This window comes from Campylobacter sp. DY7 (assembly GCF_057802535.1).
In genome coordinates, this window is sequence record NZ_JBYJAU010000007.1 from 55984 (window position 1) to 107759 (window position 51776).

Annotated in this window: 55 protein-coding genes, 5 tRNA genes and 1 pseudogene (1 of these 61 running past the window's edge); 41 read left to right on the forward strand and 20 right to left on the reverse strand. The window is 29.8% G+C overall.

Translation table 11 applies throughout. The annotated features are described in order from the left end of the window. The 3 genes from AC1B00_RS05990 to AC1B00_RS06000 form a co-directional block, all read right to left on the reverse strand. On the reverse strand, nucleotides 1-332 hold the beginning of the coding sequence (locus AC1B00_RS05990) for a hypothetical protein (protein WP_488848769.1). It extends 421 nt beyond the left edge of the window; the window shows 332 of its 753 coding nt (coding positions 1-332); it begins with the start codon at nucleotides 330-332; its stop codon lies off the left edge, out of view. 50 nt (nucleotides 333-382) lie between these two features. Continuing rightward, a complete protein-coding gene (locus AC1B00_RS05995) occupies nucleotides 383-583 on the reverse strand; it encodes a hypothetical protein (RefSeq protein WP_488848771.1) in 201 nt (66 codons plus the stop codon). A 227-nt stretch (nucleotides 584-810) separates the two neighbouring features. Continuing rightward, on the reverse strand, nucleotides 811-1614 hold the full coding sequence (locus AC1B00_RS06000) for a hypothetical protein (protein ID WP_488848773.1): 804 nt from the start codon (nucleotides 1612-1614) through the stop codon (nucleotides 811-813). A gap of 105 nt (nucleotides 1615-1719) precedes the next feature. Here AC1B00_RS06000 and AC1B00_RS06005 point away from each other — a divergent pair, with 105 nt between their 5' ends. The 12 genes from AC1B00_RS06005 (at nucleotide 1720) to AC1B00_RS06060 (ending at nucleotide 12343) form a co-directional block, all read left to right on the forward strand. Further along, a complete protein-coding gene (locus tag AC1B00_RS06005; RefSeq protein WP_488848775.1) occupies nucleotides 1720-3240 on the forward strand; it encodes a YifB family Mg chelatase-like AAA ATPase in 1521 nt (506 codons plus the stop codon). 102 nt (nucleotides 3241-3342) lie between these two features. After that, on the forward strand, nucleotides 3343-3822 hold the full coding sequence (locus AC1B00_RS06010) for a phosphatidylglycerophosphatase A family protein (RefSeq protein ID WP_239817723.1): 480 nt from the start codon (nucleotides 3343-3345) through the stop codon (nucleotides 3820-3822). Then, entirely contained in the window at nucleotides 3819-4901 is a 1083-nt protein-coding gene (locus AC1B00_RS06015) for an ABC transporter substrate-binding protein (protein ID WP_239817724.1), read from the forward strand. Before AC1B00_RS06010 ends, AC1B00_RS06015 begins: the two co-directional genes overlap by 4 nt. Before the next feature lie 9 nt (nucleotides 4902-4910). Beyond that, nucleotides 4911-5627, forward strand: a complete 717-nt coding sequence (locus tag AC1B00_RS06020) for a substrate-binding periplasmic protein (RefSeq protein ID WP_488848777.1) — start codon at nucleotides 4911-4913, stop codon at nucleotides 5625-5627. Next, complete coding sequence (locus AC1B00_RS06025; RefSeq protein ID WP_239817726.1) at nucleotides 5627-6688, forward strand: epoxyqueuosine reductase QueH; 1062 nt, start codon at nucleotides 5627-5629, stop codon at nucleotides 6686-6688. The genes AC1B00_RS06020 and AC1B00_RS06025 overlap by 1 nt, the downstream gene beginning before the upstream one ends. Beyond that, a complete protein-coding gene (locus AC1B00_RS06030) occupies nucleotides 6688-7857 on the forward strand; it encodes a cation:proton antiporter (protein ID WP_336611666.1) in 1170 nt (389 codons plus the stop codon). Before AC1B00_RS06025 ends, AC1B00_RS06030 begins: the two co-directional genes overlap by 1 nt. 58 nt (nucleotides 7858-7915) lie before the next feature. Next, nucleotides 7916-9160: a citrate synthase gene (locus tag AC1B00_RS06035; protein ID WP_336611665.1), complete on the forward strand. Its 1245-nt coding sequence runs from the start codon at nucleotides 7916-7918 to the stop codon at nucleotides 9158-9160. 171 nt (nucleotides 9161-9331) lie between these two features. Then, nucleotides 9332-9883, forward strand: a complete 552-nt coding sequence (locus tag AC1B00_RS06040; protein WP_488848781.1) for a DUF507 family protein — start codon at nucleotides 9332-9334, stop codon at nucleotides 9881-9883. Further along, on the forward strand, nucleotides 9880-10506 hold the full coding sequence (locus AC1B00_RS06045; RefSeq protein WP_488848840.1) for a sulfite exporter TauE/SafE family protein: 627 nt from the start codon (nucleotides 9880-9882) through the stop codon (nucleotides 10504-10506). Before AC1B00_RS06040 ends, AC1B00_RS06045 begins: the two co-directional genes overlap by 4 nt. 1 nt (nucleotide 10507) lies before the next feature. Continuing rightward, nucleotides 10508-10807: a PAS domain S-box protein gene (locus AC1B00_RS06050; protein WP_488848783.1), complete on the forward strand. Its 300-nt coding sequence runs from the start codon at nucleotides 10508-10510 to the stop codon at nucleotides 10805-10807. 97 nt (nucleotides 10808-10904) lie between these two features. After that, a complete protein-coding gene (locus AC1B00_RS06055; protein ID WP_488848785.1) occupies nucleotides 10905-11699 on the forward strand; it encodes a sensor histidine kinase in 795 nt (264 codons plus the stop codon). Further along, entirely contained in the window at nucleotides 11699-12343 is a 645-nt protein-coding gene (locus AC1B00_RS06060; RefSeq protein WP_239817732.1) for a response regulator transcription factor, read from the forward strand. The genes AC1B00_RS06055 and AC1B00_RS06060 overlap by 1 nt, the downstream gene beginning before the upstream one ends. Here AC1B00_RS06060 and AC1B00_RS06065 read toward each other — a convergent pair. The 4 genes from AC1B00_RS06065 to AC1B00_RS06080 are packed head-to-tail and all read right to left on the reverse strand — an operon-like array spanning nucleotide 12338 to nucleotide 15837. After that, nucleotides 12338-12802: a type II secretion system protein gene (locus AC1B00_RS06065; protein ID WP_488848787.1), complete on the reverse strand. Its 465-nt coding sequence runs from the start codon at nucleotides 12800-12802 to the stop codon at nucleotides 12338-12340. The genes AC1B00_RS06060 and AC1B00_RS06065 overlap by 6 nt on opposite strands. After that, entirely contained in the window at nucleotides 12799-13263 is a 465-nt protein-coding gene (locus AC1B00_RS06070) for a molybdopterin synthase catalytic subunit (RefSeq protein ID WP_488848789.1), read from the reverse strand. Before AC1B00_RS06070 ends, AC1B00_RS06065 begins: the two co-directional genes overlap by 4 nt. Nucleotides 13264-13265: 2 nt before the next feature. Beyond that, nucleotides 13266-13487, reverse strand: a complete 222-nt coding sequence (locus AC1B00_RS06075; RefSeq protein WP_488848790.1) for a MoaD/ThiS family protein — start codon at nucleotides 13485-13487, stop codon at nucleotides 13266-13268. Further along, a complete protein-coding gene (locus tag AC1B00_RS06080; RefSeq protein ID WP_488848792.1) occupies nucleotides 13474-15837 on the reverse strand; it encodes a putative bifunctional diguanylate cyclase/phosphodiesterase in 2364 nt (787 codons plus the stop codon). The genes AC1B00_RS06075 and AC1B00_RS06080 overlap by 14 nt, the downstream gene beginning before the upstream one ends. Nucleotides 15838-15911: 74 nt before the next feature. Here AC1B00_RS06080 and nspC point away from each other — a divergent pair, with 74 nt between their 5' ends. The 7 genes and pseudogenes from nspC to AC1B00_RS06115 all read left to right on the forward strand — a co-directional run bounded on the left by nspC (nucleotide 15912) and on the right by AC1B00_RS06115 (nucleotide 21460). Beyond that, nucleotides 15912-17075 carry a carboxynorspermidine decarboxylase gene (nspC, locus tag AC1B00_RS06085; RefSeq protein WP_488848841.1) on the forward strand — a complete coding sequence of 388 codons (1164 nt, stop codon included), beginning with the start codon at nucleotides 15912-15914 and terminating at the stop codon, nucleotides 17073-17075. 48 nt (nucleotides 17076-17123) lie between these two features. Then, nucleotides 17124-18011, forward strand: a complete 888-nt coding sequence (locus AC1B00_RS06090; protein ID WP_336611659.1) for a formate dehydrogenase subunit gamma — start codon at nucleotides 17124-17126, stop codon at nucleotides 18009-18011. Further along, a complete protein-coding gene (locus AC1B00_RS06095) occupies nucleotides 18001-18342 on the forward strand; it encodes a winged helix-turn-helix domain-containing protein (protein ID WP_239817739.1) in 342 nt (113 codons plus the stop codon). Before AC1B00_RS06090 ends, AC1B00_RS06095 begins: the two co-directional genes overlap by 11 nt. A 1-nt stretch (nucleotide 18343) precedes the next feature. Continuing rightward, on the forward strand, nucleotides 18344-18889 hold the full coding sequence (gene yedF / locus AC1B00_RS06100) for a sulfurtransferase-like selenium metabolism protein YedF (RefSeq protein WP_488848794.1): 546 nt from the start codon (nucleotides 18344-18346) through the stop codon (nucleotides 18887-18889). Nucleotides 18890-18933: 44 nt separating this feature from the next. After that, nucleotides 18934-19902, forward strand: a pseudogene (gene selD, locus AC1B00_RS06105) (selenide, water dikinase SelD); the annotation flags it as partial. Nucleotides 19903-20195: 293 nt separating this feature from the next. Beyond that, nucleotides 20196-20600 carry a restriction endonuclease gene (locus tag AC1B00_RS06110; protein ID WP_488848796.1) on the forward strand — a complete coding sequence of 135 codons (405 nt, stop codon included), beginning with the start codon at nucleotides 20196-20198 and terminating at the stop codon, nucleotides 20598-20600. A gap of 206 nt (nucleotides 20601-20806) precedes the next feature. Beyond that, complete coding sequence (locus AC1B00_RS06115) at nucleotides 20807-21460, forward strand: hypothetical protein (RefSeq protein WP_488848797.1); 654 nt, start codon at nucleotides 20807-20809, stop codon at nucleotides 21458-21460. Between the two features lie 38 nt (nucleotides 21461-21498). Here the strand turns inward: AC1B00_RS06115 and AC1B00_RS06120 are convergent, their stop codons facing one another. From AC1B00_RS06120 to yaaA, 7 genes are all read right to left on the reverse strand, one after another. Further along, on the reverse strand, nucleotides 21499-22065 hold the full coding sequence (locus AC1B00_RS06120; protein WP_488848799.1) for a hypothetical protein: 567 nt from the start codon (nucleotides 22063-22065) through the stop codon (nucleotides 21499-21501). Continuing rightward, complete coding sequence (locus AC1B00_RS06125) at nucleotides 22046-22372, reverse strand: hypothetical protein (protein ID WP_488848801.1); 327 nt, start codon at nucleotides 22370-22372, stop codon at nucleotides 22046-22048. The genes AC1B00_RS06120 and AC1B00_RS06125 overlap by 20 nt, the downstream gene beginning before the upstream one ends. Nucleotides 22373-22382: 10 nt before the next feature. Beyond that, nucleotides 22383-23369, reverse strand: a complete 987-nt coding sequence (locus AC1B00_RS06130; protein ID WP_488848803.1) for a hypothetical protein — start codon at nucleotides 23367-23369, stop codon at nucleotides 22383-22385. 64 nt (nucleotides 23370-23433) lie between these two features. Then, nucleotides 23434-23931 carry a hypothetical protein gene (locus tag AC1B00_RS06135; protein WP_488848805.1) on the reverse strand — a complete coding sequence of 166 codons (498 nt, stop codon included), beginning with the start codon at nucleotides 23929-23931 and terminating at the stop codon, nucleotides 23434-23436. Nucleotides 23932-24067: 136 nt separating this feature from the next. Continuing rightward, the gene (locus AC1B00_RS06140; RefSeq protein ID WP_488848807.1) at nucleotides 24068-24664 is read right to left on the reverse strand and encodes a nitroreductase family protein; all 597 of its coding nucleotides are present in this window, start codon (nucleotides 24662-24664) and stop codon (nucleotides 24068-24070) included. Next, entirely contained in the window at nucleotides 24664-24885 is a 222-nt protein-coding gene (locus AC1B00_RS06145) for a hypothetical protein (protein ID WP_239817747.1), read from the reverse strand. Before AC1B00_RS06145 ends, AC1B00_RS06140 begins: the two co-directional genes overlap by 1 nt. A 1-nt stretch (nucleotide 24886) precedes the next feature. Further along, the gene (gene yaaA / locus AC1B00_RS06150; protein WP_488848810.1) at nucleotides 24887-25621 is read right to left on the reverse strand and encodes a peroxide stress protein YaaA; all 735 of its coding nucleotides are present in this window, start codon (nucleotides 25619-25621) and stop codon (nucleotides 24887-24889) included. Nucleotides 25622-25710: 89 nt separating this feature from the next. Here yaaA and AC1B00_RS06155 point away from each other — a divergent pair. The 15 genes from AC1B00_RS06155 to rpoC all read left to right on the forward strand — a co-directional run bounded on the left by AC1B00_RS06155 (nucleotide 25711) and on the right by rpoC (nucleotide 39480). Next, nucleotides 25711-25786 (forward strand) — tRNA-Thr (locus AC1B00_RS06155). 47 nt (nucleotides 25787-25833) lie between these two features. Beyond that, nucleotides 25834-25918 (forward strand) — tRNA-Tyr (locus AC1B00_RS06160). A gap of 7 nt (nucleotides 25919-25925) precedes the next feature. Then, nucleotides 25926-26002, forward strand: a tRNA-Gly gene (locus AC1B00_RS06165). 111 nt (nucleotides 26003-26113) lie between these two features. Continuing rightward, nucleotides 26114-26188: transfer RNA gene (locus AC1B00_RS06170), tRNA-Thr, on the forward strand. Between the two features lie 62 nt (nucleotides 26189-26250). Then, nucleotides 26251-27450 (forward strand): elongation factor Tu, encoded by a 1200-nt coding sequence (gene tuf, locus AC1B00_RS06175; RefSeq protein WP_488848812.1) that lies wholly within the window; start codon nucleotides 26251-26253, stop codon nucleotides 27448-27450. 49 nt (nucleotides 27451-27499) lie between these two features. Continuing rightward, nucleotides 27500-27658: a 50S ribosomal protein L33 gene (gene rpmG / locus AC1B00_RS06180; protein ID WP_214118203.1), complete on the forward strand. Its 159-nt coding sequence runs from the start codon at nucleotides 27500-27502 to the stop codon at nucleotides 27656-27658. A gap of 4 nt (nucleotides 27659-27662) precedes the next feature. Continuing rightward, nucleotides 27663-27738: transfer RNA gene (locus tag AC1B00_RS06185), tRNA-Trp, on the forward strand. 15 nt (nucleotides 27739-27753) lie between these two features. Next, nucleotides 27754-27933: a preprotein translocase subunit SecE gene (secE, locus tag AC1B00_RS06190; RefSeq protein ID WP_239817750.1), complete on the forward strand. Its 180-nt coding sequence runs from the start codon at nucleotides 27754-27756 to the stop codon at nucleotides 27931-27933. Nucleotides 27934-27942: 9 nt separating this feature from the next. After that, nucleotides 27943-28476 (forward strand): transcription termination/antitermination protein NusG, encoded by a 534-nt coding sequence (gene nusG, locus AC1B00_RS06195; RefSeq protein ID WP_239817751.1) that lies wholly within the window; start codon nucleotides 27943-27945, stop codon nucleotides 28474-28476. A 13-nt stretch (nucleotides 28477-28489) separates the two neighbouring features. Next, nucleotides 28490-28915: a 50S ribosomal protein L11 gene (rplK, locus tag AC1B00_RS06200; protein WP_214118198.1), complete on the forward strand. Its 426-nt coding sequence runs from the start codon at nucleotides 28490-28492 to the stop codon at nucleotides 28913-28915. A 58-nt stretch (nucleotides 28916-28973) separates the two neighbouring features. Then, nucleotides 28974-29675: a 50S ribosomal protein L1 gene (rplA, locus tag AC1B00_RS06205; protein ID WP_239817752.1), complete on the forward strand. Its 702-nt coding sequence runs from the start codon at nucleotides 28974-28976 to the stop codon at nucleotides 29673-29675. Nucleotides 29676-29859: 184 nt separating this feature from the next. Next, nucleotides 29860-30339 carry a 50S ribosomal protein L10 gene (rplJ, locus tag AC1B00_RS06210; RefSeq protein ID WP_239817753.1) on the forward strand — a complete coding sequence of 160 codons (480 nt, stop codon included), beginning with the start codon at nucleotides 29860-29862 and terminating at the stop codon, nucleotides 30337-30339. Between the two features lie 18 nt (nucleotides 30340-30357). Beyond that, on the forward strand, nucleotides 30358-30732 hold the full coding sequence (gene rplL, locus AC1B00_RS06215; RefSeq protein WP_214118192.1) for a 50S ribosomal protein L7/L12: 375 nt from the start codon (nucleotides 30358-30360) through the stop codon (nucleotides 30730-30732). A gap of 89 nt (nucleotides 30733-30821) precedes the next feature. Further along, nucleotides 30822-34952, forward strand: coding sequence for a DNA-directed RNA polymerase subunit beta (rpoB, locus tag AC1B00_RS06220; protein WP_239817754.1), 4131 nt, complete (start codon nucleotides 30822-30824; stop codon nucleotides 34950-34952). Further along, nucleotides 34945-39480, forward strand: a complete 4536-nt coding sequence (gene rpoC / locus AC1B00_RS06225; RefSeq protein WP_442862401.1) for a DNA-directed RNA polymerase subunit beta' — start codon at nucleotides 34945-34947, stop codon at nucleotides 39478-39480. The genes rpoB and rpoC overlap by 8 nt, the downstream gene beginning before the upstream one ends. 77 nt (nucleotides 39481-39557) lie before the next feature. On the opposite strand, the gene AC1B00_RS06230 is transcribed toward rpoC, so the two are convergent. Then, on the reverse strand, nucleotides 39558-40322 hold the full coding sequence (locus tag AC1B00_RS06230; RefSeq protein ID WP_488848818.1) for a hypothetical protein: 765 nt from the start codon (nucleotides 40320-40322) through the stop codon (nucleotides 39558-39560). A 129-nt stretch (nucleotides 40323-40451) separates the two neighbouring features. On the opposite strand from AC1B00_RS06230, the gene AC1B00_RS06235 reads away from it, so the two are divergent. Continuing rightward, nucleotides 40452-41339, forward strand: a complete 888-nt coding sequence (locus AC1B00_RS06235; protein WP_488848820.1) for a YeeE/YedE family protein — start codon at nucleotides 40452-40454, stop codon at nucleotides 41337-41339. Beyond that, nucleotides 41336-42682, forward strand: a complete 1347-nt coding sequence (locus AC1B00_RS06240; RefSeq protein ID WP_488848822.1) for a sulfurtransferase — start codon at nucleotides 41336-41338, stop codon at nucleotides 42680-42682. Before AC1B00_RS06235 ends, AC1B00_RS06240 begins: the two co-directional genes overlap by 4 nt. A 70-nt stretch (nucleotides 42683-42752) precedes the next feature. Here the strand turns inward: AC1B00_RS06240 and AC1B00_RS06245 are convergent, their stop codons facing one another. The 4 genes from AC1B00_RS06245 to AC1B00_RS06260 form a co-directional block, all read right to left on the reverse strand. Beyond that, nucleotides 42753-43226 (reverse strand): pyridoxamine 5'-phosphate oxidase family protein, encoded by a 474-nt coding sequence (locus AC1B00_RS06245; protein WP_336611642.1) that lies wholly within the window; start codon nucleotides 43224-43226, stop codon nucleotides 42753-42755. 65 nt (nucleotides 43227-43291) lie between these two features. After that, complete coding sequence (gene fdh3B, locus AC1B00_RS06250) at nucleotides 43292-43867, reverse strand: formate dehydrogenase FDH3 subunit beta (RefSeq protein WP_336611641.1); 576 nt, start codon at nucleotides 43865-43867, stop codon at nucleotides 43292-43294. Nucleotides 43868-43870: 3 nt separating this feature from the next. Further along, nucleotides 43871-46726, reverse strand: a complete 2856-nt coding sequence (locus tag AC1B00_RS06255) for a molybdopterin-dependent oxidoreductase (RefSeq protein WP_488848825.1) — start codon at nucleotides 46724-46726, stop codon at nucleotides 43871-43873. 18 nt (nucleotides 46727-46744) lie between these two features. Then, nucleotides 46745-46942, reverse strand: a complete 198-nt coding sequence (locus AC1B00_RS06260) for a Tat pathway signal protein (protein WP_488848827.1) — start codon at nucleotides 46940-46942, stop codon at nucleotides 46745-46747. 125 nt (nucleotides 46943-47067) lie between these two features. Between AC1B00_RS06260 and coaE the strand changes: the two genes are divergently transcribed. The 5 genes from coaE to infC are packed head-to-tail and all read left to right on the forward strand — an operon-like array spanning nucleotide 47068 to nucleotide 51469. Continuing rightward, nucleotides 47068-47706 (forward strand): dephospho-CoA kinase, encoded by a 639-nt coding sequence (coaE, locus tag AC1B00_RS06265; RefSeq protein WP_488848829.1) that lies wholly within the window; start codon nucleotides 47068-47070, stop codon nucleotides 47704-47706. After that, nucleotides 47693-48445 carry a diaminopimelate epimerase gene (gene dapF, locus AC1B00_RS06270; protein ID WP_488848831.1) on the forward strand — a complete coding sequence of 251 codons (753 nt, stop codon included), beginning with the start codon at nucleotides 47693-47695 and terminating at the stop codon, nucleotides 48443-48445. Before coaE ends, dapF begins: the two co-directional genes overlap by 14 nt. Nucleotides 48446-48489: 44 nt before the next feature. After that, nucleotides 48490-49143, forward strand: a complete 654-nt coding sequence (locus AC1B00_RS06275; protein ID WP_488848833.1) for a dUTP diphosphatase — start codon at nucleotides 48490-48492, stop codon at nucleotides 49141-49143. Continuing rightward, the gene (gene thrS, locus AC1B00_RS06280; protein WP_488848835.1) at nucleotides 49140-50948 is read left to right on the forward strand and encodes a threonine--tRNA ligase; all 1809 of its coding nucleotides are present in this window, start codon (nucleotides 49140-49142) and stop codon (nucleotides 50946-50948) included. The genes AC1B00_RS06275 and thrS overlap by 4 nt, the downstream gene beginning before the upstream one ends. Continuing rightward, entirely contained in the window at nucleotides 50945-51469 is a 525-nt protein-coding gene (infC, locus tag AC1B00_RS06285; RefSeq protein WP_239817759.1) for a translation initiation factor IF-3, read from the forward strand. Before thrS ends, infC begins: the two co-directional genes overlap by 4 nt. Before the next feature lie 31 nt (nucleotides 51470-51500). Here the strand turns inward: infC and AC1B00_RS06290 are convergent. Beyond that, a partial coding sequence (locus AC1B00_RS06290; protein WP_488848837.1) for a hypothetical protein occupies nucleotides 51501-51776 on the reverse strand: 276 nt, incomplete at its 5' end.

The window sequence follows — 51776 nt, forward strand, 5'->3', positions numbered from 1 at the left end:
ATCGTTTGAAAATATTCATAGAGCTTTACTTCTTCAGGCGTAGTCGTATCACTCAATGCTTTAGAAATGATATATAAAGCTTCTTTAGAACTAATCGCAATAATCCCAATTAGTGAGACACTGCCACTTGAATCATATTCGCCTATTTTCTTCTTAATCTTATCTAACGCAAACTCTGAAACCATATCCCACCTTTTAAAAATTAGTTTTTCAAGTGTTAAAAAGTGTTCCATAGCTTTTAATACCGCAGGGGTTTTACATTTATTATTTTCTAATATTTCTTTAAACTCTTTTTCTTTAGTTAATTTAAATCCTAATACACATTTATCCATTTATTTCTCCATTTTACAATTACAGCAAGTTTCTAGCCCTTGCCAAGCACCTAAAAAATAAATACTCCAAATATAAAGCAAACTATTGCTACAAAGAATATAGCCATTGCTTCTTTTAAATCTTTTCTATCTTTATTAATTCTTATTTCATTACCACTAGCTAAAGCTTCTTTATAGTCTTTGTAAGTTAAAACAACAGCACAAAAACACATTAAAACCATAGTGGCATACAAACAAACATCAATATTCATTATTTGCCTTTTTTTTAAATTTAAAATACAAGGCAAGTTTTCACTTGCCAACTAATAAAACAAGATAAGCATTTTTGAAAGTTTTTAAAGCGTTTATTTTTTTAATGTGAGCGATTTTTGTGTTTTAGCTTAAAAGCACCTATTTACCGATATTTCCACCCCTTTTTCCCAATTCCGAATTTCTATTTCAAATTCCACGATTTTTTCAAAGAATTTGAAATAGGAATTTAAACTCTTCTATCATAAATGTTTTCTTCGTTTTTATATGCTAAAAATATAGCTAATAAATCTCTATCATTTTTGATTTTATTTATATCAATTTTATTCAAGCTTTCTTTTATATTTTCGCTCTTGCTTTCTATGGGTTTAAAATCATCATCTTTATCTTTTGAAGTTTTCATTACTTCTTCATCAAAATGGTTTTGCATTTCGTTTGCTAGTTTTATAAATTCATTTTTAAAATCATCAAGGCTTAAATCTTCTCTTGCTAACAAATCAGCTAGTTTATCACAATAAGCGTCTTTACCGCAAGCAAGTCCAACGAAATCTAATTCATTACCAACTTTTAAATAAATGAATTCATTTTCTTTTAAAAGCTGTTTTAAATCTGTATTGTTTTGTCTAAAAATTTGATTATAAATATTATTGCTTGTAGTATCATTTTGCAAGGCTTTTAGCTTTTTAAAAGCAATGAAATCATCATCTTTTAAGCCATATAAAACTTGCGAATTCATCAATTCTTTTTGCAAACTAGCATATAAAAAACCTTCTTGCTTTAGACCTTGCATAGCTTTTTGCAAGGCATTTGGTTCATATACATTGAAATTTTCATCTTTAGGAATATCTTTTAGAATATTGTTTAACTTTTCTTCTTCGGTATCATTTATTAATACATTGTGTTTTTCTGCTATTTGGCTAACTTCTAAGCCTTTATCTAAGTCTTCTTTTAATTCTTTTTTATCAAGCGTATCAAATACTTGTATTTGTTTTATTAATGTTTTTACATTTTGATTAATTGAACTAATTTGCATTTAAACCCCTTGTTTTTATATCGGCAAGTTTTTAATAAATTTAATATTTCTTTTAAATATTTACTTTATTTTTTTAAATTGTTTGAAATTATTTAAGGTTTTAAAATGAAAAATATAAAATCAGCAATTTATTCAAACGAACTTTGCGAAATAAATATAGAAATAATGATTCAAAAAGGCTTACCAGCTTTTAATATAGTAGGCTTACCGAGTGCAAGTATTAAAGAAAGCGTTGATAGGATAAAATCAGCCTTTGCAAATCTTGATGATTTTTCTTTACCTTGTAAAAAAATAGTAATAAACCTAAGCCCATCAGATATTCCAAAACAAGGAAGCCATTTTGATTTAGCAATCGCTTTGCTTGTTTATTTTTACGAAAAAGACTTAGATAATGATTATTATGTATTTGGAGAGCTTGGGCTTGATGGCAAATTAAAAAGCACTTCAAATTTATTTTCTATATTATTATTTTTAGCAAGTGTTAAACCAAATGCTAAGGTATTAATTCCAAAAGATTTAGCAAATGAAGCAAGTCTTATTTATAATCTAAATTGTTACGCAGTTGATAATTTAAACGAAGCATTTAGCTTTTTTCTAAGTGAGAATAAAGATGAGTTTAAAATAAATTATAATGAAAATATTTTTAAATCCTTAATCAAAATAAATAATAAAACTTATATAAAAAATACAGAATTTCCACTAGATTTTATAGACATAAGAGGGCAAAATCAAGCAAAATTAGCTTGTAAAATCGCAGCACTTGGAATGCATAATATAATGCTAGAAGGCTCTCCTGGAAGTGGTAAGAGTATGTGTGCTAAAAGACTTGTTTATATAATGCCTCCGCTTAGCATTGATGAAATCTTAGAAAGTAATGCGTATAAGAGTTTAAATAATGAAAAGCTTGATTTTTCATCAATTAGAAGCTTTAGAAGTCCGCATAGAAGTTCAACCATTAGCTCAATTTTAGGCGGTGGGACAAAGAATGCAAGAATTGGCGAAATCGCACTTGCTAATAATGGAGTTTTGTTTTTTGATGAGTTTAGTTATTTTAATAAGCAAATTATAGAAAGCCTAAGAGAGCCTTTAGAAGATAATATAATCAATATTTCTAGGGTTAATTCAAAAGTATCTTATAAGACTAAGTTTTTATTTATTTCAGCGCTAAATCCATGTCCGTGTGGCAAATTATTTAAAAAAGAGCAAACTTGCAAATGCCTTGAGCGTGATATTGTTAAATACAAAAGCAAAATCTCAGAGCCTATTTATGATAGGATTGATTTATATGTTGCAGTTGATGAGGTTTCTTATGATGCAAGTTCAAATGTAAGCAGTAAGGAATTAGCAGATGAGATTTTAAAGGCTTTTATATTTCAAAAAGAAGTAAGAAAACAAGATGAATTTAATGGGAAATTAAGCGATTTAGAGATTAAAAAATATTGCGTATTAGACGATAGTGCAAAAGTAATTTTTGAAAAAGCTGTGAAAAATTATAATCTTAGTGCAAGAGCATCTAATAAGGTTTTAAAGGTTGCTAGGTCTTTAGCTGATTTTGAAGAGAGATTATTAATAAATGAAAAAGATATAAAAATTGCTTTATCTTTTAGATACAAAACAATGAAATAAAATCAAGGAATTTGAATTAGGAAATAAAATCAAATTCCTATTTCAAATTCTTTTTAATTTGTTACTATTTTTAGCTATTTTTTACGACTTAAAAGGATTATGATGAAAGATAAATTAGCCAAATTATATTTAACATTTTTTTATTCAGGTCTTAGCCCTGTTGCAAGTGGCACAATGGGAACAATTGCTGCACTACCTTTTGCTTATTTGTTACTAATTTACACAGCAAAAAGCACTTTAATACTTTTAAGTATTGCAATTTTTATAGCAAGTATTACAATCATTGACGATTACGAAAAAACTCACGAACACGATGCTAAAGAAATAGTAATTGATGAAGTTTGTGGGGTTTTCTTGGCTATTGGTATGAGTTTTAATGGCTCTTGGTGGCATTTTGCTTTAGCTTTTGTTTTGTTTAGGATTTTTGATATTACTAAGCCTAGTGTTATAGGCAGGGTTGATAAAAGAATAAAAGGCGGGCTAGGTGTTATGCTTGATGATTTGCTTGCAGGATTTTTTGCAGGTCTTTTATGCCTTATTATTCAAGGTATTTATTTAAATTATTTAAAGGATTTATTATGAAAAAAAGTTTAATTTTGTTAGCTTCAAGTGCGGCTTTTGCTTTAGATATTGGTGTGGTTTTACCACTTAGTGGAAGCGTAGCAGCTTATGGAAACGCAGCACTTAGTGGAATTAAAGTAGCAAATGCAATGCAACCAACTTTAAAAAATGGTGAAAAGATTAATTTAAATATTGTGGATACTAAAGGCGATAAAATAGAATCAATCACAGCAACTGAGAGAATTTTGCCTAAAGTAAATGCAATAATAGGCGAGATGATTACAGCTAATACAATAGTAGTTATGAATACAGCAGAAGCTAAAAAAGTTCCTGTAATTGCACCAGCTGCAACAAATGATAAATTATTAAAAGGTAAAAATTACGCAGCTAGAGTTTGCTTTAATGATAGTTTTCAAGGTGAAGCTATGGCTAAATATTTATTAGCACAAGGCAAAAAAACTACAATAATAGTAAAAGATCAAGCTACTGATTATTCACTAGGTTTATCAAAAGCTTATAAAAAAGAATTCACAAAAGGTGGTGGAGAAATAATAAAAGAATTAATCATCACAAGTGGGGATAAAGATTTTAATGCAATAGTTGCACAAATTGCTAGCTTAAATCCTGATGTAGTGTATTTACCACTTTATTATCAAGAAGCAGCACTTTTTGTAAGACAAGCAAAAATTGCAGGAGTAAAAAGTATAATAGCAAGTGCTGATGGCGTTGCTGATGAGCAATTTGTTAAACTTGCAAGAGAATATACAAACAATCACTTATATACAGATAGTTTTGATGCAAATGTTCCACCAACAGAACTTAGTAAAAAATACTTAGAAGAATATTCAAAAGCTTATAATGGTGCAGTTGTTTCAAACTTTGCTGCTATGGGAGCTGATGCTTATTTTGTATTAGTAGAAGCTGCTAATCGTTGCCAAGAAGTTACAAGTGAATGTATAAATCAAGAAATCAAAAAGACAAAAGATTATGAAGGTGTAAGCGGAGTAATTAGTATAGATAATACTGGCGAGACTAAAAGATCTTTAATTATTAAAGAAGTAGTAAATGAACAAGCTGTTTATAAAGACACTATTAAGTAAGGGATTTTGATGAAAAAATTATTATTTTCTTTAGCACTACTTAGCTCTTTAAATGCGGAGGTGCTAAGAGTTGCAACAGCACCAAATTATCCTCCTTATGAATATTTGGAAGATAATGAGTTAAAAGGTTTTGATGTTGATATTGTAAAAGAGATTGCAAAAAGAAATAATTTAGAATTAGAGTTTAAATATATGGATTTTGATGGGCTTATCCCATCACTTAAAAGCAACAAAGCTGATTTAATAGGTGCTTTAATGAAAAAAACACCTTTAAGAGAAAAAGCAGTTGATTTTACGATTAATTTTAAAGATAGTTCAAATTATTTTTTACAAAGACTAGAATTAGGTAAAACTCAAAATCTTGAAAATTGCGAAAATATAGATTTTTCAAATACTATTTTTGGTGCAGAGCTTGGCTCTATTCAATACGATATTGCAAAAAAGCTTAGCAAACAAGTAATGGGCTATAACAATTCAAGCATTAGCATACTAGCTTTAAGAAATAAAAAGGTTGATGTTATTGTGCTTGATAAGGTTGCTGCTCTTAACTTTTTAGAAAAAAATGAAGATTTAGATATTTTTTGCGATTATAAAGACAGCGATTCTCAAGGATTTGCGATAAATAAAGGAAATACTAAATTACTTGAAATGATAAATAAAACCTTACAAGAAATGCTTGATGATGGCACAATAAATGAAATTAGCAAAAAGTATAAAATAAATTAATGCTAGTTCATATTTGTTGTAGCGTTGATTCGCACTTTTTTTTACAAGAATTAAGAAAATTAATGCCTGATGAAGAACTCATCGGGTATTTTTATGATCCAAATATTCATCCTTTAAGCGAATATGAATTAAGATATTTTGATGTAGCAAGGTCTTGCAAGAAATTAAATATAAAGCTTATTAAGGGTGAATATAATTTCGCTGAATGGTTTAATTTCGTAAAAGGCTATGAAAACGAGCCTGAGCGTGGAAAGAGATGTTCTAAATGTTTTGATTTTAGAATGCAAAGCTCGGTTGAAATGGCTTTAAAATTAGGACAAAAATCATTTACAACCACGCTTTTATGCTCTCCTAAAAAAGATTTAGAACAATTAAAAGTATCAATGCAAGAAGCTTTAAAAGGGACTAATTTAGAGTTTTTTTGTGTAGATTTTAGAAAAAATGGCGGAACACAAAGGCAGTTAAAATTAGCAAAAGATGATTTATTGTATCATCAAAATTATTGTGGTTGTATTTATGGGCTAGTTCAGCAAAAAAGCGAAGAGCATTTAATCAAAGAACTAAGCTCAAGCATATACAAAAACCTTATTTTACCTGCTTCAATAGAAGAGAAATTGCAACTTTTTAAAAAGATTGAAAAAGATGAAAAGAGTAATAAAAACATAAGCATTATTAGGGAAAAATTCTTAAATTATCGTTTGCTTTATGCAAGAATTAGCGATAATGAAAAATACTTAAGAGCTTTTGTATTGTTTTATTCTCATTTTAAATCAAGGAAAATTAATCTAAATCTTGATAATTCAAAAGATTTTATAATTTGCAATAAAGATGAATTATGTTTAATTAGTTTTAAAAAGGCTAATGAGTTTTTTAAATACAAAGATTTTAATGAGTTTTTGAAAAATCCACCAAGTATTAAAAAACAGATAAGTTTTAGAGCAAAACTATTTAACCACTATAACCTAAGTCCTATTATAATTTTAGATGAAATACCAAAAAAAATTGAAATCATCGCAAAAAGTATAATCTTTGAAGATGTTAGATTGATACAAGGAAAATAATGCAATTAAGCTCAAGTGATTTAAATATTTTATTATTTATTTCTTTTGTTGTGTTTTCATCTCCTTATATAGCAAAAATTACAAGTTTGCCTATATTAGCAGTAGAAATTATTTTAGGAAGTATTGCGGGTGCTTTAGGAATAATTACTAAAACTCCTGCTTTTAGCTTAGCATCTAGCATAGGATTTTGTTATTTAATGTTTATTGCTGGGCTTGAGGTTAGTCTTAAAGAATTTATAAAATTAAAAGCAGATGAGCTAAAGAAAATATTTTTATTTTACTTTATTTTATACTCCTTAGCTATTAGTGTTGCCTTAGTTTTAAAACTTAGTTTGGTGGTTGCTATAATAATTCCTGTAATGAGTATTGGTCTTATTAGTATTTTATATAAAGATTATGAAGTTACTCCAAAATGGCTTAGTTTTGCTATGGTTTTAGCAGCACTTGGAGAAGTTATAAGCATTATTTTAATAACACTTTTAAATAGCTTTTCGCATTCTAGTGATTTAATTAGCGTTATTACTTCTGTATTATCAATCGTGTTCTTTTTAGGAATATTTGTTGTAATTTATTATATTTTTAATGCGATTTTTTGGTGGTTGCCTTGGCTTAAAGAGATTTTAATGCCTGATTACGATAAAGCAGAAAGAAATGTAAGACTTAGCCTTGCTTTATGGATGTTAGCAGTTGCTTTAATGCTTTATTTTGATTTTGAAATAGCTTTAGGAGCGTTCTTAGCTGGTATGTTTATATCAAGCTTTTTTGGTCACAAAAAGGATTTAGAACATAAATTAAGCTCTTTAGGACATCCTTTTTTAATACCTATATTTTTCGTTTATGTTGGGCTTAGTCTTGATTTTAGCCTTGTAAATTATGAGCTTATTTTTATGGCATTTGCGATTTGCTTTACAATGCTTGTTTGTAGGCTTATTAGTTCTTTTGTATTTTATAAAGATTTTAAAATATCTTGTATTTTAGTAGCATTTACAACTTGTATGCCACTTACATTGCTTATTGCTATTGCTACTTTAGGTAAGAAATTAAACTTAATTGATGATTCTTTTTATTTAGCTTTAGTTTTATCTTCACTTATTGAAGCAGTTTTATTTATGTGGGTTATTCCTAAGATTTCGTTACTTATTGAAACAAGAAAACAAAAATCAAGATAGCTTTTTACTAAATTTCACAAATTCTTTTTAAAATAGTAAAAATTAAAAAGGAGACAAAATGGAAAAAGCAAAATTAATTTATGATGGTAAGGAATTTGAATTTGATGTTCTTAGCGGAACTAGGGGTGCAAAATCTATTGATTTTTCATCTTTATATTCAAAAACAGGGGCATTTTCTTACGATGAAGGGCTAACAAGCACAGCAACTTGTAAATCAAGCATTACTTACATTGATGGAGAAGCAGGGGAATTAAGACATCGTGGTTATTCTATTGAATGGCTTGCAGAAAATAAAACATTTTTAGATGTAGTGCATTTGTTATTACACAAAGAATTACCAAGCCCTGAGAGATTAGAAGCGTTTAGATATGAGCTAAAAAAAAGAAGTTTTATTCACGAAGGTATGCATAAATTATTTGATGCTTTCCCTGATAACGCCCATCCAATGGCAGTTATGCAAGCAGCAGTTGCAGCACTTTCAACCTTTTATCCTGATCATTTAAATATGGATAAGCACGAAGATTTTATGGAAATGGCAGCTAGAATTGTGGCAAAAATACCAACAATAGCAGCAAGTGCGTATCGTTATAAAAACGGCTTTCCTATGGCATATCCAAATCTTGATCGTGGATTTACAGAAAACTTTTTATATATGTTAAGAACTTATCCATACGAGCATGTAAATCTAAGACCTATTGAAGTTAAGGCTTTAGATACCGTTTTAATGCTTCATGCTGATCACGAGCAAAATGCAAGTACAAGTGTGGTTCGCTCAGTTGGTAGCACTCACGCACATCCATACAGCTGTATAAGTTCAGCTATCGGTGCATTATGGGGGCATGCGCATGGGGGTGCTAATGAAGGCGTTATTAGAATGCTTGAGACTATCGGCACACCTGATAGGGTTGATGAGTTTATTAAAAGAGCAAAAGATAAGAATGATCCATTTAGATTAATGGGCTTTGGTCATAGAGTTTATAAGAATTTTGACCCAAGAGCAAAAGTTCTTAAAAAGCTAAGAGATCAATTAATTAGCGAGATAGGAATTGATGCAAACTTTGTAAAAGTTGCAACAAGAATTGAAGAAATAGCTTTAAATGATGAGTATTTTGTAAGCCGTGGATTATATCCAAATGTGGATTTTCATAGCGGCTTAATATTAAAAGCTTTAGGAATTCCTAATGAAATGTTTGCTGTTATGTTTGTGGTTGGTAGAATTCCTGGTTGGATTTCGCAATTAGTTGAGCAAAAAGAAAGTCCTTTAAAAATAGTTCGCCCAAGACAAATCTATATCGGAGATTAAAAGAATTTGAATTCGGAAATTCCGAATTCAAATTCCATTTACAAATCAAGCTTTAAAAGCTTTATTTTGCAAGGTTTTTATAAAAACAAAAAACATAAAATTAAATTATTATTGTTAGATTCATTTTTACTTAAATTATTTATAATCAAGAAAAATAAAAAAGGATAAAAAATGCGTATTAGACAACCACATATTCCTTATGTTTCAAATAAAATTTCACTAGATTTATTAAATTCAAATTTCATAAAATTAGTAAATGGACTTGAACCTGCTAAAGAAGTTATCGCTAAAATAATCACTGCTTTGGTATTAAAAGAAAAATCTTTAGATGAAAAAGTGAATGAAATTTTAGCAGAGCAAGAAAATCAAATGGATTTAATGCAAGTTGATAGAAAAAATATGTTTTGGCTACTTAAGAAAAAATTAGCAGATGAGTATAAAATCCAAATGAATTATGAAGATAGATACAATGCTTTATCTCACGCTATTTTAGATGCTTTAGTGGATGAAGATTTAATTAATTTCAATGTATCAGAAAATAGAGTAAAAAATGTAATTTATTCAAGTATGATTGAGTATTTAAAAACTTATGAAGATATTGAAGATTTAGTTTATGATAAGATTAGTAACTACAAAAGAAAGATTATTCCTGGTAGTGAAGAATATGATTTAATTTACGAAAAGCTTTATGAAGAAGAGCTTAAGAAAAGGAAAATGCTATAAATAATCTCCTTAGCACCTTTGCACTAGGTCTAGGTCTTAGTCTTACCCACTGCTTTTTTATGTGCGGTGGGATTTTGATATTATTTAACCACAATAAAAGCACTTATTTTGATATATTTACCTATCATTTTTTTAGAATAATTGCCTATGTTTTAATAGGAATTATTGCTTATTTTTTAGGATATTTTATAAACTCACTTAATTTACAGATATTTTTATATTTCTTTTTGGGTGCGTTTTGCGTGTTTTTGGGTTTTGCTTTGATAGTTAAAGGCAATTTATTAGCCTTAATAGAAAATCAATTTATTTATAAAAAAATAATTCTTTTATTATCAAATAAAAAAACTTCTAAATATAAAGGTTTTATATTTGGCTTTTTAAATGGGCTTTTTCCTTGCGGTTTGGTTTATTTTTTTGTAGCAAAATCAATGATAGCAAAAAGCTTTAATGAAGCTTGGCTTAATATGTTTGTTTTTGGGCTTAGCACTTTACCTGCTATGCTTTTAGGCGGAGTATTTGTAAAAGAGATTAGAAAAATTAAAAATATTCAATATTTTTTATTTACTTTAATTATAGTTTATGGATTTTATTTATGCTATTTAGCACTTAAATTAAGTAGGTAATATGTATAGATTAAATGAGTATAAAAACGCCATAGAAAATACAAATATAGTTTCAAAGACAGATATAAATGGCATTATTACTTTTGTAAATGAAGAATTTTGCAATCTATGCGGCTTTAGCAAAGAAGAATTAATAGGGCAAAATCACAATATAATCCGTCATCCAGATACGCCAAAAAGTGCTTTTGAGAAATTATGGAATACTATTTTGCAAGGCAAGGTTCATAAAGGCATTGTAAAAAATAAGAAAAAAAAACGGAGAAGCATTTTACGCTCAAACTACTATTATTCCGATTTTTGATGAAGATGGAAGTATTTTTGAATTTATCGCAATTAGAAGCGATGTAACAAAGCTTTTTACATTAAACGAAGAGCTTACAAAGACTAAGCAAGAGCTTATGAGATTAAATGAGAATTTAGAGCAAGTTGTAGCCCAAAAGACTAATTCGCTAAGGATTTTAAATGAAAATTTAGAGAAAAAAATAGAAGATGCTATAAGTCAAAATAACGCTCAGCAAAAAATTATTTTTCAACAAAATCGCCAAGTAATTTTGGGTCAAATGCTAGAAAATATAGCTCATCAATGGAGACAGCCTTTAAATGAATTATCTTTAGCGATTTATTTATTACATAATGAGAAAAAAGATAAACATTATAAATTGTGTCAAAAATTAATTCAAAATATGAGCCAAACCATTAATGATTTTAGAAATTTTATCAACCCAAATACACCATTACAAAGCTGTAATCTTCCTAAAATTATTAAGCAAAGTTTATATATAAGCAATCAAGCGCTTAAAAAAGCTAATATAAAATTATTTTTTAATATTGATAAAAATGCTTATAAAACTCCTATTCAATGCAATTTTAATGAATTAGTGCAGGTCTTAGTAAATATTATTAATAATGCAAAAGATGCCTTGCTTGAAACTAATATTAATAAAGAACTTAGATTTGAAGTGCTTGTAAAAGATAAGGAACAAATTTTAAGGATAATTGATAACGCAGGTGGAATAAAAAGTAATATAATTGAGCATATATTTGACCCATATTTTACAACAAAGCATAAAAAACAAGGAGTTGGCTTGGGTCTATATATTTGTAAGCAAATTTTAAATAAAATTAACGCTGAAATTTTTTGCTCTAGTGAAAATGGGCGAACTTGTTTTGAGATAATTTTTAAAGGAGATTAATGCTAAGTGTTTTAATAGTTGAAGATGAAAAGAATATAGCACTTTTAATGAAAGATATACTTTCTTCTATATTTTCAGAGATTTATTATGCAAATGATGGTGTAAGTGGTTTAAATAAATTTAAAAAATTAAGACCTGATATGGTAATTTGCGATGTTTTAATGCCTTTAAAAGATGGACTTAGTCTTGCAAAAAGCATTAAGGATTTAAGTCCGAATACTCCTATAATCATAATATCAGCACATAGTGATAAAGAAAAATTACTTAAAGCAATTGATATTAATGTTAATAAATATTTGATTAAACCAATTATTCCTGAAGAATTAATCGCAAGCGTAAAAAGCCTAATAAAAAATCTAAACAAAACAGCTAGTTTAGGCGAATACACAATAGATTATGTAAAATCTAGCTTTAAAACAAAAGATTACGAAGTAGAGCTTACAAGAAAAGAATTAGCTTTATTAAAAGCACTTAGTGAGCCTATCGGCAAGGTTGTTAGTCTTGAAGAGATTAAAGAAATTTGCTGGGGTAAAAGCGATGTAAAAGATGGTTCGGTAAGAACTTTCATAAAGCGTTTTAGAGATAAATTAGGGGTAAATATAATAAAAAATATAACTTCAACAGGATATAAAATAGTTCTATAAAATAGAACTATTATATTTGTTTCCTGCTTTTATATAAATAATATTTGAATTATGAATGTTTGTATTTAAAGCTTCTTCATTAGGCGTTGCTTTTCCTATTAGTAATGATTTTACCGAATCATAATTTAATAAAGTTTTGCAAAGCTCACCAGGATTATCTGTCTTCTTAATCACAATGTAATCTTTAAAAGTGCTAAATTGCAAACATTGTTCTGATTTTATAAAAAACCATTTGTTTTTATCAAGTCCAACTTTAGTCATTAGAGCAATATCAATAAATTCATTGTTTGTAGAATAGTAAGCATCTATATCGTTGATTAAGGTTGCTAGATTTCTTATAGATTTTGACATTTCTGCTTCACTTTTTGAGCTATTTACTTTTAAAAATATTAATACTAATAAAGCTATAAATACTATACAAACTACTATTATTTCTATTGCTAAAGCTTTCTTATTCACTTGTAATTCCTATTTGAAATTCCTAAGATTCCAGCGTTTGGTAGTTTAAAGCTTCTATCTTTAGCATAAATTCTTTCATTATTAATTAAATCGTATTTCCAAATAGGCGCATTTTGTTTAAAGTCTTCAACAAATTCAGCAAAAATACTTAAGCCATTTTTTCTATGAGAGCTTGCAATTCCTGCAAAATAAGAGCATTCACCTACTAAAACATCACCTTTAGTGTGAGCAAAAAATAATTTTACATTTAAGTCTTTTGTCTTTTCGCACCAAGAATCAAACCATTTTTTAAGTAATGGTTCATATATATCAAAACTAAGACCACTAATATCACCTTCAGCTCTAATTATCCCACTAAAGCTTAAGAAAGCTCCGTAATTTAATTCTTTACATATCCCACAAAATTCATTATATAAAGCTCTTTCATCAAGTGCTTTTGTATGTATTTGAAAATTATTCATATTTAACCCCCGCATACAGGTGGTAGTATGCTTATGATATCTCCATTTTTTAACTCATATTCTAAATTATCAATGAAACCATCATTAACAGCTATTGCGCTAATTTCTAACCATTCTTTTAAATCTTCGTGTTTTAATAATTCTTCTTTTAGTTCGTAAATATTCTTTACATCTAATTCCAAACTATCTTTATTGATAGGTCCTAAAAAATTAATTTTTACCATTTTCATACACCTTTTCTAATAAAATATTTTCAGGAACAGGTCTGCTAAAATAATAACCTTGATATTCATCGCAACCTAAATGCTTTAAGAAATTTAATATTTCAATATTTTCAACGCCTTCAGCAACTGAACGCTTATTTAAGTATTTGATGATATTTACAATAAATTCAACTAATTTTCTATTTCTTTCGTTTGTGTCAATGTTTTGTATAAAACACTTATCAATTTTTACAACATCAAAATCCAAATCTTGATCGTTTAAGTAAGATAAAGAGCTATATCCTTTACCAAAATCATCCATAGATAAGCCTACATTAAGCTTTTTAATTTTATCTATGATAGCTTTACTTGTTGCATTTTCTATTGAAAAGCTTTCTGTGATTTCAAACTCAATTAATCTAGGCGGTATTCCTTGAATGTTTTTTTCAATTGTATGAACTATACCTTCGCTTAATAGTTGTTTTGTGCTTAAGTTTATACTTAATTTTAATTCAAGTCCTTTTGCTAGCCATCTTCTTTGAGCATCACAAGCCATTTTTATAATTTCATTACCTAATGTTATGATTAGATTGCTTTTTTCACAAATATTAATAAATTGATCCGGATATATTAAAGTATCGCCTTTTTGCCATCTAACAAGAGCTTCAGCTCCTATTATTTTGCCAGTTTTACAATCAACTTTTGGTTGATAATGTAATAAAAATTCTTTATTAATTATGCCGTTTCTTATATCTCTTTGAAGAGTTAGATTTTCTTCGTTTTGCTCTCCTATTTCTTTAGTATATACGAAAACACAAGTATCACCACTAGCTTTATCATTTTCTATTGCTAAATCTGCATTTCCTATACATTCATGCAAGTCTTCGCTATCTTTTGGATATAAACTACAACCTATTCTTGCGTTTATTTTAAATGGTTCATATTCTATCAAATCATCATTTGACATGATTTTAATACTTCTTGCAGTTAGTTTTTGATGATAATTTTTAGCTATTGCATAATAATCTTCATTTTTATTAACTTCTACTATTAATAAAAATTCATCAGCCGAAATTCTTGCTAAGCATTCAAATTTATTTTTATTTTGAGTGAATTTGTATTTATCATATTTTATATAATCTAAACTTTCTAAATGTTCATTATCTCCTATTGCTAAGCCTTTTAAATTAGCATAAAGTCTGTAAGCAACTATTTTAAGTATTTCATCTCCAAAATGTCTTCCATACATAGAGTTATAAACTCTAAATTTATCAATATTAAAGAATAAAAATAATAGTAATTTATCATCTTTTTTAGCGTATTGTTTAAGGCTTTCATTAACGCTTATCATATTCATAAGCCCTGTTACACCATCTACATAAGCTTGTTTTTTGATATTTGTATCTTTTGTTTGAATTTGTCTAATAAATCTAAGTAATGCGTAGCTTAAAGTTCTAAATTCTTTGAATGCAAAATCATTATTAAGTTTTTTATCTTTATTAAAGTTAGAAATTTGTTTATTTAACGCAACATCAAAATGCTTAGCTGCTAGCTCTATTTGTGATTTTACTTCTCTTTTTTTTCTAACTAGAAAAATCCATAAGGCAATAAAACCTATGCAAATAGAAAAGCATAAAAACATTCCTTGCATCAAGAACGATTTAAATCTTTTATTTTTAGCTTCTTCTAAATTAGCTTTTAATACATCTTCTTTGATTGTAAATTCTAAAGCTAGCCACCAGTTTTTATCATAACAAGTAAAAGCTTTGCTTTCATATACGCAATACCACTTTTCATTACCTAAGAAATTAAAGCTATCATCTAATTTTCTTACTTTAAAGTTTGAAATTTGAGCATTATGAAGATTTTTTATATTATTTAAGGCAACTATTGTTTGGCTTTCACTATATTTTTTATCATCTATACTTATTTTTAATATTTGGTTATTATCTAATTCCATATATCTTGCATAATAAATATAATTTGGATCAATTCCATTTGAGATTTCAATTTTTATAGGATATGAAGTATTAGCGTGTAAAAATTTTAAAGCTTCTTGTTTGTTTTCGCTTGAATTTATATAAGTAACAACAAAATTATATGCACTATCAATAATCTCTTTTGTGCTATCAAAAATATAGTTATATTCAGCATCTAAATATTTTTTAATATTTTTTATTTCTTCTTTTATGTATTTATTAGATGATAGATTGATTTGTTCGCTATAATCTTTTTCTAAATTGCTGATTTCTTCGTTATAATTCGCTTTAATTACGAAGATTCCTATTATAAAAATAAGTATAAAAAATACTATGGAATAAAGAGTTAAGCTCTTAATTGATTCTTCTAAAATTGACTTTCTTTCTTTCATAAAATACCTGATATATTGTAAAATTAAATATGATATTATAGCAAAATTATTAATATTAAAAGGATTTTTTGATGATTTATAATGAAAATACAATAAACACTCCAGCCTATGTTTGCTATGAAAATAAGCTTAAAAATAACCTTGAGATTTTTAAAAGAATTCAAGAAGAAACTGGTGTAAAAGTATTATTAGCTTTAAAAGGCTTTGCATTTAGTGCTGCTATGCCTTTAGTTAAAGAATACTTGCAAGGTTGCACTTGCAGTGGATTGTGGGAGAGTTTGTTTGCTAAAGAATATGTTGGCAAAGAAGTGCATACTTATGCTCCTGCATTTAATGAAGAAGATTTAAAAGAAATTATAAAAATAAGCAATCATCTAGTGGTTAATTCACTAAATGAATACAAAAAGGTTAAAAAATTGCAAAATGAAATTCCTGTTTCAAATTCTTTAGGAATTCGTTGTAATTTAGAGTTTTCTCTAGCTCCAAGAGAGATTTATAATCCTTGCGGAAAATATTCAAGATTAGGAATTAAAGCAAAAGATTTATTAGAAAGTGATATTGTGGTTGATGGCTTACATTTTCACGCACTTTGTGAAGAAAGTTTTGAGAGTTTAGAAAGTGTTTTCGCAGTTTTTGAAGAAAAATTCTTAAAGCCATATCTAGTAAAACACCCTTTAAAATGGATTAATTTTGGAGGCGGTCATCATATTACTAAAGAAGGCTATAAGATTGATGAATTAATTAAGTTTTTAAAAGAAATTAAATCTAAATATAAGCTTGAAATATATCTTGAGCCAGGCGAAGCTGTTGGCTGGCAAACGGGTGAATTAGTAGCTAGTGTTTTAGATATTATTGAAAATGAGAAAAAAATTGCTATTTTAGATATTTGTGCAGAAGCTCATATGCCAGATACTATCATTATGCCTTATACAAGTGAAGTAAAGAATGCAAAAATCTTAGCAAGTCGTGATGAACTAGCAGATGTTAAAAGCACTAAAACTAGCTATGTTCTAACTGGAAATTCTTGTCTTGCAGGCGATATTATGGGAGAATATGAGTTTAATCAAGAATTAAAAATAGGAGATAGGGTAGTATTTTGCGATCAAATCCATTACACGATAGTAAAAAATACGACTTTTAATGGGGTAAAACTACCTAGTTTAATCTATGTTGATGAAAAAGGTAACATTAAAAATCAAAAAGATTTTAATTTTAATGATTATTCAAGGAGAAATTAAAATTATTTTGATATAAATTAAAAAAATATTTTATTTTAGGAAGATATTATGAGAAAGTTTTTTTTACCAGCATTTTTATTTGCCTGTCTTAGTGCTAGTGATTTAACAACAACAGGAAGGGTTGAAAATATCACTAGCTACAAATTAGGGCATTTATGGACGCTTTTAGCTTCAACTTATATTGCACCTTTAGCACTTATTGTATTAATTGCGGTTTTAAGTGCTTTTGCTCTTCATTATATGGTAATAGGACCAAAGACATTTAGTCATGAAGGCAAGAAAATTTATGCCTTTTCATTGTTTGAGCGCGGTTTTCACTTTATTGCTGCACTTGCTTGGATAATTCTAATTCCAACGGGTTTAATTATAATGAATGGTCATTTTTTTGGTGGTGGTGTGTTTGTTAGGCTTTGCAAAAATCTTCATGGAATTGCTACGATTTTATTTTTTATTTCAATTATTCCTATGTTTTTTTGCTGGATAAAAAGAATGCTACCTGCAAGCTATGATATAAGATGGCTTATGATAGTTGGTGGATATTTAAGCAAGGTTAAAAGACCTGTTCCAGCGGGTAAATTTAACTTCGGTCAAAAAATGTGGTATTACATTGCAGTATTTGGCGGTGCTATTATGATAATCACTGGTGCTTTTATGTTCTTTTTGGATTTTCAAAGCGAATTTTTACAAAGCACATTTGGCTTAAGTCATATTAATATTTTAAGACTTAGTGCGATAGTTCATAATATTTTAGGAATTGTTTGTGCTGCTATGTTTTTTGTTCATTTATACATGGCTGTTTTTGCTATCAAAGGCTCAATTCATGCAATGATTACAGGCTATAAGGAAGAAGAAGAAGTTTATATCCTACACTCATATTGGTATAAAGAGCTTACTAAAAAAGGCGAAATAAGCCCAAGTTATAGCTATGAAAAATAAAACACCTAAAATTAAATTTTGGCTTGAAGATAACGGCGAAATTTTTGGAAAAGGAAATTATGAAATATTAAAAGCCATAGAAAAATATGGCTCAATAAACGAAAGCTCTAAGCAACTTCACATGAGTTATAAAAAAGCTTGGAGCAAGAAAAATAGCACAGAAAAATTCTTAGAAGGCGATATATTTATTAGCAAAAAAGGTGCTAGTAAAGATAGCGGAACAATTCTTAGTGCTAAAGCAAAAGAATTTATGCAAAAATATGAACTTTTAGAAAAAGAGTTAGAAGAATTTGTAGAAAAAAGATTTGATGAATTATTTAGAAAGGAATAAAATGAAATTAGATTTTAGCGGCAAGGCTTGTCCGATACCTGTAATTGAAACAAAAAAAGCTTTATTAAACTTAGATTTAAATGAAACATTAGAAATAATCGTAGATAACGAAGCAGCGAAAGAAAATATCACAAGATTGTTAAAGAATTTGAATCAGGAATTTGAAAATGACGGCTTTACTTTTAAACTTCAAAAAAGCAAGATAAATGAAACAAAAAGCGAAAGCAAAAAGCAAGAAGGAATATTCTTAAAATCTCAAAAAGTAGGCGATGGAGAATTAGGTGCAATGCTATTAGTTGGTTTTTTAACCGCTGTTAAAGAAAGAAATATTCAAAAAGTAGTACTCATAAACGATGCGATTTTTATAGCTTGTGATGAAAACCATCCTGCTTTTAATGCTTTAAAAACTTTAGCAGATGATGGAGTAGAAATTTTATGCTGTGCGAATTGCTTGAATTATTTCTCACAAAGTCCAAAAATCGGCAGAAGTTCAAACGCAGTTGAGATAATTGATACATTATTTGATACAAATATGGTAACTCTATGAAACTAACAAGCCTTAGTATGCACGCAGGTTGAGGGGCTAAACTAAGTCAGGCTGACTTACACAATGCTTTAGGCTCAATTAAACCTAGCGAGTTTGTTTTAAGCTCAACTACTAGCAATGAAGATGCTTGTGTTATTGATTATCCTAAGATTATTAAGCAAGAAAGCGATTTTGCCTTAGTTCAAACGCTTGATTTTATTGCACCTATCGTAGATAACGCTTATGATTATGCTGTAATTGCTGCAGCGAATTCGCTAAGCGATGTTTTTGCAATGGGAGCAAAGCTTATGAGCGCTTTAAATATTGTAGCTTTTAGTGATTGCTTGCCTAAGGCTATGCTAAGCGAAATGATAGCAGGGCTTAACGATACTATAAATAAGGCTGGTGGATTTTGTGCTGGTGGGCATACGATTAGCTCAAAGGAAGTTTTTTTAGGTCTTAGTGCAACTGGCTATGTAAAAAAAGATGAGTTTTTAAGCAATAATACTGCTAAAATAAACGATGTTTTAATTGCTACAAAACCACTTGGAACAAGCCTTAATGCAATGGCTATTAAGGCTAGTCTTGCTAATGATTTTAGCGAATGTATAAATGGTATGAAGAGTTTAAATAATAAAGCTTTAGAAGTTTTAAAAGATATTAAAATCAATGCTTGCACTGATATTACAGGCTTTGGTTTATTAGGACATTTGAGCGAAATGCTAAACGATGCAATTAGCATTGAAGTTGAAAGCTCGGCGATAAGGTATTATAAAAATACTTTAGAATTCGCTGCTTTAGGATTGTTTGGGGCTGCTAGTTATTCAAATAAATCTAGTTTAAAAGGTATTGTAAAATCATTTTTAGAAGATGATTTGTTGTTATATTCGCCTGAGACAAGTGGTGGGCTAATTTTCAGCATTAGCCAAACTGATAGCCAAAAAGCACTGGATTTACTAAATAACACAGGTATAAATGCCTATGCTTTTGCAAATATTACGCAAAGACAAAACGAAAAAATCATAATCTATTAAGGAATTTAAAATAGGAATTAGATGATTGATAGTGTGATTTATTATTTCAAATGGACTTTATATTATTTGCATGAATATAGATTTACTATAATGTTAGTAATGTTTTTTAGTTTTTTACTTTTTATGTATTCTTTATAAAAAAACTTGAAATTTTTATAGGCGATAAAAATAAAAAACTTAAAGAATTAGAAAAAACAAATAAAGAATATCAAGAAAGTTTAGAATATTACGAATCAATAACGCAAAAATATAAAGATAAAATCAAAGCTTACGAACAAGATATTCAAACCCTAGTGCAAGAAAAACCAAAGCCAAATCTACAAGCAAATTACGAAAAGGGCAAAATATACGAATATAAAATAAAGTTATATTATGAGAGTTTAGGCTATAGAGTATTTCCGAATGGATATATTAATGGTAAGCGTGATGGCGGAGCGGATTTGATTGCTTATAAAGGTAGTGAAGTAAGACTGATTCAAACGAAATGCTATAAAAATCCCCTAAGACAGCATTTATTAAGATTATTTGTAGGAGATTGCACTTTACATATTAAGAAAAATATGAAATTTTTAAAAAATAAAGATATTTACAAAGATTTTATTACAAGTTGCGAAGATATTGATTGTGGAGTAAGTGAATTTTTAAAAGAAAATCCCGAAGAGATAAATTATCAAATCAAAAGATTTGCTAACGAATAAATAAATCATATTTATTTAACCTAATACCTAAAAGAGTTTAATCTACAAGATATTTTTAAAATTCCTATTTCAAATTCTTTTTAATTTTGTGGAATTTAAAATCGGAATTACAAGCTAATTTCATATCTTATTTTTATAATTTTAAGCTTTTATTAAGAATTGGGGGGGGGTATTATTCTTCTTTTAAATTATTATTAGGAGATTTTATGAAAAAATTAGCTTTTTCATTAATTTGTGCAAATGTTTTTGCGAGTAATTTTGTTGGCTTGGATATTTATGGAAGCAGGGTTGCTGAAGAAAATGGAGTTAGCTTAGAAGATAGCTTTGTTGGTAGAGCAGATTTATATGTAAATAAATTTTATATAAATGAAGAAAATCATTTTGTATATGATATTAGATTTACTCATGCCGAAATTGATAGTGATTTTATAAATTCATATAATGTTAAAGGCAAAATCAAAGATAGTTTTAATAGCTTTTCAGCTCTTGGTGGTTATGGAATGTTGGTTAGCAATGATGTATCTTTATCATTTTTAGGTGGCTTAGGTTATGCTAGTAGAAGTTTTAAAACTAAGTTTTACAATATTAGTTTAAATGATATTAATGTTAGTGCTAATTCAATGTTTTTAAAGACAGGTGTTGCTGTTAGAAAACAATTTGAGAATAATTTTACAATAAGTGGTGGTGTGTATTTAAAATATTATTTTGACACTATAAAAGAAAAAGATTTGAATGCAGAATTTGATATTTCTTTAGGCTACACATTTACAAATAATATTTACGCAGGAGTAAAATTTGCTTATGTTAATGATATTAGCAAAGGCGGTAGTGCAGGAATTGGATTAAGCTATAAATTCTAGGATTTACTCAAGCCTTTAAAGGTTTGAGTAAAAATATTTTAATAATCAATTAGTTCTACATAAACTTGTTCTTTATCATCGGTGTAATAAGTTTTATATTCTATTGTAGTTTCGCTTTCTCCACCATTTATAACTATACCTTTTATCTTGCCATTTGTTATTTTACTGCTTAATTCGTTTGGCATAGTTGGATAAACAAATTTCAAATTAGCATTACAATATCTTGCTCTATCATCTTCGTTTTTTAGTGTTACAAAGCTAGAAAAATCCATCTTAACATTAGTGCTTACATATTTTATTATTTGATTTAATAAATCAATCACAGGCTTATAAGCATTTGCTGCGTAGCTTTCGGCAAAATTACCATTATATGAATAATCATAATCTTTAAACTCTTGCACTTTAATTATCGTATCTTCTACTTCATCTTGAAATGCTTTAATAACGCCGTATTTAAATATTACTTCAGGAGCATTTTTTCTTATAAGCTCTTCTAGGGCTTCAAGCACTAATTCATCATTGCATTTTGGTGTATTATCAAAAAAAGAAAAATTAAAAGCACTTAAATATGTGCTTAAAAATAAACTAATTATTATTTTTTTCATTGTTGCTCCTATTATCTTCAAATATTTTTGCAATTGCTTGAGAGATATTTTCATTATTTGGGTTGTTGTCTAATATAAATAATTTTAAAAACTCAACGCCAAAGTGCGATGGGAAAATAAAATAACAATCATTGTGATAATTATCCTTAGGAAAATGATTTGTTCTTATTCCTATTGATAATTCACCCTTATTTGTCTGTGCTTCGCCGACTACTACTTCAAAATATTTATCTTTATAAATTAGCTTGAAAGGATAGTTTTTACTATCAATAAAAGGCTTTTTAATTTCGTTGTTTAAATTATTCATTGATTTATCCTTATTTTAAATATTTTTTATTATCAATTTCTTCGTATTCATCATACTCATCTTCATCATAGTATTCTTCATCATCTTCATCATACTCTTCTTCAACCATATTATTAGGATCATAAATAAATACTCTATATTCAATAATGTTGTACATAATAGTTAGCAAGATTGTTGATTTTATAAGACTATCTTTACTATAATCCCTACATCTTTTATGGTATTCATAAGTAGTTTCATCATCAGACCTTCTAGGTTTACAAAAGAATGAATGTATATAGAATAAGGTAACTATACCTAATATTATTTTAGTAATAAATGATACTGTAATTCGAAATATACCATTATTGGTTCTAATTGAGCATAATAGGTTGTAAAATAGACTTAGCATTAATACTAATAAACAAGATATTATAGGAAAGATTCCTATTTTATTATCCAAATGCAATAATGCTAATAACATTAAAATAAATATTATTATGTAATTTAATAAACTACACATAGCATCACAATAATCTCTATATACTGTAATATTAGTTTTATGAAATAATTTACAAATTACAGTTACTAATGTTGTTATTAATGCTGCTACTAAACATCCAAATATAAATTCAGGTAAATATTCAAATGCTATTGAATTTTTAGGTTCATTATGATTATAATTAGGCACTTCTTGAGTAGTTTTATAATCATCGTTGTAATTATTAGCAGGTGTTATATAGGGCATTTGCGTAGTAGCTATATTGTCATTATTTAGTTTAATATTCTTATCAATAACACTTGCTAATTCTAACCCTGATTCATTATTGAATAATTCATAATTATATTGCGAATTTTTAGGTATTAGTTTTATAATTTTAACATTACTATTAATAGTAATATCTTGCAAATTACTATTTAAATTAAAATCGCTTATATTGTCACAAGTGACTGCTAAAGTATCTTTAGGATAACTATTGATGCAACTTAAAAGTTCAGATTGCAATTGATTATTCATTGGTATTCCTTTATTGAAATTTAAAAATGAAAGAATGTTCTCTCTCGTTAAAATACAAAGTGTCTTAATTTGTATTTCTTGCCTTTACTAAGTCTATGATATTATTAACCTTTTCTAGGTTTTTGTTTTTTAAAAATACACCTATGCTAAATAAATCTATAAACCAAAATGCAAAAACTAATAAATAAAATATAAAAGTAATTTGTGGATCAAATCCAATTAAAAGCGTTGCACTATAACTTACTTGATAAATTATAAGAATTAATAATTTTATAATACCTATTTTAAAATGCCCTACCTTAAATCTTGAAACTCCAAATGTTCCTAATAAGAAATTATGCAACCAAAAACATACATTAGGACTATCAAGTTTGTCTTTTTCAAGCATTTTAGCAACTTCGTTAAGTTCGGTTTCGCTTAAATTTTCTAATCTTTTTAATAACTCTTCATTACTCATAATTGGTTTTGAGTAATTTTGATTTGCTGTAAGAGCTTTTTTAAATCCACCTATTTTTTTAGGCAACTTGTCTTGAATTGAAGAGAATAAAATCGTCGCATTCATTTTTAATCCTTTTAAAATAAAATAAAAACGAGATAATACCCCCCCCCCATTCTTAATTTATGCTTAAAACTATTTAAAATGCTTAAAAAATTGTGGAATTTGAAATAGGAATTTGAATTTTCCTATTTCGTAAGATTTATATGAATTTTACTTTTTCGTTAAACGAAAATCTCATTTTTTTATGTTTTGGTTGTCCGTTTGCTCTATAACCAAAAGTTAAAACCAAAGCACAAAACTCATCTTTTGGTAAAAATTCTTCATTAATCGGTGCTTCGTCGTATCCACCGATAATGCAAGAATCAACGCCTAAAGTATGAGCGCAATTTACCATATTTGTAGCTGCTATATAGCATTGTAATGCTCCATATTCATGAGCGTTTCTAGTTTCTAAACGCTTTAAATATGGCGAATATAATTCATAAACTTTATCAAAATCTTCTCTTCTTCTTAATGCTTTTTGAACCACCTGTCCTTGTGGATTAAAATCATTTTTTGCAGCTAAAATCACAGCAAAAGAGCAGGTTTCAAATTGTCTTTTAGAATTGCAAAATTGCTTTAATTTTTCAATTTTTTCTGGGCTTTGCAATGCATAAAAAGTCCAAGGCTCAAGCCCTAATGAGCTAGGGCTTAGCACTCCAGCTTCTAAAATAGTATGAACTTTTGCTTGAGAAACTTTTTCATTATTAAATTCTTTGCAAGCAAAACGAGTTTTAAGTAAGTGTAAATAATCCATTATTCCTCCTTTATAGTTTTGTTTTGAGCTTTTATACTTTCTTTGTTATCTTCAATTAATAGCCTATTTTTTTCTATTAATTTCATAGCATCGTTTATTTTTTCATCTAGTGCTGTGATTTTTTGTTTTAATAATAATATTCTTGAATTAAAGTGCTGGATAATTAAAAATACAATTAATAAAAATATCGCTAGAACTACTAGTAAATATAAACTTCCCATTTTAATCCTTTATATCAATGTAAAAAATTGTTTGAATATCTTTATTTTCAATGCTTATAACATTAAAATTATCTAAAATCATATTAGATAATTCTTTAATATTAGTAATATTATTTTGTGCTAATAGCCTTAAAACCCTGCCGCGATAGACTTTTGAGCTATGAGATAACTGCTTATTGTTTTTCATAAAAATAAAAGTAGCGTGTGGAATTTGAATTCGGTAATAATCTTTGTAAATATCAGCTCTAAGGTCTATTACAAATTCTTTTATCTTTTCATCTAAAGCACTTGTTGTATCTTTTAGATATTCTTTAGCTTGATTTATTTTATTTAATTTTACGCCTTGCTTTAGTTTATAAAATGGTATTTCATCACTTGCTAAAATAGGTCCAAATAGATTAGAAAAAATGATTAAATTATTGTTAATATAATTTTTTGCATCTTTAGATAAGTTTTCATAATCTAATTCTTTATAGCTAACACCTTGATATAAATTAATAGCTTTATGAAGTGTTTTTGAAAAGTTATTTAGTATTGATTTTGTATCTTTAACTCCAAAAATCTCTTCTAAATTATCAAAATTATTAATATATTTTTCAATAATTTCTTTTCTAAAGCTAGATTTTATAAAAAAATTATTCATATTTAAATGAAGAAAAAATTCTTTTATTTCTTCTATTTTACAATGGTTTTCGCTTTTTAATTTTTCTTCGCTTGGTGAAAATAAAATATACATTTTTATCCTTTTTTTAAAAAAATTATAACTTACTCTTGACAAATGAAAATTTTTTACATATAATGCTGTCTTTCAATTTTAGTTCAATTGCTGGTTTAGCTCAGTTGGTAGAGCAGCTGCCTTGTAAGCAGCAGGTCGGGGGTTCAAGTCCCTTAACCAGCTCCATTTTATTTTTAGCAGTGTTTGACCAGAACAAAAAAGGTTTTTATTAAGGTGAGTTACTCAAGTGGCCAACGAGGGCAGACTGTAAATCTGCTGGCTTTGCCTTCCGTGGTTCGAATCCACGACTCACCACCACTATGATGCGGGAATAGCTCAGTTGGCTAGAGCATCAGCCTTCCAAGCTGAGGGTCGCGAGTTCGAGTCTCGTTTCCCGCTCCAACTTTTTTGTAAAAACTGGGAGCTGTATTTTTATCGCTTCGCAAGTTTTTCCAAAATAAGTTTTTATGATGTTTTTAGTTTTTGTTGTCTAAAATTATAATTTTTCTGAGCGCTCGTATGGCTCAGAGGTAGAGCACTCCCTTGGTAAGGGAGAGGTCGTGGGTTCAAGTCCCACTATGAGCTCCATTTATTCAAAAAGGTAATAATTTTAGATTAGTAATTAATTTTATTAATACGGAGGAAGTATTATGGCAAAAGAAAAATTCTCACGTAATAAACCACACGTGAATATCGGAACTATCGGTCACGTTGACCATGGTAAAACTACTTTAACTGCTGCTATTTCAGCTGTTTTATCAAGAAAAGGTCTTGCAGAGCTTAAAGATTATGATGGTATTGATAATGCTCCAGAAGAAAAAGAAAGAGGTATCACAATTGCTACTTCTCACATTGAGTATGAGACAGAAAATCGTCACTACGCTCACGTAGACTGCCCAGGTCACGCAGACTATGTTAAAAATATGATTACAGGTGCTGCACAAATGGACGGCGCTATTCTTGTTGTTTCAGCAGCAGATGGTCCAATGCCACAAACTAGAGAGCACATTCTATTATCACGCCAAGTTGGTGTTCCATATATCGTAGTATTTATGAATAAAGCTGATATGGTTGATGATGCTGAATTATTAGAACTAGTTGAAATGGAAATTAGAGAATTATTAAGTTCATATGATTTCCCAGGTGATGATACTCCAATCGTTGCAGGTTCTGCATTACAAGCTTTAGAAGAAGCAAAAGCTGGTAAAGATGGCGAATGGTCAGATAAAATATTAGAATTAATGGCACAAGTTGATGCATATATTCCAACTCCAGTTCGTGATACAGATAAAGATTTCTTAATGCCAATTGAAGACGTATTCTCAATTTCAGGTCGTGGTACAGTTGTAACAGGACGTATTGAAAAAGGTGTTGTTAAAGTTGGTGATACTATTGAAATTGTTGGTATTAGAGATACACAAACAACAACTGTAACTGGTGTTGAAATGTTTAGAAAAGAAATGGAGCAAGGTGAAGCTGGTGATAACGTAGGTGTGTTATTACGTGGAACTAAAAAAGAAGATGTAATTCGTGGTATGGTTCTTGCTAAGCCAAAAACTATCACTCCACATACAGATTTTGAAGCAGAAGTTTATATTCTAACTAAAGAAGAAGGCGGTAGACATACTCCATTCTTTAATAACTATAGACCACAATTCTATGTAAGAACAACAGATGTTACTGGTTCAATTCAATTAGCAGAAGGCACAGAAATGGTTATGCCTGGTGATAACGTAAGAATTACAGTATCACTAATTCAACCAGTAGCACTTGAAGAAGGTACTCGTTTTGCTATCCGTGAAGGTGGTAGAACAGTTGGTTCAGGTGTTGTATCAAAAATTATTAAGTAATTTGATGAGTAGGTTTTAAACCTACTCTATAAAAATAAAAGGAAATGTTATGAGAATTAAAATTGGTTTAAAATGTGAAGAAACAGGTGATATCAATTACAGCACTTTTAAGAATTCAAAAAATACAACAGAAAAATTGGAGCTTAAAAAGTATTGTCCAAGATTAAGAAAACATACAGTTCATAAAGAAGTTAAACTAAAGAGTTAATTTTAGGGCAATAGCTCCAACGGTAGAGCGCCGGATTCCAAATCCGATGGTTGGGGGTTCGAATCCCTCTTGCCCTGCCAATTAAAGGTTTTAAAATGGAAAAATTAATAAATTATTTTAAGTTGTCAAAAGCTGAATTAGCAAAGGTATTTTTTCCAACTAAAGGTCAGGTGAAAAATGCTTTTATAACTGTTGCAGTAGTTGTAACTGTTATATCATTATTTTTAGCTTTTGTTGATTTTATTATGTCTTTTTCATTAAAGAGTATTTTATAAGGGCGTTAGATGAATTTTAAATGGTATGCAATTCAGACTTACGCGGGAAGCGAAATGGCTGTAAAAAGAGCTATTGAGAAATTATGCTATGAAAATGGTATTTCTGATAGACTTAAAGAAGTTTTAGTTCCCACTGAAGATGTTATTGAAACAGGAAAGAATGGAAAACAAAAAATTACAGCAAAATGTTTATATTCAAGTTATGTTTTTGCAAACATAGATTTGGATATCGAACTATGGCATAAAATTCAAAAGTTACCTAAAGTAGGTAGATTTATTGGTGAATCTAAAAAACCAACTCCTTTAAGCGAAAAGGATGTTAATTTAATTTTAGAAAAAGCTAATAATAGAAAAGCTCCAAGACCAAAAATTTATTTTGAAAATGGAGAAAGTGTAAGAATCATAGAAGGTTCATTTGCGAATTTTACAGGCATAGTAGAAGAATACGATATGGTAAGAGGTACTTTGAAACTAAATGTTTCTATATTTGGTAGAAGTACTCCAGTTGAGATTCTATATTCACAAGTTGAGAAAATTATTTAAATAAGGAGTCATTATGGCTAAGAAAGTTGTTGGGGAAATCAAATTACAAATAGCTGCAACAAAGGCAAATCCATCACCACCAGTTGGACCTGCTTTAGGACAGCAAGGTGTTAATATTATGGAATTTTGTAAAGCTTTCAATGAGCGCACAAAAGATATGGCAGGTTATAATATTCCTGTTGTTATCACTGTATATGCTGATAAGAGTTTTACATTTATTACAAAACAACCACCTGCAACAGATTTAATTAAAAAAGCTGCAGGAATTTCTAAAGGAACTGATAATCCTTTAAAAAATAAAGTTGGTAAATTAACAAAAGCTCAAATTTTAGAGATTGTAGATAGAAAAATTGCTGATTTAAATACTAAAGATCGTGAGCAAGCTGCTAAAATTATCGCAGGTTCTGCTAGATCTATGGGTGTTGAAGTAGTAGATTAATTAAAACCCAACCGCCGGGTTAAGGCGGAAGCACTTTAAAAAATGCGGAGAAATTATTATGGCAAAAAAAGCAAAAAGAATTCAAGAATTATTAAAAAAAGTTGATTTAACAAAAGAATATTCATTAAACGAAGGTATTAAAACTATCAAAACTCTTTCATCTGCAAAATTTGATGAGACTGTTGAAATAGCTATGAAATTAAATGTTGATCCAAGACATGCTGATCAAATGGTTAGAGGTTCAGTTGTATTACCTGAAGGAACTGGTAAGAAAGTTCGCGTAGCAGTAATCGCTAAAGATATTAAAGCTGATGAAGCTAAAAAAGCTGGTGCTGATATTGTAGGTGATGATGATTTAGTTGAGGAAATTCAAAAAGGTAATATCAATTTTGATGTTTTAATAGCTACACCAAATTTAATGGGTCTTGTAGGTAAAGTTGGTCGTATTTTAGGACCAAAAGGTTTAATGCCAAACCCTAAAACAGGAACAGTTACTATGGATGTTGCACAAGCTGTAAATAATGCTAAATCAGGACAAGTTAATTTCCGTGTTGATAAGCAAGGAAACATTCATGCAGGTTTAGGAAAAGTTAGTTTTTCAGAAGAAAAATTATTAAACAACATAAGTGCTTTTGTAAAAGCTATTAATAAGCATAAACCAGCAACAGCAAAAGGTAGATATATTAAGAGTGCAACTATATCTTTAACAATGAGTCCAGGTTTAAAATTAGAAACTCAAGAATTACTAGATTTAAAATAATTTTTTTAATTCATAGCCGTTTTGTAATAAATTTATGTTACAAATACGGCTTATTGTTTTTTATGAATTTTTATTTTAGTTTTTTATGAAAATTAAGATAAAAATTTGATTTGTGACAGCCGAGGTGTTTTACTTAATTGACTTTTGTCTCTCTGCTTAAATCATAAATCGGAAAGGAGAAAAGATGACAAGAAACCAAAAAGAAGAATTAATAGCTAGACTTTCTGATGAATTTGCTGCTAATAATGCTGTTGTAGTTTGTAACTATAAAGGAATTATTACTAAGCAATTAGAAGTATTACGTGATTCTGCGAGAACTGCTGATGTAAAAGTTGAAGTAATTAAAAACACTTTAGCTAATATTGCATTAGATAAAGCTGGTAAAACAGGTTTAACTCTTAAAGATACTAATATATATCTTTGGGGTGCAGATGCTTTAGCAGTAACTAAAGTTGCTGCAAAATTTGCAGAAAAAAATAATGCTTTTGAAGTTAAATTTGGTCACATTGATGGTGAAGTTGCTGATGCTAATAAAATTATTGCATTGTCTAAAATGCCATCACGTGAAGAATTACTTGCTATGTTATTGCAAGTTTGGAATGCTCCGATTCAAAATTTTACAATCGGATTAAATGCTCTTAAAGAAAAAAAAGAAAAAGAATAATTATATAAAGGATAAAAAATGGCAATTACAAAACAAGATGTATTAGAATATATTTCAAACCTAAGTGTTCTTGAACTATCAGAATTAGTTAAAGAATTTGAAGAAAAATTTGGTGTTAGTGCTGCTCCTGTAATGGTTGCAGGTGCTGTTGGTGGTGCTGCAGCTGCTGCAGAAGAAGAAAAAACTGAATTTAACGTAGTATTAGTTGATTCAGGTGCAAACAAAATTAACGTAATTAAAGTAGTTCGCGCATTAACAGGTTTAGGCTTAAAAGAAGCTAAAGATGCTGTTGAAGGAACTCCATCAACACTTAAAGAAGGTGTTAGTAAAGCAGACGCAGAAGAAGCTAAAAAGCAACTTGAAGAAGCTGGCGCTAAGGTTGAACTTAAATAATTTTTTAGCCCTATTTTATAGGGCTTTTTTAATATTGTGTTGTTTTAACAACAAAACTATTCTTTCAAAACTTACCAAGAGGTACATATATGTTAAATAGCTTACATTCAGGAAACAGATTAAGGGTGGATTTTTCAAATGTTCCACAACAAATTGAGATTCCAAATCTATTACAATTACAGCAAAAAAGCTTTGATTATTTTTTAAATATTGGTAATGAAAACAGAGAAAGTGGTATAGAAAAAGTTTTCAAATCTTTCTTTCCTGTTAGTGACTCTCAAAATAGATTAAGTTTAGATTACGTATCTTGTGAATTTGTAAAACCAAAATATACAGTTAGAGAATGTATGGAAAGAGGTCTTACATATGCAGCGAATTTACGCGCAAAAATACGTTTAACGCTATATGATAGAGACGAAAAGACTGGAGAAAAAATCGGTATAAAAGATATTAAAGAACAAGATATTACTATTCGTGATATTCCTTTAATGACCGATAGAGTTTCTTTCGTTATCAATGGGGTTGAAAGAGTAGTTGTAAATCAACTTCATAGAAGTCCAGGTGTTATTTTTAAAGAGAGCGAAGAAGGCAATAAGCTTTTATATTCTAGCCAAATTATACCTGATAGAGGTGCTTGGATTTATTTTGAATTTGATTCAAAAAATATTTTATATGCAAGAATTAATAAAAGAAGAAAATTCCAAGCTACTTTACTTTTAAGAGTTTTAGGCTATAGCAAAGAAGATATAATTCAATTATTTTATCCTATTCAAACAATTACACTTAAAAAGCATAAGTTTTATACAAAATTTGATGTTAATTCATTAGGTGATAGAGTAGAATTTGATTTAGTAAATGAAAAAGGTGAAGTAGTTCATGAAGCAGGTAAAAAATTAACTAAAAAGAAAATTAAAGAATTAGAAGATTCAGGATTAAAATTAATTGAATATCCTGTTGATATATTAGCAAATCGTCAATTAGCTGAACCTGTTTATGATAAAAATACAGGCGAGTTATTGTTTGATACTTTAACAATGCTTGATGAAGATAAATTAATAGCACTTGTTCATAATGGTAGTGATTTTAAAATAGCAAATGATGTTGGGTCTGGCGTAGACGATTCAATGTTAAAAACTCTTCAAAATGATTTGGATATGTTTAAATCATTTAAGCGTTCTGAAAATTATGAAACTGAAGAAGAATTTGCAATTGCAAAAATATTTAGAGTATTAAGACCTGGTGATCCTGTTGTTTTAGATGCTGCTAAAACATATATTTTAGATATGTTATTTAACCCTGAAAGATACGACATCACTAGAGTTGGTCGTATGAAAATGAACCATAAATTAGGTCTTGATGTGCCTGAATATGTTACAGTTTTAACAAGAGAAGATATAGTAAAAACTATTCAATATCTTTACAGAATAAAATCAGGTCGTGGATATTTAGATGATAGAGACCATTTAGGAAATAGAAGGATAAGAGCTATTGGAGAGCTTTTAACAAATGAGCTTCATATAGGTTTTGCTAAAATTCAAAAAGGTATTAAAGATAAGTTAAGTTCTATTACAACTCCTATTGAAGAGTTAATGCCAAGTGATTTAGTTAATTCAAAAATGATTACTTCAACTTTACTTGATTTCTTTACAGGTGGTCAATTATCGCAATTTATGGATCAAACCAACCCATTAAGTGAAGTTACTCATAAAAGAAGATTATCAGCACTTGGAGAAGGTGGTTTAGTAAAAGAAAGAGCAAGTTTTGAGGCTCGTGACGTTCATACAACTCATTATGGAAGAATTTGCCCTGTTGAAACACCAGAAGGACAAAATATCGGTCTTATCAACTCACTTTCTACTTATGCAAAAGTAAATGATTTAGGCTTTGTTGAAGCGCCTTATAGAAAAGTTGTAGATGGAAAAGTTAGTGATGAAATTGTATATTTAACAGCAACTCAAGAAGAAGGAATTTGTATTGCTCCAGCTTCAACAAAAGTAGATGAAAAAGGCAATATTGTTGATGACTTACTTGAAGCAAGAATTGACGGAGAAACAATATTGGCAAAGCGCGAAGATATAGGGCTTATAGACCTTACTTCAGGAGCTATTGTTGGACTTGCAGCTTCTTTAATTCCTTTCTTAGAGCATAACGATGCAAACCGTGCTCTAATGGGTTCAAATATGCAACGCCAAGCAGTTCCTTTATTAACAGCAACAGCTCCAATAGTTGGAACAGGTATGGAAAGAGTAGTTGCAAGAGATGCTTGGGAAGCTATAAAGGCAAAAAGAGCAGGTAAGGTAGAAAAGGTTGATAGTAATAATATCTTCATTCTTGGAGAAGATGAAAATGGTTTATATATTGACCACTATAAATTAGAAAAAAATCTAAGAACTAACCAAAATACAACATTTTCACAAAAGCCTATTGTAAGAAAAGGTGATTTAGTAAAAGAAGGACAAGTAATTGCAGATGGTCCATCTATGGATCAAGGCGAACTTGCTATTGGTAAGAATGCTTTAATTGCATTTATGCCTTGGAATGGTTATAACTACGAGGATGCTATTGTAATGAGCGAAAAAATGATTCGTGAAGATGCATTTACTAGCGTTCATGTTTATGAAAAAGAAATAGAAGCTCGTGAATTAAAAGATGGTGTAGAAGAAATAACTCGTGATATTCCAAATGTAAAAGATGAAGATGTTGCTCACCTTGATGAAAGCGGAATTGTAAGAATAGGAACACATATTAAGCCAGGAATGATTTTAGTAGGTAAAGTTTCTCCTAAAGGTGAGGTTAAACCAACTCCTGAAGAAAGATTATTAAGAGCTATTTTTGGTGAAAAAGCAGGACATGTTGTAAATAAATCTTTATATGCTGGAGCTAGCGTTGAAGGTGTTGTAATTGATGTAAAAGTATTTACTAAAAAAGGACACGAAAAAGATGCGCGTGCAAAAGCAGCTCAAGATGCAGAGCGCTTGGTATTAGAAAAAGACTATCATGATAGATTATTAATGATGGATAGAGAAGAAAATTTAAAAATTGCTAAGCTATTAAAAGAAACTCCTTTAGAAAAAGCTGAAACCATTGGTGGAACTTCTTATAAAAAAGGAGATATTGTAAAAGAAGAAGATTTATCTAATTTAAATCGTTTTGCAATAGGAAGTATTATTAAAGCTTATCCAAAAGATGTTCAATCATATTATGAGAATTTAAAAAATCATTTCCAAAATGAAAAGAAAAATTTAAAACAAGAGCATGATGAAAAGTTAGAAATATTAGAAAAAGATGATATTTTACAAAATGGTATTGTAAAACTTGTTAAAGTCTATATCGCTACTAAACGTAAATTAAAAGTAGGGGATAAAATGGCAGGTCGCCACGGAAACAAAGGTATTGTTTCTTGCATAGTTCCTGAAGTTGATATGCCATATTTACCTGATGGAAGACCTGTTGATATTGTTCTAAACCCACTAGGTGTTCCAAGTCGTATGAATATAGGTCAAATTTTAGAGAGCCATTTAGGTTTAGTAGGTCTTAGATTAGGAGAGCAAATTCAAGAAATTTTTGATGCAAAAAGAGCTGATTTCATAAAAGAATTACGTCAAAAAATGATTGATATTTGTGATATTTCAAGACTTATGGATGCTAAGGTATATCTAAAAGATATGAGTGATGAAGAATTTATTCGCCATGCAAGAGATTGGAGTAAGGGTGTTAAATTTGGTGCTCCTGTTTTTGAAGGTGTTACAGCAGCAGAGTTTAAAAAGCTATTTGAAATGGCTAAAATTGATATGGACGGCAAGAGTGAATTATACGATGGCCGCACAGGCGAGAAGATGAAAGAGCGTGTAAATGTTGGTGTTATGTATATGCTTAAACTTCACCACTTAGTAGATGAAAAAGTTCACGCAAGAAGTACAGGTCCATATAGCTTAGTAACACAACAACCAGTTGGTGGTAAAGCATTATTTGGAGGTCAAAGATTTGGAGAAATGGAAGTTTGGGCTCTTGAAGCTTATGGAGCTGCTCATACTCTAAGAGAAATGCTAACTATAAAATCAGATGATATTGATGGAAGATTTGCAGCATATAAGGCATTAGCAAAAGGTGAAAATGTAACTTCAGCTGGAATTCCTGAAACATTTTTTGTTCTTACAAACGAGCTAAAATCATTAGCTTTAGATGTTGAGATTTATAAAGAGGATAATGATAATGAATAAAAAATATAAAAAAATCCAACTTAATGAAGAAGAAAAACCAAGTCAATTTGATGCCATAGGGTTTAAAATAGCAAGCCCTGAGGCTATTCGTTCATGGTCTTTTGGTGAAGTAAAGAAACCAGAAACTATCAATTATCGCACACTTAAGCCAGAAAGAGATGGCTTATTTTGTGCTAAGATTTTTGGACCTATTAGAGATTACGAATGCCTTTGTGGTAAATATAAGAAAATGCGTTTTAAAGGCGTTAAGTGCGAAAAATGTGGTGTTGAAGTAACTACAAGTAAAGTAAGAAGAACAAGAATGGGTCATATTGAGTTAGTTACTCCAGTAGCTCATACTTGGTATTCAAATGCAATTCCTGCAAGAATTTCAACTTTACTTGACATTTCAACAAAAGATTTAAGCCGTGTTTTATACTATGAAGCTTATATTGTTGAAGCAGTTGGAGATGCTCATACAGCAACTTATGATGATAATAAAAAAGTTTCAAAATATAGCGTAATTAGTGAAGAACAATTCCAAGTATTAAATGAAAGATATGAAGATACAGGCTTTAAAGCTAGAATGGGTGGAGAAGTAATTCATGACTTATTAGCTGAACTTGATTTAGTTGATATGGTAAGAGAGCTTAAAGAAGCTTGCGAATTAGCTCCAAAATCAAAAAAACCTGCAATTGTAAAAAAATTAAAAATTGTAGAAAGCTTTTTAGCTAGTTCTCAAAGTGGAGAAGGAAATCGCCCTGAGTGGATGATGATTACATGCTTACCTGTTTTACCACCTGATTTACGCCCATTAGTTTCACTTGATGGCGGAAAATTTGCAGTTTCTGATGTGAATGATTTGTATCGCCGTGTAATTAATAGAAACTCTCGTTTAAAAAGATTAATTGAACTTGATGCGCCTGAAATTATTATAAGAAACGAAAAAAGAATGCTTCAAGAAGCGGTTGATTCTTTATTTGATAACGCTAGAAAGCAAACAGGTGCTGCAAAAGGTGCAAACAAAAGAACACTTAAATCACTTACTGAAATTATTAAAGGTAAGCAAGGACGTTTCAGACAAAACCTACTTGGAAAGCGTGTTGACTTCTCAGGTCGTAGCGTAATTGTTGTTGGTCCAAAACTTAGAATGGATCAATGTGGATTGCCAAAACAAATGGCTTTAGAATTATTCAAGCCACATTTATTAGCTAAACTTGAAGAAAAAGGCTATGCAACTACTGTTAAACAAGCTCATAAAATGATAGGTGAAAAGACTAATGAGGTTTGGGAATGTCTTGAAGAAGTTGTAAAAGATCATCCTGTAATGCTTAACCGTGCGCCAACACTACACAAGCTTTCAATTCAAGCTTTCCATCCAGTATTGGTTGAAGGTAAAGCAATTCAGCTTCATCCTTTAGTTTGTGCTGCATTTAACGCTGACTTTGACGGCGACCAAATGGCTGTGCATGTTCCATTAAGTCAAGAAGCAATAGCAGAATGTAAGATATTGATGCTTAGTTCAATGAATATTTTATTACCAGCAAGTGGTAAAGCTATTACAGTTCCATCACAAGATATGGTTTTAGGTATTTATTATCTATCACTTGAAAAAGCTGATGCAAAAGGTGCTAATAAGATTTGCACAGGTGTTGATGAAGTATTAATGGCAATGCAAACAGGCTCACTTGATATTCACGCAAGTATTAAATCGGTTGTAAATGGTAAAAGCATTAAAACTACAGCGGGTCGTTTAATTATTAAATCAATTTTACCTGATTTTGTTCCTGAAGAATTATGGAATAAGGTTTTAAAGAAAAAAGATATAGGCGCATTAGTTGATTATGTTTATAAAAATGGTGGCTTAGAAATTAGTGCAAGTTTCCTTGATAATCTTAAGAATTTAGGATTTGAGTATGCTACAAAAGCAGGTATTTCAATTTCTATTGCTGATATTATTGTTCCAGAAGAAAAGAGCGATAATATTGAAAATGCAAAAGCAAAAGTAAGAGAAATTCAAAACTCATTTAACCAAGGTCTAATTACAGCAAGCGAACGCTACAACAAAATTATTGATATTTGGAAAAATACAAATAATGAGCTATCAAAGAATATGATTAACCTAATGAAAAATGATAAAGCAGGATTTAACTCAATTTATATGATGGCTGACTCAGGCGCAAGGGGTTCAACTGCTCAAATTTCACAGCTTGCAGCAATGCGTGGTCTTATGGCTAAACCTGATGGTTCGATTATTGAAACTCCTATTACTTCAAACTTTAGAGAAGGTCTAAACGTTCTTGAGTACTTTATTTCAACTCACGGAGCTAGAAAAGGTCTTGCTGATACAGCGCTTAAGACTGCAAGTGCTGGACACTTAACAAGAAAGCTAATAGATGTTGCTCAAAATGTTAAGATTACAATGCATGATTGTGGAACTCATGAAGGTATTGAAGTTAGTGAAATTACGGCAGATGGTGTTGTGGTTGAAAACCTACACGATAGAATTATCGGAAGAGTTTTAGCTGATGATGTAATTGATCCAATTAGCAATGAAGTATTATTTAATGAAGGCACTTTAATTGATGAAGTAAAAGCAAAAAGTATTGTTCAAAGCAATATTAAATCAGTTACTATTAGAACTCCAATTACTTGTAAAGCTAAAAAAGGAATTTGTGCTAAATGTTATGGAATTAGCCTTGCAGAAAGTAAGCTAGTAAAAACTGGTGAAGCTGTTGGTATTATTTCAGCTCAATCAATCGGTGAGCCAGGAACTCAGCTAACACTTAGAACTTTCCACAGCGGGGGAACTGCTACAACTGATATGCAAGATAGACAAGTAGAAGTTAAAAAAGAAGGTTTCATAAGATTTTACAATGTTCAAACCTACACAAACAATGAAGGTAAGAAAATCATTGCAAATAGAAGAAATGCAAACATACTTTTAGTTGAGCCAAAGATTAAAGCACCTTTTGATGGAGTAGTTTCTTATATCAACTCTCATGATGATATAACAATCGTTGTAAAATCAGGCAAAAAAGAGCAAAAATACATCCTAAGAAAGCACGATGTAGCTAAGGTTAATGAATTAGCTGGAGTTAGTGGAAACTTACTAGGTAAATTATACTTACCATATAAAGAAGGTGATAAGGTAGTTGAAAACGAAAGTATCGTTGAAGTAATTAAGGAAGATTACAATATTCCAAGACGTATTCCTTATGCATCAGAGCTTAAGATTGAAGATGGAGCGCCAATAGCTCAAGATATTAGAGCAAACGCAACAGGTAAGATTAATTACTTTATCCAAAAGAGCGATGGCTTAGAAAAAATTGAGCTTAAAAAAGGTCATATTGTAAATGAAAAAGGCTTATTTGTAATTATTTCAGACGGAAATGATAGAGAAGCAATTCGCCATTATGTTCCAAGAAAGTCTAAAATTGAGTTTGCAAGTAATGAAATAGTAAAAAATGCAAATGATTTAATTGTAACAGATGCAAGCAAAGAAAGCCATATAATTGCTGAGTGGGATCCATATAATAACCCTATAATTGCAGAAAGCGATGGCGTTGTTAGCTTTGTTGATATTGAGCCAGGATTTAGCGTTGAAGAGCAAACTGATGAATTAACAGGAAATAGTTCTTTAGTTGTTAATGAATATTTACCAGCTAGTATGAAACCAGCTATTATCATTACAAAAGATGATGGAAGTACAATAAGATATCAATTAGAGTCAAAAACCGTTATTTATGTAAATGATAATCAAAAGGTAAAAGTAGCTCAAATTTTAGCTAAGACACCAAAAGCAGCAACTAAGTCAAAAGACATTACCGGAGGTCTTCCAAGGGTAACTGAATTATTTGAAGTAAGAAAGGTTAAAAACCCTGCTACTTTAGCTGAAATAGATGGTATTGTAAGATTAGGACAAGCTAGCCGTATGAGACAAATCATTACTATTGAAGGTGCTGATGGAAGTTTAGTTGAACATACTATTGATAGACACAGCCAAATTCAAGTAAGAGATGGCGAAATGGTTCATGCGGGAGAGCGTTTAACTGATGGAACAATTACAAGTAATGATATTTTAAGAATATTAGGTGAAAAAGCATTACACCATTATTTAATTAGCGAAATTCAACAAGTTTATAGCGGTCAAGGTGTTGCGATTTCTGATAAACATATTGAGATTATTATTTCGCAAATGCTAAGACAAGTAACCATTATTGATAGTGGCGATACTAAGTTCATAGTAGGTGATGTTGTAAGCAAGCGTAGATTTGCAGAAGAAAACGAAGCTGTTATGAAGTTTGGCGGACAACCTGCGATAGCTGAGCCAAAACTAACGGGTGTTACTCGTGCATCAGTAAGTAGTGATAGTATTATTTCAGCTGCGTCGTTCCAAGAAACTACTAAAGTTCTAACAGAAGCTAGCGTAACTGGTAAGATTGATTACCTAGAAGACTTAAAAGAAAACGTTGTTTTAGGTAGAATGATTCCTGTTGGAACAGGTCTTTATTCAAGAGCAAAACTTCAAATTCGCAAAAACGACTAATAAATAGGGGCTAAATGCCCCTAACTTAATTCCTATTTCAAATTCTTTTAAAATTTTGTGGAATTTGAAATAGGAATTTAAACCCTTTTATCATAAAGATTCTCGCTATCTTTATAAGCTAAAAATAAAGCTAATAAATCTCTTTCATCTTTAATATTTTGAATATCAAGTTTGTTTAAAATCTCTTGCATACTCTCACGCACATCAATGCCTTTTACTTCTATGGGTTTGAATGGTTTTTTATCTTCGGGTTGTTCTTCTTTTAATTTATTTTCATCATAAATAGCTTTTAGTTTCAAATATTCTTTTTTAAAGTCTTCTATGCTGATTTCTTCATTTGCAAATAACATTTCTAATCTATTATCATTATCTTCAAAAGATTTTTTAAATTTTTTATCACTTAGATATAGTTTGTCAATGGGATTTTCTTTTAAAAATTCTAAAAGTTCTTTTGAATCATCGTTATTTTGATAAAAAGCTCTTTGATATATTGAATTATTTTCAAATTTAAACAAAGGTTGAACTTCTAGTTTTAACGCTACAACCCAAGCAGGATCGCTCCTATCTATTGTAAGCGAATCTTTTGTGCTTAAAATCTCTTCATTTGGATCTTTTTGGTAAGTTATTATTCCTTTTAACATTTCGTTTTCTAAGGCTTCATAAATCTTACTACCTTTTTCGTAAGCTCCTATTTTACTAAGCACGGCATTAGGATCATAAGTGCCCCACTCATCTTGTGGAGCATCTTTTAAAATCTTTGCGATTTGTTCTTTTAAATTATTTTGATTTGCTTTAGAGTTTAGATTGTTTATTGATGTTTGATTTATAGAATTAATTTGCATTTTTATCCCTTTTTATTTATATCGGTAAGTTTTGGAAAAAATTAATATTTTTTAAAGAATTTGAAATAGGAATTATAAATTACAATTATTGATTAAAATCGCACAAAATTAAAAGAAAGTCATTAGGTAATGAATACACTTATTTTTGGAATTATTTTTGGATTTTTATTAGCAAATTTTAAATTTTGCTTTTTTTCTGGGTTTAGGAATCTTTTTTATTTTAAAGATTTTTCGTTTGTTAGTGCTTTAAGTTTATGCGTATTTTTACAATCTTTGGGTCTTTTTACATTAGAGCATTTTAAATTAATTACCATACCTGAGTTTAAATTCTCTATCCTTGCTACTATTATAGGTAGCTTTATATTTGGCGTTGGAATGGCGTTTAGCAAAGCTTGTGTTAGTGGAAGTTTTACTAGAATTATTAATAATAGTTCTTATTTAATCACGGCTTTTTCTTTTGCTTTTAGTATGGCTTTGTTTAATGGAGTATTTAAAAAATACATAGATGTTTTTACTAAAAACGAACTTACAAATATTCATACCTATTTAAACATTTCTCCTTTTATTTTAGTTGCTTTGCTTGGAATTTTAAGTATATATTTAATCTATAAAGCCAAAAAAATTAGCATTCTTGCAATAGTTTTAGCGATTTTAAGCCTTTTGATGTGGAAAATAATAGGCTTTAGTTTTACTTTATCTGTGCCTAGTAAAAATATGATTTTATATCTAGTAACCAATCAATATAGATATTTAGATTCTGGAGTGTATTTTTTATTTGGCTGTATTTTGGGAGCAATTTTTGCTAATTTAAAATCATTTTCGCTTAAAGGCGTATCCCTAAAACAAGGATATTTTAGTGTAATTGGAGGCTTTTTAATGGCTTTAGGAGCTTCTCTTGCGAGTGGTTGTAATGTGGCAAATATTTTAATCGCTAGTGCTTATTTTAGCTTTCAAGCCTTTATATTTTTACCTTTTATGCTTTTTGGATTTTTGATTATTTTAAGGAGAGTATCGTGAAAAAATTGATTTTATTGTTTGCACTTATTTTTAGTGCTTGTTTTAATGCTGATGATGTTAAATTGCTAAATACCGATGAGTTTAAGACTAGATTAAATAATGATTATTTGATAATTGATACAAGAATTGATAGTTATTATAATGGTTTTAGCGAAGATGGGGCAAAAAATGGCGGTCATATTAAAGGGGCTTTAAATATTAGTGCTTTATCAATGGATTTTATTGAAAATAAAAAATTTGAAGAATATTTTAAAGCTAAAGGCATTACAAAAGATAAAAAGCTCGTATTTTATGGCTCTAATTTAGATGAGATAAAAAAAGTTAGCTCAGAGTTCTTAGCTCGTGGTTATAAGGGTGAGATTTATGCTGATTTTACAGACTATGCAAATAATAATGAATTAGTAAAACTTAAAAATTATCATTTAGCAATCTATCCTAAATGGCTAAACGATTTAATGCAAGGCAAAAAAGTTGAAAGCTTTAATGGTAAAGATTTTATGGTTTTTGAGGTTAGTTGGGGAGAAAATAGCGATGAATATAGCGAGCACATAAAAGGTGCTTATCATTTTAATACCGATTTAATAGAAAATGCTCCTGTTTGGAATTTAAGTGATGCGAAAACTTTAGAAAAAAATCTTTTAAGTTTAGGAATTACGAGTGAAAAAACCATAATTTTATATTCTAAAAATCAAATGGCAGCTCTAAGAGTATTTTTTGCACTAAAATATGCTGGAGTTAAGGATGTTAGATTTTTAAATGGTGGGTTATATTCTTGGCAAGAAGCAGGATTTAGCATAGAAAAAACTCCAAATATACCTAATAAAGAAAGCGATTTTAAAGCAATAATTCCTGCAAATGCTAATATAAATATATCAATGCCAAATGATATTAAAAATTATAAAGGCGATTTAAAGTTAGTAAGTGTTAGGGCTTGGGATGAGTTTATAGGCAAAATTAGTGGTTATGATTATATACCAAAAAGCGGTGAGCCAAAGGGTGCTATTTGGGGATTTGCAGGGACAAATTCATCTAATGTAGCTGATTATTATGACCCTGATGGAACGCTTAGAAATCCTTATGAAATATATGAATTATGGCAAGGTCAAGGCATTAATAAAAATGATAATTTAGCCTTTTATTGTGGCACTGGCTGGAGAGCTAGTGTTGCTTGGTTTATGGCTTTACTTGATGGTTGGGAAAATATTTATATCTATGATGGTGGCTGGAATGCTTGGCAAATGGATGAGAGCTTAGAAATACAAAAGAATTTAGATTTGATTAAACCCGATTCAAAAAATGATTATGGTGCAGTATTTAAAGAAGGTGCTAGTTGTAAAAGTTAAAAAGCCATTATATTGCTTTTAAGCACAATTAAACTTTATGCTTAAAAGCTAATTCCTATTTCAAATTCTTTTAATTTTTTGCTGTTTTATGAGGGGTATTTACTAGACTTAAATTATTGAAAGTATCAATATCATAAGCTTTGCCAAAGCCTTTTACAAATCTTCCGCTTTTAATTTCAAGCTTTATAAAATGAAAATCTAACATGGTTTTAAACACTTCTACTTCATTTCCATGAACTTCTTTTAATACTTCAAATAATTCTTCTTTTCTATCATCAACTATCGTTGCATTAACTTGATAGCTTAGTCTTTTTCTAGCAAATATGCTTGCAGCTTTGCATTCATCTTCTAAGAACATTATTTCTACATTGTTAGGGTTATTTTTAATATTTGCAAAATGTTTTGCAACTTCGCTTATGAAAATAAACATTTCATTGTTTTTAAAAATTATTGGAGCATAAGAGCAAAGAACTTTATTATCAATACTAAGACTTGAGATATTTACGCTTTTAAAAGTTTTTATAAATTCTTGTAATTCATTCATTGTATTCCTTCATAAATATAAAAGAATTTGAAATAGGAATTAGCCCCCAAAAAAGGGGCTAAAGTTTAAATAAACATATTGCTTAGGTTTATATTTGCGTTTTTAGTTAAAACACGCTTTCTATAAACGTTAGAAACTTCACTCTCATCTCCAACTAAAAGTGCGTTTGTAGCACATACAGCAGCACAAATTGGCACTCTTCCTTCGCTTATGCGGTTTTGTCCATAAAGCTCTCTTTCAGCTTCGCTGTTAGTTTCTTCAGGACCACCAGCACACATCGTACATTTATCCATTTCGCCTTTAATTCCAAATGCACCATCTCTTGGAAATTGTGGTGCGCCAAATGGACAAGCGTATAAGCAGTATCCACAGCCTATACATACTTTTTTATCATGTAATACAATACCATCTTCACGGATATAAAAGCATTTAACCGGACAAACTTGCGCGCAAGGTGCATCTGTGCAGTGCTGGCAAGCAATAGTCATTGATACTTCTTTGCCTTCAATTCCGTCATTTAGGGTAATTACCTTTCTTCTTTTAATTCCAACAGGAACTTCGTGTCCGCTTGAACATGCAACTTGACAAGCAAAACAACCAATACAGCGATTTTTATCTACAAAAAACTTCATTCTAGCCATTTATTAAGCCCTCTCAATTCTGCAAAGTCCAGCGTTGTATTCGCTAATTTGCGTATTTGGGTCAAACCCGTAGTTAGTAATTGTGTTTGACATTTCGCCTATTGTATAAGGCTTAGTTCCTTCTGGATAGTTATGGCTTAAATCCACACCTTGTAAAACACCTGAGAAGTTGTATGGCAAGCATATTCTATCAGGAGTTACGCTTCTATTATGCACGCATTTTACTTTAATCTTAGTGCCTTGTGGAGAATGTATCCACATCATTTCGCCATCACCAATATTATGCTTCATAGCAAGTTCAGGATGCACATTAGCAAACATTTCAGGTGTAATATCAGCTAGGTATTTACTTGTTCTTTCAAGCATACCAGCACCACTTAAATTCACTAAACGCATTGAGCTAATAATAACAGGGAAGTCCTTGCTCCAGTCTTGTCTTTGTTGCTCGCTCTTATACATTGTAGTAACACGGAAATTTGGAGTTGTTTGGTCATCAAAGCTAGGATATTTTTGAACTAAATCCCATCTTGGCGAGTGAATTGGCTCTCTGTGTTTTGGAATTGGGTCGCTAAATTCCCAAACTATTGTTCTAGCTCTTGCATTACCTAAACAGCAAGCGCTTTTCTCACGGCATTTTTCTAGGATAATTCCTGAAATATCAGTGCTCCATGAGCCACCCATTAATTCTTTTTCTTTATCGCTTAATTTGATTCCGAAAACTTTTTCTATATTATTTTTATCAATTTGTGGGAAACCACCCTTAACTTTAGAACCAACAGGAGTAAAGTTACTATCTGCTAATTGGCTAACGCCATTATGCTCAAGTCCAAATCTATTTCTAAAGCCCATTCCACCTCTTTCATAAGGCACATTTGGGTTCCATAAAATTGGAGTTCCTGGGTGTTGTTTATCCCATACAGGCCATGGAAGTCCGTAATATTCACCTTTTACTTCGCCACCTAATCCCTCTAGTGTATTAGGGTCAAAGTTAGCCCAGTTTGCTTGATGTTTTCTTAGTCTTTCTGCGCTAATTCCACGAAGACCTATTGATAAAAGTCCGTTACTCATCTCTCTTGTTGCATCATCAGGCCATTTAGCATCTTGATCGTCTGGGATTACTTGAACTAACTTATGGTCTTGAAGTTCTAGTTTCATACCACGAGTATATTCTGTATAAAAACCAAATTTCTTAGCAAACATAAACATAATTTCATGATCTTCTTTGCTTTCATAAATAGGTTTAATAACTTGGCTTCTCCATTGCATTGAGCGGTTTGTTGCAGTTACATAACCTTCTGTTTCAAATTGAGTTGTCGCAGGAAGTATATAAATACCATCAGGACGATCTGCTAAAACAGCAACTTCATTTACAAATGGTTCAGCTACTACTATTAAATCAAGTTTTTTAAGTGCTTCTTGAATTTTAACAGTGTGAGCCATTGAAGTAATTCCTGTTCCTTGAACCCAAAGAACTCTAACAGGAGCATTTGAATGTGTTGTATCGCTTCCGTAAGGAGTTACACCTTTAACGCCTTGCCACCATCTTGATAAGCTAAAGCCTTTTTCGTGCATCCATTTTTTGCCACCATTTGCACTATCATCTACGAAGCGTTTTTGCATATCTTCATATTTTACGCCCCATACATTACAAAAATGCTTCCAAGCACCTTCAGCTAATCCATAATATGCAGGAAGTGTATCAGCTAAACAGCCCATATCAGTAGCACCTTGAACGTTGTCGTGACCACGGATAATGTTTGTTCCACCACCAGGCTTACCAATATTTCCTAACACTAATTGTAAAATAGCTAAGATACGAGTATTTGAGCTACCAACTGAGTGTTGAGTAATACCAAGCGACCAGAATAGTGTAGCTGGTTTTGTAGTTGCAAATAATTTTGTTACTTGATGTAAAATTTCTTCGCTACATCCACAAATGTCAGCAACTTCGCTAGGAGTATATTTTTTCGCTTCTTCACGAATTAAATCTACACCATAAGTTCTATCTTTAATTAATTCTTTATCTTCCCAACCATTTTCAAAAATGATATTTAGCATTCCATATACGAAAGCTATATCAGTTCCAGGACGAATTCTTACATAAATATCAGCATGAGCTGCACTTCTTGTAAATACAGGGTCTACTACGATTAGTGGAGCATTATTTCTATCTTTTGCTTGTAAAATATGCTTATATCCAATAGGGTTTGCTACCGCTGTATTTGCACCAAACATAATCATACATTTTGTATTACCTACAACGTCACCAAAGTGATTTGTCATAGCGCCATATCCCCAAGTATTAGCCACACCGGCTACTGTTGCGCTGTGTCAAATTCTAGCAACGTGATCTATTGAGTTAGTTCCCCAAAATGCTGCAAATTTTCTAAAATAATAAGCTTGTTGGTTGTTAAATTTCGCTGAGCCTAAGAACATTACGCTATCAGGACCGCTCTCTTTTTTGATTTCAAGCATTTTATCGCCGATTTCATTTACAGCTTGTTCCCAGCTAATTCTTTCCCACTTACCATTAACTCTTTTTAGTGGAAATTTAACACGACATTTTGATTTAGTTAAATCAATTTGATCAATTCCCTTACAGCAATGACTTCCTAAAGAATGTGGATGGTCTATTGCATTATGTTGTCTTACCCATACGCCGTTATGAACTTCAGCTTCAATACCACAGCCTGAACTACAAATTGTACAAACAGTTCTTACTATTTTGCTTCCTTCGTAAGGCATTTTTACATTTTCATCAGCCTTAACGGTAGCAGTAGTAGCACCGAATGCGCTAGTAGTTGCACCAGCCATAGCAGTCAGCTTTAAAAAGCTTCTTCTGCTTATACTTTTACGCATTTATTTTCCTTTCTTTAATTAATATGCAATTTTGTAAAATTTTTCCCAGTGAAGGGTTTTTTTGTATAACACTTCTTTTTTCTTTGCATGTCCAGCTACTACGCCTGAGGTGTTGTTTTCAGTGCTTACTGCAGCGTTTAAACTAACACTAGCAACAGCACCAATGGCACCAGCGCTTAGAGCCTTTTTAAGAAACGCTCTTCTTTTGTTTTCCAAGACTGCCTCCTTATTTAAAATTTTGAGTAACCTAAATAATACTAAATTGCCTTAAAATTAGGCTTAAGAAAAATTAATAATATTGCTATAAAATAATATTATGATAATGATAAAAAGAGTCAATTTTGCTAAGAAAAAATAAGATAAAAAAAGACCTAAAATTAAAAAATGTTTATGTAGTAACTTCTAGCATTGCGTGTGGAAAATCTACATTTTTAAATTACGCTAGAAAAAATGGTATTTTTTGCATAAATGCTGATGAAATTTCTAATATTGTATTTCGTTACAAATCTAAACAAATTGCTAAAAAATTAAAGATTTGTAATTCCGATTTCAAATTCCTTTCGTTAAAAGATAAAAAAAAGCTTGTAGCTAGTATTGTTTTTAAGGACAAAATTTTAAAGAAAAAATTAGAAAAAATAATGCACTCAAAAATAAAAAAAGAAATCATCAAAAAGATAAAAAACTCAAAACATAAAATTATTTTTGTTGAAATTCCACTTTATTTTGAAAATAGAAATTATAATTTTTTGCTTAATAAAATCGTTATATATTGCCCTTATGACTTATCTTTAAAAAGGCTAATTAGTAGAAATAATCTAAGTTTAGAAGAAGCAAAACTTAGACTAAATTCTCAGCTAAATATTGAAGAAAAAATAAAATATGCAACCTATCTCATCAAAAACGATGATAATTTAGAAGATTTTAAAGAAAATTCGCTAAAACTTATAAAAAATTTAAAGGAAAAACATGGAATTTCATAAATACTATGCAAATGGCAATGATTTTATTATTTTTAAAAGTGATAATTTAGACTCAAAATATCTAAGTAATTTAGCTAAAAATTTATGTAATAGATACAGCGGAATAGGTGCTGATGGGCTTATTGCTATTAAAAAAGAAGAAAATAAAGAATATGATTTTTCATGGGGTTTTTATAATCAAGACGGCTCAAGTGCTTCAATGTGTGGAAATGGAGCAAGAGCAGCAGCTCATTTTGCCTACTCAAATAATTTAGCAAAAGAGAAAATGAGTTTTTTAACAGGTGCAGGAATAATAAAAGCTAATATCTATAATGATGATTTTGTAGAAATTAGACTTACTAAAGCTAAGATTATTCATGAAAATTTAGTGGAATTTGGCAATGTGTTTTGTCTAATTGATACAGGTGTGCCACATTTAGTAACTCTTGATGGAGTGCAAAATTACAATGAAGAAAACGCAAAATATTTAAGAGAAAAGTATGATGCTAATGTAAATTACGCAACTTTTAAAGATGGGGTTTTATATGTTAGAACTTACGAGCGTGGAGTTGGAGAAACTCTAGCTTGTGGAACTGGAATGAATGCTTGTTTTTATTATGCTAGAATGCTTAAATTAGTTGATGAAAAGGCTACAATTTATCCAAAAAGTAATGATATTTGCGAAGTGAGTTTTAAAGATGATTATTTATATTTCAAAGCTCAAACTAAAAAAATTTTTATCACTACGCTTGATTGTTAGTTTATTTTGCTAGTATTTTAATATTTTTTTACATAGAAGGGATAATGAAAGAACTAAGTTTGATTGATGAAATGCTTAATCTACAAAATAGCTTAAATATAGCTACTTGTGGCAATGATTGGACAAAAGGTTTTACAAAAGAAAATCGCTTAATTGATTTTGCTCGTTGTATTTATATGGAATGTGCTGAGCTAGTTGATTCTATGCCGTGGAAACACTGGAAAAGCATAAATGCTAGTTGGGATTTAGAAAATATTCAAATAGAACTTGTTGATATTTGGCATTTTATTTTAAGTCTTGCTATTATGCAAAATAAACAAATAGAATTAAAAAATACAATTTCCGATTTTACATTCTACAAAACTGATAAAAATCTAAATGAAATCTTAGAATATTCAAGAGAATTAATACACTTTAGCAGTGCTAAAATTGTTAATATAAACGATATATGTAATACATTTTTACACCTTACTTGCAAATGTGATTTAGAGTTTAACAGACTTTATAAAATCTACATTGGAAAAAATGTTTTAAATAAATTTCGCCAAGATAATGGCTACAAAGATGGAAGTTATAAAAAACTTTGGAATGGTAAAGAAGATAATGTGATTTTATATGAATTATTAGAACAAGATGAAATAAATTACGATAGTTTATATAAAAATCTTGATGATATTTATAAAAATTTAAAGGATTGATAATGGAAATAATAGGATATTACGATAAAGACAAAAATATTTATGATACTTTAAGCACTGATGGAATAGGACTTGAGCCAATTTATTATGATGATAGCCCAATGGCACTTGAAATCATTCGCCATAGCTGTGCTCACCTTTTAGCAGAAGCTATTACAAAATTATATAAAAATGCTAAGTTTTTCGTAGGACCTTGTGTTGATGAAGGTTTTTATTATGATTTTAAAGTTGATGAGAAAATTAGTGAAGAAGATTTAAAAGTTATTGAAGATAAAATGAGAGAACTTGCAAAAAAAGGCTCTCCTATGGTAAAAAACACAATGAGCTATGAAAAAGCTTGTGAAATGTTTAAAAACGATGAATTAAAACAAGCAGTATTAAGCCGTCTAAGTGGAGAGATTAGCACTTATTCTCAAGGCGAATTTACTGACCTTTGCCGTGGGCCACATCTTCCACATACAAAAATGCTTAAAAACTTTAAGCTTACAAAATTAGCAGGTGCATATTTAGGTGGCGATGAAAAAAATGAAATGCTAGTTAGAATTTATGGTATAGCGTTTGCGACAAAAGAAGCTTTAAAAGATTATTTAACAATGATAGAAGAAGCTAAAAAAAGAGATCATAGAAAACTAGGAAATGATTTAAAATTATTCACATTTAGTGAACAAATAGGTGGTGGCTTACCATTATGGCTTAAAAATGGTGCAAGAGTTAGAAGTAAATTAGAGCATATTTTATATAAAGCTCATAGAACTAGATTTTACGAGCCTGTAAGAGGTCCTGAACTACTTAATTCAAGCGTTTGGAAGATTAGCGGACATTATGATAATTATAAAGAGAATATGTATTTTACTAGAATTGATGAGCAAGAATACGGCATTAAGCCAATGAACTGCGTAGGTCATGTATTTTGCTATAAAAGTGAAGGTAGAAGTTATAAAGATTTACCTATTAAGTTTTTTGAATACGGAATGGTTCATCGCCACGAAATGAGTGGGGCTTTACATGGGCTTTTAAGAGTTCGTGAATTTACTCAAGATGATAGCCATATTTTCTGTATGCCAAGTCAAATAAAAAGCTTAGTAAAAGAGATTTTAGATTTTGCTAAGAAGATTATGACAACTTTTGGCTTTGAATGGGAACTAGAAATCTCAACAAAACCAGAAAAATCAATCGGAAGCGATGAGATTTGGGAAATCGCTACAACAGCGTTAAAAGAAGCTTTAGATGAAGAAGGTATAAAATATGGTGTTGATGAGGGCGGTGGAGCATTCTATGGTCCAAAAATTGATATAAAAATACTAGATGCGTTAAAAAGAAAATGGCAATGCGGAACTATTCAAGTAGATTTTAACTTGCCAGAAAGATTTGAGCTTGAATATACAGATGAAAACAATGAGAAAAAACGCCCTGTAATGCTACATCGTGCATTGCTTGGAAGTTTTGAAAGATTTTTAGGAATATTGCTTGAGCACACTGCAGGAGAATTGCCATTCTTTATAGCACCTATTCAAGTGATGATTTTACCAGTAGGTGAAAAGCATATTGAGTATTCAAAAGCATTACAAAAGGCATTATTAGAGCTAGGAGTTGATGCAGATATTAACGAAAAAAATGATACCTTAGGTAAAAAAATAAGAAATGCAGAAATGATGAAAGTACCATTTATTGCAGTAATCGGTGATGAAGAAGTAAATAACAATCAAATAGCTTTAAGAGATAGAAGAGCTAAACAACAATCAACACTAACAATGGAGGAATTTTTGAAACTAATTAAAGAAAAACAAAACGAGGTAGTATTTTGAGTAAAGAAAAAGATGTATTGTTAAATGAAGAAATAGATTTAGCACAGGTAAGATGTATAGGTGATGATGGCACTCAGTATGGGATAATTAGCAGTGATGAAGCAAATGCTCTTGCTAATCGTTTAGGACTTGATTTGGTATTAATCGCAAAAGATGCAAAGCCACCTGTTTGTAAAATTATGGATTACGGTAAGTTTTGTTATCAGCAAGAAAAAAAGCTAAAAGATGCTAAGAAAAAGCAAAAAGTAGTAGAAGTTAAAGAGATAAAACTTTCTGTAAAAATTGCTCAAAATGATATTAATTATAAAGTTAAACATGCGGTTGAGTTTTTAAAATCAGGGAAGCATGTTAGATTTAGAGTGTTTTTAAAGGGTCGTGAATTAAGCAATCCACAATCAGGAGAAGAACTACTTTTAAAAATTTATGAAGAAATTAGCGAAATTGCAAATATGGATAAAGCTCCTTTATTTGAAGGTCGCTATATAAATATGCTTTGCACCCCAAAAAGCGCTAAAAAATAGGAAATTAATTCCTATTTTTAAGAATTAGGAATTAACTAATTCCTAATCTTATTTTATTGTTTTCTCCTAGTTTTAAAAGTTCATCAAATAATTTATCCTTTTCTTTATCAAAATCAAATTTAAAGCTTTGTTGCATTAACTTTTCTTTATCTACAAATTCATCCATTGAAATTCCATGTTTTTTAAAAATTGCTTGTAATTTAGGGTGATCAAGTCCTACACTTCCTGACGGTAAATCAAAATTATTCATAAATTCTTTTGATGATTTTTTAGCAAATTCAATTATTTTTAATTCTAAATCAGGTGT

Excerpts from the sequence above, each read along its gene's own strand:
- AC1B00_RS05995 (WP_488848771.1), bottom strand. The coding sequence starts at position 583 with ATGAATATTGATGTTTGTTTGTATGCCACTATGGTTTTAATGTGTTTT.
- AC1B00_RS06000 (WP_488848773.1), bottom strand. The coding sequence starts at position 1,614 with ATGCAAATTAGTTCAATTAATCAAAATGTAAAAACATTAATAAAACAA.
- AC1B00_RS06005 (WP_488848775.1), top strand. The coding sequence starts at position 1,720 with ATGAAAAATATAAAATCAGCAATTTATTCAAACGAACTTTGCGAAATA.
- AC1B00_RS06010 (WP_239817723.1), top strand. The coding sequence starts at position 3,343 with ATGAAAGATAAATTAGCCAAATTATATTTAACATTTTTTTATTCAGGT.
- AC1B00_RS06015 (WP_239817724.1), top strand. The coding sequence starts at position 3,819 with ATGAAAAAAAGTTTAATTTTGTTAGCTTCAAGTGCGGCTTTTGCTTTA.
- AC1B00_RS06020 (WP_488848777.1), top strand. The coding sequence starts at position 4,911 with ATGAAAAAATTATTATTTTCTTTAGCACTACTTAGCTCTTTAAATGCG.
- AC1B00_RS06025 (WP_239817726.1), top strand. The coding sequence starts at position 5,627 with ATGCTAGTTCATATTTGTTGTAGCGTTGATTCGCACTTTTTTTTACAA.
- AC1B00_RS06030 (WP_336611666.1), top strand. The coding sequence starts at position 6,688 with ATGCAATTAAGCTCAAGTGATTTAAATATTTTATTATTTATTTCTTTT.
- AC1B00_RS06035 (WP_336611665.1), top strand. The coding sequence starts at position 7,916 with ATGGAAAAAGCAAAATTAATTTATGATGGTAAGGAATTTGAATTTGAT.
- AC1B00_RS06040 (WP_488848781.1), top strand. The coding sequence starts at position 9,332 with ATGCGTATTAGACAACCACATATTCCTTATGTTTCAAATAAAATTTCA.
- AC1B00_RS06050 (WP_488848783.1), top strand. The coding sequence starts at position 10,508 with ATGTATAGATTAAATGAGTATAAAAACGCCATAGAAAATACAAATATA.
- AC1B00_RS06055 (WP_488848785.1), top strand. The coding sequence starts at position 10,905 with ATGAGATTAAATGAGAATTTAGAGCAAGTTGTAGCCCAAAAGACTAAT.
- AC1B00_RS06060 (WP_239817732.1), top strand. The coding sequence starts at position 11,699 with ATGCTAAGTGTTTTAATAGTTGAAGATGAAAAGAATATAGCACTTTTA.
- AC1B00_RS06070 (WP_488848789.1), bottom strand. The coding sequence starts at position 13,263 with ATGAATAATTTTCAAATACATACAAAAGCACTTGATGAAAGAGCTTTA.
- AC1B00_RS06075 (WP_488848790.1), bottom strand. The coding sequence starts at position 13,487 with ATGGTAAAAATTAATTTTTTAGGACCTATCAATAAAGATAGTTTGGAA.
- AC1B00_RS06080 (WP_488848792.1), bottom strand. The coding sequence starts at position 15,837 with ATGAAAGAAAGAAAGTCAATTTTAGAAGAATCAATTAAGAGCTTAACT.
- AC1B00_RS06090 (WP_336611659.1), top strand. The coding sequence starts at position 17,124 with ATGAGAAAGTTTTTTTTACCAGCATTTTTATTTGCCTGTCTTAGTGCT.
- AC1B00_RS06095 (WP_239817739.1), top strand. The coding sequence starts at position 18,001 with ATGAAAAATAAAACACCTAAAATTAAATTTTGGCTTGAAGATAACGGC.
- yedF (WP_488848794.1), top strand. The coding sequence starts at position 18,344 with ATGAAATTAGATTTTAGCGGCAAGGCTTGTCCGATACCTGTAATTGAA.
- AC1B00_RS06115 (WP_488848797.1), top strand. The coding sequence starts at position 20,807 with ATGAAAAAATTAGCTTTTTCATTAATTTGTGCAAATGTTTTTGCGAGT.
- AC1B00_RS06120 (WP_488848799.1), bottom strand. The coding sequence starts at position 22,065 with ATGAAAAAAATAATAATTAGTTTATTTTTAAGCACATATTTAAGTGCT.
- AC1B00_RS06125 (WP_488848801.1), bottom strand. The coding sequence starts at position 22,372 with ATGAATAATTTAAACAACGAAATTAAAAAGCCTTTTATTGATAGTAAA.
- AC1B00_RS06130 (WP_488848803.1), bottom strand. The coding sequence starts at position 23,369 with ATGAATAATCAATTGCAATCTGAACTTTTAAGTTGCATCAATAGTTAT.
- AC1B00_RS06135 (WP_488848805.1), bottom strand. The coding sequence starts at position 23,931 with ATGAATGCGACGATTTTATTCTCTTCAATTCAAGACAAGTTGCCTAAA.
- AC1B00_RS06140 (WP_488848807.1), bottom strand. The coding sequence starts at position 24,664 with ATGGATTATTTACACTTACTTAAAACTCGTTTTGCTTGCAAAGAATTT.
- AC1B00_RS06145 (WP_239817747.1), bottom strand. The coding sequence starts at position 24,885 with ATGGGAAGTTTATATTTACTAGTAGTTCTAGCGATATTTTTATTAATT.
- yaaA (WP_488848810.1), bottom strand. The coding sequence starts at position 25,621 with ATGTATATTTTATTTTCACCAAGCGAAGAAAAATTAAAAAGCGAAAAC.
- tuf (WP_488848812.1), top strand. The coding sequence starts at position 26,251 with ATGGCAAAAGAAAAATTCTCACGTAATAAACCACACGTGAATATCGGA.
- rpmG (WP_214118203.1), top strand. The coding sequence starts at position 27,500 with ATGAGAATTAAAATTGGTTTAAAATGTGAAGAAACAGGTGATATCAAT.
- secE (WP_239817750.1), top strand. The coding sequence starts at position 27,754 with ATGGAAAAATTAATAAATTATTTTAAGTTGTCAAAAGCTGAATTAGCA.
- nusG (WP_239817751.1), top strand. The coding sequence starts at position 27,943 with ATGAATTTTAAATGGTATGCAATTCAGACTTACGCGGGAAGCGAAATG.
- rplK (WP_214118198.1), top strand. The coding sequence starts at position 28,490 with ATGGCTAAGAAAGTTGTTGGGGAAATCAAATTACAAATAGCTGCAACA.
- rplA (WP_239817752.1), top strand. The coding sequence starts at position 28,974 with ATGGCAAAAAAAGCAAAAAGAATTCAAGAATTATTAAAAAAAGTTGAT.
- rplJ (WP_239817753.1), top strand. The coding sequence starts at position 29,860 with ATGACAAGAAACCAAAAAGAAGAATTAATAGCTAGACTTTCTGATGAA.
- rplL (WP_214118192.1), top strand. The coding sequence starts at position 30,358 with ATGGCAATTACAAAACAAGATGTATTAGAATATATTTCAAACCTAAGT.
- rpoB (WP_239817754.1), top strand. The coding sequence starts at position 30,822 with ATGTTAAATAGCTTACATTCAGGAAACAGATTAAGGGTGGATTTTTCA.
- rpoC (WP_442862401.1), top strand. The coding sequence starts at position 34,945 with ATGAATAAAAAATATAAAAAAATCCAACTTAATGAAGAAGAAAAACCA.
- AC1B00_RS06230 (WP_488848818.1), bottom strand. The coding sequence starts at position 40,322 with ATGCAAATTAATTCTATAAATCAAACATCAATAAACAATCTAAACTCT.
- AC1B00_RS06235 (WP_488848820.1), top strand. The coding sequence starts at position 40,452 with ATGAATACACTTATTTTTGGAATTATTTTTGGATTTTTATTAGCAAAT.
- AC1B00_RS06245 (WP_336611642.1), bottom strand. The coding sequence starts at position 43,226 with ATGAATGAATTACAAGAATTTATAAAAACTTTTAAAAGCGTAAATATC.
- fdh3B (WP_336611641.1), bottom strand. The coding sequence starts at position 43,867 with ATGGCTAGAATGAAGTTTTTTGTAGATAAAAATCGCTGTATTGGTTGT.
- dapF (WP_488848831.1), top strand. The coding sequence starts at position 47,693 with ATGGAATTTCATAAATACTATGCAAATGGCAATGATTTTATTATTTTT.
- AC1B00_RS06275 (WP_488848833.1), top strand. The coding sequence starts at position 48,490 with ATGAAAGAACTAAGTTTGATTGATGAAATGCTTAATCTACAAAATAGC.